At 71.2% G+C, this 56,470-nt stretch carries 55 protein-coding genes, 1 tRNA gene and 1 pseudogene (2 of these 57 only partly in view); 21 read left to right on the plus strand and 36 right to left on the minus strand.

Annotated features, from left to right (window positions below; genetic code table 11):
• The 6 genes in view from C9992_RS04705 to C9992_RS04730 are tightly spaced (at most 48 nt apart) and all read left to right on the plus strand, a layout consistent with a single transcriptional unit that may run on beyond the window.
• Positions 1 to 13, plus strand: partial view of an exodeoxyribonuclease VII small subunit gene (locus C9992_RS04705; protein ID WP_106814365.1) — the 3' end only. The gene continues 242 nt to the left of window position 1, outside the view; 13 of the gene's 255 nt are visible here — the last part of the coding sequence; its start codon lies beyond the left edge, outside the window; the stop codon is at positions 11 to 13.
• Positions 13 to 660 (plus strand): DUF4245 family protein, encoded by a 648-nt coding sequence (locus C9992_RS04710; RefSeq protein ID WP_106814366.1) that lies wholly within the window; start codon positions 13 to 15, stop codon positions 658 to 660. The genes C9992_RS04705 and C9992_RS04710 overlap by 1 nt, the downstream gene beginning before the upstream one ends.
• 35 nt (positions 661 to 695) lie before the next feature.
• A complete protein-coding gene (locus tag C9992_RS04715; RefSeq protein WP_106814647.1) occupies positions 696 to 1,307 on the plus strand; it encodes a carbonic anhydrase in 612 nt (203 codons plus the stop codon).
• A gap of 43 nt (positions 1,308 to 1,350) precedes the next feature.
• Complete coding sequence (locus tag C9992_RS04720) at positions 1,351 to 2,745, plus strand: class II fumarate hydratase (protein ID WP_106814367.1); 1,395 nt, start codon at positions 1,351 to 1,353, stop codon at positions 2,743 to 2,745.
• Between the two features lie 48 nt (positions 2,746 to 2,793).
• Positions 2,794 to 4,311 carry a sensor histidine kinase gene (locus C9992_RS04725; RefSeq protein WP_106814368.1) on the plus strand — a complete coding sequence of 506 codons (1,518 nt, stop codon included), beginning with the start codon at positions 2,794 to 2,796 and terminating at the stop codon, positions 4,309 to 4,311.
• Positions 4,308 to 4,964 carry a response regulator transcription factor gene (locus tag C9992_RS04730; RefSeq protein ID WP_106814369.1) on the plus strand — a complete coding sequence of 219 codons (657 nt, stop codon included), beginning with the start codon at positions 4,308 to 4,310 and terminating at the stop codon, positions 4,962 to 4,964. The genes C9992_RS04725 and C9992_RS04730 overlap by 4 nt, the downstream gene beginning before the upstream one ends.
• Before the next feature lie 115 nt (positions 4,965 to 5,079).
• Here the strand turns inward: C9992_RS04730 and C9992_RS04735 are convergent, their stop codons facing one another.
• From C9992_RS04735 to C9992_RS04750, 4 genes are all read right to left on the minus strand, one after another.
• Entirely contained in the window at positions 5,080 to 5,760 is a 681-nt protein-coding gene (locus C9992_RS04735) for a hypothetical protein (protein ID WP_106814370.1), read from the minus strand.
• Between the two features lie 263 nt (positions 5,761 to 6,023).
• Positions 6,024 to 7,394, minus strand: coding sequence for a PhoH family protein (locus tag C9992_RS04740; protein ID WP_106814371.1), 1,371 nt, complete (start codon positions 7,392 to 7,394; stop codon positions 6,024 to 6,026).
• 209 nt (positions 7,395 to 7,603) lie between these two features.
• Positions 7,604 to 8,725 (minus strand): aminotransferase class V-fold PLP-dependent enzyme, encoded by a 1,122-nt coding sequence (locus C9992_RS04745; protein ID WP_407662209.1) that lies wholly within the window; start codon positions 8,723 to 8,725, stop codon positions 7,604 to 7,606.
• Between the two features lie 45 nt (positions 8,726 to 8,770).
• On the minus strand, positions 8,771 to 9,556 hold the full coding sequence (locus C9992_RS04750) for an isoprenyl transferase (RefSeq protein ID WP_106814373.1): 786 nt from the start codon (positions 9,554 to 9,556) through the stop codon (positions 8,771 to 8,773).
• 112 nt (positions 9,557 to 9,668) lie between these two features.
• Here C9992_RS04750 and trhA point away from each other — a divergent pair, with 112 nt between their 5' ends.
• A complete protein-coding gene (gene trhA / locus C9992_RS04755; RefSeq protein ID WP_235007985.1) occupies positions 9,669 to 10,412 on the plus strand; it encodes a PAQR family membrane homeostasis protein TrhA in 744 nt (247 codons plus the stop codon).
• A gap of 9 nt (positions 10,413 to 10,421) precedes the next feature.
• Here the strand turns inward: trhA and C9992_RS04760 are convergent, their stop codons facing one another.
• Positions 10,422 to 10,751, minus strand: coding sequence for a hypothetical protein (locus C9992_RS04760; protein WP_106814374.1), 330 nt, complete (start codon positions 10,749 to 10,751; stop codon positions 10,422 to 10,424).
• A gap of 111 nt (positions 10,752 to 10,862) precedes the next feature.
• On the opposite strand from C9992_RS04760, the gene C9992_RS04765 reads away from it, so the two are divergent.
• On the plus strand, positions 10,863 to 11,270 hold the full coding sequence (locus C9992_RS04765; RefSeq protein WP_106814375.1) for a DUF4307 domain-containing protein: 408 nt from the start codon (positions 10,863 to 10,865) through the stop codon (positions 11,268 to 11,270).
• 105 nt (positions 11,271 to 11,375) lie between these two features.
• A complete protein-coding gene (greA, locus tag C9992_RS04770) occupies positions 11,376 to 11,864 on the plus strand; it encodes a transcription elongation factor GreA (RefSeq protein WP_106814376.1) in 489 nt (162 codons plus the stop codon).
• Positions 11,865 to 11,882: 18 nt separating this feature from the next.
• Here the strand turns inward: greA and ilvA are convergent, their stop codons facing one another.
• Together ilvA and C9992_RS04780 are read right to left on the minus strand one after the other, a co-directional pair.
• Complete coding sequence (gene ilvA, locus C9992_RS04775) at positions 11,883 to 13,148, minus strand: threonine ammonia-lyase (protein ID WP_106814649.1); 1,266 nt, start codon at positions 13,146 to 13,148, stop codon at positions 11,883 to 11,885.
• 8 nt (positions 13,149 to 13,156) lie between these two features.
• Positions 13,157 to 14,362 carry an AI-2E family transporter gene (locus tag C9992_RS04780; protein ID WP_106814377.1) on the minus strand — a complete coding sequence of 402 codons (1,206 nt, stop codon included), beginning with the start codon at positions 14,360 to 14,362 and terminating at the stop codon, positions 13,157 to 13,159.
• Positions 14,363 to 14,448: 86 nt separating this feature from the next.
• Here C9992_RS04780 and C9992_RS04785 point away from each other — a divergent pair, with 86 nt between their 5' ends.
• Entirely contained in the window at positions 14,449 to 15,756 is a 1,308-nt protein-coding gene (locus tag C9992_RS04785; RefSeq protein ID WP_106814378.1) for a winged helix-turn-helix domain-containing protein, read from the plus strand.
• Positions 15,757 to 15,790: 34 nt separating this feature from the next.
• Here the strand turns inward: C9992_RS04785 and C9992_RS04790 are convergent, their stop codons facing one another.
• The 15 genes from C9992_RS04790 to C9992_RS04855 all read right to left on the minus strand — a co-directional run bounded on the left by C9992_RS04790 (position 15,791) and on the right by C9992_RS04855 (position 29,445).
• Positions 15,791 to 16,888 carry a DNA glycosylase AlkZ-like family protein gene (locus C9992_RS04790; protein WP_106814379.1) on the minus strand — a complete coding sequence of 366 codons (1,098 nt, stop codon included), beginning with the start codon at positions 16,886 to 16,888 and terminating at the stop codon, positions 15,791 to 15,793.
• Between the two features lie 119 nt (positions 16,889 to 17,007).
• Complete coding sequence (locus C9992_RS04795; RefSeq protein ID WP_106814380.1) at positions 17,008 to 17,574, minus strand: LemA family protein; 567 nt, start codon at positions 17,572 to 17,574, stop codon at positions 17,008 to 17,010.
• A gap of 83 nt (positions 17,575 to 17,657) precedes the next feature.
• Positions 17,658 to 18,971, minus strand: coding sequence for a D-arabinono-1,4-lactone oxidase (locus tag C9992_RS04800; RefSeq protein ID WP_106814381.1), 1,314 nt, complete (start codon positions 18,969 to 18,971; stop codon positions 17,658 to 17,660).
• A complete protein-coding gene (locus C9992_RS04805) occupies positions 18,968 to 20,197 on the minus strand; it encodes an alanine racemase (RefSeq protein ID WP_106814382.1) in 1,230 nt (409 codons plus the stop codon). Before C9992_RS04805 ends, C9992_RS04800 begins: the two co-directional genes overlap by 4 nt.
• Positions 20,198 to 20,309: 112 nt before the next feature.
• On the minus strand, positions 20,310 to 20,465 hold the full coding sequence (locus C9992_RS18000; protein ID WP_160150824.1) for a hypothetical protein: 156 nt from the start codon (positions 20,463 to 20,465) through the stop codon (positions 20,310 to 20,312).
• 384 nt (positions 20,466 to 20,849) lie between these two features.
• Positions 20,850 to 20,922: transfer RNA gene (locus C9992_RS04810), tRNA-Leu, on the minus strand.
• Positions 20,923 to 20,993: 71 nt separating this feature from the next.
• Positions 20,994 to 22,424, minus strand: coding sequence for an NAD(P)/FAD-dependent oxidoreductase (locus tag C9992_RS04815; protein ID WP_106814650.1), 1,431 nt, complete (start codon positions 22,422 to 22,424; stop codon positions 20,994 to 20,996).
• Between the two features lie 34 nt (positions 22,425 to 22,458).
• A complete protein-coding gene (locus C9992_RS04820; protein ID WP_106814651.1) occupies positions 22,459 to 23,736 on the minus strand; it encodes a S8 family serine peptidase in 1,278 nt (425 codons plus the stop codon).
• Positions 23,733 to 24,251 (minus strand): DUF501 domain-containing protein, encoded by a 519-nt coding sequence (locus tag C9992_RS04825; RefSeq protein ID WP_106814383.1) that lies wholly within the window; start codon positions 24,249 to 24,251, stop codon positions 23,733 to 23,735. Before C9992_RS04825 ends, C9992_RS04820 begins: the two co-directional genes overlap by 4 nt.
• A gap of 75 nt (positions 24,252 to 24,326) precedes the next feature.
• Positions 24,327 to 24,875 (minus strand): FtsB family cell division protein, encoded by a 549-nt coding sequence (locus C9992_RS04830; protein ID WP_235007987.1) that lies wholly within the window; start codon positions 24,873 to 24,875, stop codon positions 24,327 to 24,329.
• A gap of 55 nt (positions 24,876 to 24,930) precedes the next feature.
• Positions 24,931 to 26,211, minus strand: a complete 1,281-nt coding sequence (gene eno, locus C9992_RS04835) for a phosphopyruvate hydratase (protein ID WP_106814384.1) — start codon at positions 26,209 to 26,211, stop codon at positions 24,931 to 24,933.
• A 126-nt stretch (positions 26,212 to 26,337) separates the two neighbouring features.
• Positions 26,338 to 27,006 carry an O-methyltransferase gene (locus C9992_RS04840; RefSeq protein WP_106814385.1) on the minus strand — a complete coding sequence of 223 codons (669 nt, stop codon included), beginning with the start codon at positions 27,004 to 27,006 and terminating at the stop codon, positions 26,338 to 26,340.
• A 42-nt stretch (positions 27,007 to 27,048) separates the two neighbouring features.
• The gene (locus C9992_RS04845; RefSeq protein WP_106814386.1) at positions 27,049 to 28,050 is read right to left on the minus strand and encodes a DUF1648 domain-containing protein; all 1,002 of its coding nucleotides are present in this window, start codon (positions 28,048 to 28,050) and stop codon (positions 27,049 to 27,051) included.
• Positions 28,047 to 29,096 carry a CPBP family intramembrane glutamic endopeptidase gene (locus C9992_RS04850; RefSeq protein ID WP_106814387.1) on the minus strand — a complete coding sequence of 350 codons (1,050 nt, stop codon included), beginning with the start codon at positions 29,094 to 29,096 and terminating at the stop codon, positions 28,047 to 28,049. Before C9992_RS04850 ends, C9992_RS04845 begins: the two co-directional genes overlap by 4 nt.
• Complete coding sequence (locus tag C9992_RS04855) at positions 29,074 to 29,445, minus strand: GntR family transcriptional regulator (protein ID WP_106814388.1); 372 nt, start codon at positions 29,443 to 29,445, stop codon at positions 29,074 to 29,076. Before C9992_RS04855 ends, C9992_RS04850 begins: the two co-directional genes overlap by 23 nt.
• Before the next feature lie 84 nt (positions 29,446 to 29,529).
• Between C9992_RS04855 and C9992_RS04860 the strand changes: the two genes are divergently transcribed.
• Complete coding sequence (locus C9992_RS04860) at positions 29,530 to 30,042, plus strand: PaaI family thioesterase (protein ID WP_106814389.1); 513 nt, start codon at positions 29,530 to 29,532, stop codon at positions 30,040 to 30,042.
• On the opposite strand, the gene C9992_RS04865 is transcribed toward C9992_RS04860, so the two are convergent.
• Entirely contained in the window at positions 30,011 to 30,772 is a 762-nt protein-coding gene (locus C9992_RS04865) for a helix-turn-helix domain-containing protein (protein ID WP_235007989.1), read from the minus strand. The genes C9992_RS04860 and C9992_RS04865 overlap by 32 nt on opposite strands.
• Positions 30,773 to 30,866: 94 nt before the next feature.
• Here C9992_RS04865 and C9992_RS04870 point away from each other — a divergent pair, with 94 nt between their 5' ends.
• Positions 30,867 to 31,373, plus strand: coding sequence for a VOC family protein (locus tag C9992_RS04870; protein ID WP_106814390.1), 507 nt, complete (start codon positions 30,867 to 30,869; stop codon positions 31,371 to 31,373).
• Between the two features lie 95 nt (positions 31,374 to 31,468).
• On the opposite strand, the gene C9992_RS04875 is transcribed toward C9992_RS04870, so the two are convergent.
• A complete protein-coding gene (locus tag C9992_RS04875; RefSeq protein ID WP_106814391.1) occupies positions 31,469 to 32,284 on the minus strand; it encodes an SGNH/GDSL hydrolase family protein in 816 nt (271 codons plus the stop codon).
• Positions 32,285 to 32,408: 124 nt separating this feature from the next.
• Positions 32,409 to 32,852 (minus strand): YdeI/OmpD-associated family protein, encoded by a 444-nt coding sequence (locus tag C9992_RS04880; protein WP_106814654.1) that lies wholly within the window; start codon positions 32,850 to 32,852, stop codon positions 32,409 to 32,411.
• 81 nt (positions 32,853 to 32,933) lie between these two features.
• Here C9992_RS04880 and C9992_RS04885 point away from each other — a divergent pair, with 81 nt between their 5' ends.
• Entirely contained in the window at positions 32,934 to 34,184 is a 1,251-nt protein-coding gene (locus C9992_RS04885) for an APC family permease (protein ID WP_106814392.1), read from the plus strand.
• A 169-nt stretch (positions 34,185 to 34,353) separates the two neighbouring features.
• Here the strand turns inward: C9992_RS04885 and hisS are convergent, their stop codons facing one another.
• The 3 genes and pseudogenes from hisS to nhaA form a co-directional block, all read right to left on the minus strand.
• Positions 34,354 to 35,622, minus strand: coding sequence for a histidine--tRNA ligase (hisS, locus tag C9992_RS04890; protein ID WP_235008034.1), 1,269 nt, complete (start codon positions 35,620 to 35,622; stop codon positions 34,354 to 34,356).
• A 411-nt stretch (positions 35,623 to 36,033) separates the two neighbouring features.
• Positions 36,034 to 36,582 (minus strand): annotated as a pseudogene (locus tag C9992_RS04900) (MazG nucleotide pyrophosphohydrolase domain-containing protein); the annotation flags it as partial.
• Positions 36,537 to 37,697, minus strand: coding sequence for a Na+/H+ antiporter NhaA (gene nhaA / locus C9992_RS04905; protein WP_106814393.1), 1,161 nt, complete (start codon positions 37,695 to 37,697; stop codon positions 36,537 to 36,539). The gene nhaA and the pseudogene C9992_RS04900, both read right to left, overlap by 46 nt.
• 211 nt (positions 37,698 to 37,908) lie before the next feature.
• Between nhaA and C9992_RS04910 the strand changes: the two genes are divergently transcribed.
• Together C9992_RS04910 and C9992_RS18005 are read left to right on the plus strand one after the other, a co-directional pair.
• Positions 37,909 to 40,581, plus strand: a complete 2,673-nt coding sequence (locus C9992_RS04910) for a phosphoenolpyruvate carboxylase (protein WP_106814394.1) — start codon at positions 37,909 to 37,911, stop codon at positions 40,579 to 40,581.
• Positions 40,582 to 40,649: 68 nt separating this feature from the next.
• Positions 40,650 to 40,820, plus strand: a complete 171-nt coding sequence (locus C9992_RS18005; protein WP_160150825.1) for a hypothetical protein — start codon at positions 40,650 to 40,652, stop codon at positions 40,818 to 40,820.
• Positions 40,821 to 40,830: 10 nt separating this feature from the next.
• Here C9992_RS18005 and C9992_RS04920 read toward each other — a convergent pair whose 3' ends face one another.
• The gene (locus tag C9992_RS04920; RefSeq protein WP_106814656.1) at positions 40,831 to 41,430 is read right to left on the minus strand and encodes a gamma carbonic anhydrase family protein; all 600 of its coding nucleotides are present in this window, start codon (positions 41,428 to 41,430) and stop codon (positions 40,831 to 40,833) included.
• A gap of 213 nt (positions 41,431 to 41,643) precedes the next feature.
• On the opposite strand from C9992_RS04920, the gene gdhA reads away from it, so the two are divergent.
• On the plus strand, positions 41,644 to 43,002 hold the full coding sequence (gdhA, locus tag C9992_RS04925; RefSeq protein WP_106814396.1) for an NADP-specific glutamate dehydrogenase: 1,359 nt from the start codon (positions 41,644 to 41,646) through the stop codon (positions 43,000 to 43,002).
• A 32-nt stretch (positions 43,003 to 43,034) separates the two neighbouring features.
• Here the strand turns inward: gdhA and mfd are convergent, their stop codons facing one another.
• On the minus strand, positions 43,035 to 46,658 hold the full coding sequence (mfd, locus tag C9992_RS04930) for a transcription-repair coupling factor (protein ID WP_200826215.1): 3,624 nt from the start codon (positions 46,656 to 46,658) through the stop codon (positions 43,035 to 43,037).
• 79 nt (positions 46,659 to 46,737) lie between these two features.
• On the opposite strand from mfd, the gene C9992_RS04935 reads away from it, so the two are divergent.
• Positions 46,738 to 47,307 (plus strand): hypothetical protein, encoded by a 570-nt coding sequence (locus C9992_RS04935; protein WP_235007991.1) that lies wholly within the window; start codon positions 46,738 to 46,740, stop codon positions 47,305 to 47,307.
• Positions 47,308 to 47,339: 32 nt separating this feature from the next.
• Here the strand turns inward: C9992_RS04935 and pth are convergent, their stop codons facing one another.
• Positions 47,340 to 47,924: an aminoacyl-tRNA hydrolase gene (pth, locus tag C9992_RS04940; RefSeq protein WP_106814398.1), complete on the minus strand. Its 585-nt coding sequence runs from the start codon at positions 47,922 to 47,924 to the stop codon at positions 47,340 to 47,342.
• A 113-nt stretch (positions 47,925 to 48,037) separates the two neighbouring features.
• Positions 48,038 to 48,673 carry a 50S ribosomal protein L25/general stress protein Ctc gene (locus C9992_RS04945; protein ID WP_106814399.1) on the minus strand — a complete coding sequence of 212 codons (636 nt, stop codon included), beginning with the start codon at positions 48,671 to 48,673 and terminating at the stop codon, positions 48,038 to 48,040.
• A 223-nt stretch (positions 48,674 to 48,896) separates the two neighbouring features.
• Here C9992_RS04945 and C9992_RS18010 point away from each other — a divergent pair, with 223 nt between their 5' ends.
• Complete coding sequence (locus C9992_RS18010; protein ID WP_160150826.1) at positions 48,897 to 49,058, plus strand: hypothetical protein; 162 nt, start codon at positions 48,897 to 48,899, stop codon at positions 49,056 to 49,058.
• Here the strand turns inward: C9992_RS18010 and C9992_RS04955 are convergent.
• A complete protein-coding gene (locus C9992_RS04955) occupies positions 49,043 to 49,615 on the minus strand; it encodes a gluconokinase (protein ID WP_407662210.1) in 573 nt (190 codons plus the stop codon). The genes C9992_RS18010 and C9992_RS04955 overlap by 16 nt on opposite strands.
• A gap of 315 nt (positions 49,616 to 49,930) precedes the next feature.
• On the opposite strand from C9992_RS04955, the gene gndA reads away from it, so the two are divergent.
• A complete protein-coding gene (gene gndA / locus C9992_RS04960; RefSeq protein WP_268807165.1) occupies positions 49,931 to 51,358 on the plus strand; it encodes an NADP-dependent phosphogluconate dehydrogenase in 1,428 nt (475 codons plus the stop codon).
• Between the two features lie 59 nt (positions 51,359 to 51,417).
• Here the strand turns inward: gndA and C9992_RS04965 are convergent, their stop codons facing one another.
• Complete coding sequence (locus C9992_RS04965; protein ID WP_106814401.1) at positions 51,418 to 52,755, minus strand: FAD-binding oxidoreductase; 1,338 nt, start codon at positions 52,753 to 52,755, stop codon at positions 51,418 to 51,420.
• Positions 52,756 to 52,851: 96 nt separating this feature from the next.
• Here C9992_RS04965 and C9992_RS04970 point away from each other — a divergent pair, with 96 nt between their 5' ends.
• Positions 52,852 to 53,850: an SDR family oxidoreductase gene (locus C9992_RS04970; protein ID WP_106814402.1), complete on the plus strand. Its 999-nt coding sequence runs from the start codon at positions 52,852 to 52,854 to the stop codon at positions 53,848 to 53,850.
• 5 nt (positions 53,851 to 53,855) lie between these two features.
• On the opposite strand, the gene C9992_RS04975 is transcribed toward C9992_RS04970, so the two are convergent.
• Entirely contained in the window at positions 53,856 to 54,581 is a 726-nt protein-coding gene (locus C9992_RS04975) for an ABC transporter ATP-binding protein (protein WP_106814660.1), read from the minus strand.
• Positions 54,582 to 54,652: 71 nt separating this feature from the next.
• On the minus strand, positions 54,653 to 56,116 hold the full coding sequence (locus C9992_RS04980; protein WP_106814403.1) for an ABC transporter permease: 1,464 nt from the start codon (positions 56,114 to 56,116) through the stop codon (positions 54,653 to 54,655).
• Positions 56,117 to 56,308: 192 nt separating this feature from the next.
• On the opposite strand from C9992_RS04980, the gene C9992_RS04985 reads away from it, so the two are divergent.
• Positions 56,309 to 56,470 carry the 5' end (the start) of a response regulator transcription factor gene (locus tag C9992_RS04985; protein ID WP_106814404.1) on the plus strand. It continues 567 nt past the right edge of the window, so the window shows 162 of its 729 coding nt (coding positions 1-162); it begins with the start codon at positions 56,309 to 56,311; its stop codon lies off the right edge, out of view.

Genomic DNA, 56,470 nt, shown 5'->3' on the forward strand with positions numbered 1-56,470 from the left:
CGGGGTGGAGTGATGGCTCGCGGACCCCGCGTCGTCGCCGAGCTCGGACGCCCGGAGACACCCGAAGAGACGGCGACGCGCAAGGCGGAATCGTCGCGGGTCTACCGCTCGAGCCAGAACGTCCGCAACCTCATCGCCGCTCTGCTGGCCACGCTCGCGGTCGTCGTCGTCATCGTGTTCGCCGTGCCGCGCGGATCGGTCCCCGACCGGGAACCGGTCGACGTCGCGTCGGTCGCCGCGGGCATCGCCGACTCCGAAGGACGCACGGTGATCGCCCCCCGCATGTCCGACGGGTGGGTCGTCAACAGCGCCGGCGTCGATGGTGTCGGGTCGGTGCGGGCGTTCGCCGTCGTGTTCGCGCCCGCCGCCGAGGACGAGCGCGGCTTCCTGCGGGTCGCCCAGGGCTTCGACGCCGACCCGTCCTGGCCGGCGCGCGTCCTCTCCGGGGCGGCCCCGCAGGACACCCTGAACATCGACGGCATCGAGTGGGATCACTACGTGCTCGACCCCGACCGCACCGGCAACATCTCGGTCGCGATCGCCACCGATGCCGGCCCCGACACCGTGCTGATCTACGGCGCCGCCGATCAGGCCGCGCTGGAAGAGACGGCACGCTCCCTCACCGAACAGATCAGCGCGCTGCGCGAGGAGGCCGAGTGACCGACCAGCCCACACCCGCGAAGGCCTGGCAGGAGATGCAGCGCGGGAATGCCCGCTTCGTCGCGGGCGAGCCGCGCCACCCCCGCCAGGATGTCGAGACCCGCCACGATCTGGCCGAGGGGCAGCGTCCCCGCGCGGCGCTGTTCGGGTGCGCCGACTCGCGACTGGCCGCCGAGATCATCTTCGACAAGGGCCTGGGCGATCTGTTCGTGGTGCGCAACGCGGGTCAGGTGATCTCCGACTCCGTCGTGGGCAGCCTCGAATATGCGGTCGCCGTGCTCGAGGTGCCGCTCATCGTCGTCCTCGGCCACGATGCGTGCGGCGCGGTGCGCGCAGCCATCGACAGCACCGACCCGGATGCCGACCCGCTGCCGCCGCACATCTGGCGGCTCATCTCCCCGATCGTCCCCGCGGTCCGTCGCGTGCAGCGAGCCTCCACCGTGGACGGCGTCCTGCCCGAGACCATCGACGCCGAAGAGGTCGGCCGGGAGCACCTGCGCGACACCGTGGCCGAGCTGCTGCACTCGTCCGAGCTCATCAGCGCCGCCGTCGCGGAAGGGCGTCTGGCGATCGTCGGCGCCAACTACCGGCTGGCCGAGGGCACGGCGGTGCCCGATGTGATGATCGGCCTCTCCGAGCACGCCTGACCGGATTCAGACCCACCCGTATCCACACGTGAGGAACAACGACGTGACCGACACCGAGTACCGCATCGAGCACGACACGATGGGCGAGGTGCGCGTTCCCAAGAACGCGCTGTACGCCGCGCAGACCCAGCGCGCGGTGGAGAACTTCCCGATCTCCGGCGACCGGCTCGAGCCCGCGCAGATCGTCGCCCTCGCGCGCATCCAGAAGGCCGCGGCTCTCGCCAACAAGGAGCTCGGAACGCTCGACGGGGCGATCGCCGACGCGATCGCCGCCGCCGCCGACCGCATCATCGGGGGCGAGTTCGCCGACCAGTTCCCCATCGACGTGTACCAGACCGGCAGCGGAACCTCGTCCAACATGAACATGAACGAGGTGCTGGCGACGCTGGCCACCCAGTCCCTCGGGCAGCCGGTCCACCCCAACGACCACGTCAACGCGTCGCAGTCGTCCAATGACGTCTTCCCGACCTCGGTGCACATCGCCGTGACGCAGGAGATCATCGACGACCTCATCCCCGCCCTCGATCACCTCGCGGTCGCTTTCGAGGAGAAGGCCGAGCTGTGGAAGACCGTGGTGAAGTCCGGCCGCACCCACCTCATGGACGCCACCCCGGTGACCCTCGGCCAGGAGTTCGGCGGCTACGCGCGGCAGATCCGCCTCGGGATCGAGCGGGTGCAGTCGGTGCTCCCGCGTGTGGCCGAGGTGCCCCTCGGCGGCACCGCCGTGGGCACCGGCATCAACACTCCCGTGGGCTTCCCGCAGCGCGTCATCGAGCTCATCGTGGCCGACACGGAGCTGCCGATCACCGAGGCCAAGGACCACTTCGAGGCCCAGGCCAACCGCGACGGCCTCGTCGAGGCATCGGGCGCGCTGCGCACGATCGCGGTCTCGCTCACGAAGATCAACAACGACCTGCGGTGGATGGGCTCGGGCCCCAACACGGGTCTGGGCGAGCTGCACATCCCCGACCTGCAGCCGGGATCCTCGATCATGCCCGGCAAGGTCAATCCCGTCATCCCCGAGGCGACGCTCATGGTGTGCGCCCGCGTCATCGGCAACGATGCGACGGTCGCCTGGGCCGGGGCATCCGGCGCCTTCGAGCTCAACGTGGCGATCCCCATCATGGGCAGCGCGGTGCTCGAGTCGATCGAGCTCATCGCCAACACGTCGCGTGTGCTCGCCGACAAAACGATCGCCGGCCTGGAGGCGAACGTCGAGCGCGCCGCCGCTTACGCGGGCATGTCGCCGTCGATCGTGACGCCGCTGAACAAGCTCATCGGCTACGAGGCCGCCGCCAAGATCGCCAAGCACTCCGTCGCGAAGGGGATCACGGTGCGCGAGGCCGTCATCGACCTGGGTTACGTGGAGCGCGGAGAGCTCACGCTCGAGCAGCTCGACGAGAAGCTCGACCTGCTCTCGATGACGCACCCGGGCTGATCCCGGCACGCCATGCCGCAACCGCTGCGTCGGCGGGATAATCGGGAGATGGCCCGCACGCCCCGGCCGATACCCGCCCGCGTCAGGATCCTCGCGGCGATCCTGGCGGTGGCGTGCGTCGGTCTGGCGACGGTGGGGAGCGTCACGTTCCTCGTGCAGCGCCAGCAGGTGCTGAACAGCGTCAACGACCGGCTCTCGAACCAGGTCGCGTCGCTGCGGGCGGTGGCCGATGATGACGGCGGGGCCTCCGGCGTGCGCGACGGCGCCGCCGCGGCGACCGAAGAGCTGGACGTCAACGACTACGAGACGATCGACGACTACCTGTACGCGGTCGTCGCCCGCCTGGTTCCCGCGCGCAACGAGGCGTCGCTGGCACTGGTCGACGGCACGCCGCGGTGGGTGCCGTCCACGCTGTCGGGATTCGACGTCTCCGACAACCAGGACCTGATCGACCGCGCCGTCGCCGACACCCGCGACGGCGAGACGAAGACGGGCACGGTGGCGACCGACCAGGGGTCACTGCGGTACATCGCCATTCCGGTCTCGATGCCGGGCGACACCCGGCAGGGCCTCTACATCCGCGCGGTCGATCTCGGCGCCGAGCTGCAGCCGGTCACGTTCGCGATGACGACGTACATCATCGCCGCGCTGGCGGTGCTGGTCGCCATCGGCGTCGTGGGCTGGTTCGTGACGGGTCGGCTGCTCTCGCCGATCCGCCGCCTGCGCGAGACCGCGGACGCCATCTCGATCACCGACCTCTCGCTGCGCATCGAGCCGCACGGCAACGACGACATCTCGGACCTGTCACGCACCGTGAACTCGATGCTCGATCGGCTCGAGGACTCCGTGGACGGCCAGCGCCAGCTGCTGGACGATGTGCGCCACGAGCTGAAGACCCCCATCACGATCGTGCGCGGCCACCTGGAGCTGATGGATCCGCGCGATGCCGTCGATGTGGCCTCGGCGCGCGACATCGGCATCGCGGAGCTCGACCGGCTCGCCCGGCTCGTCGAGGACATCGACCTGCTGGCCACGGCGGAGGCGGACGCCTACACGTTGACCGACGTCGACCTGACCGCGCTCACCGCCCGCGTGGGCGAGCTGGTGGGTGTCATCCCGGGCCACACCTGGACGGTCCAGGCCCGCGCCGAGGGCCTCGTCTCGGGCGACCCCGACCGGCTCCTGCAGGCGTGGCTGCAGTTGGCAGACAACGCCGCGAAGTACACCCCCGCCGGCAGCCCCATCGAGATCGGCAGTGCGCTGGACGAGCAGGGAGTGCGCCTGTGGGTGCGCGACCACGGCCCCGGCATTCCGCCGGCCGCCCGCACCAGGATCTTCCGTCGTTTCGACCGGGCGCACGTCAAGCGCACCGTGGGCGGATCCGGCCTGGGCCTGGCGATCGTCGACGCGATCGCGAAGGGCCACGGCGGGCACTGCGCCGTCACCGACACACCGGGCGGCGGCGCCACCTTCACGATTCACCTGCCTCCCCACCGCACGGAGGCCGAGTTGCCGGCGCCGGTGCGTGCGGGAGACGTCGTGCTGCAACGGGAGGCATCGGGATGACCACAATCCTCATCGTCGAGGACGAGCCGCGGATCGCCGCGTTCGTGAGTCGAGGGCTGGAGGCGGCCGGTTACGAGACCGTCGTCGTCGATGACGGTCCCGAGGGCCTGGAGGCAGCCCTCCGGGGCGACGGCGATCTGGTTCTGCTGGATGTGGGTCTTCCCACGATGGACGGATTCGAGGTGCTGCGCGAACTACGGGCCCGCGGCTCCGCGATCCCGGTCATCATGCTCACCGCACGCTCGAGCACCCGCGACACCGTGACGGGGCTGGATGCCGGAGCCAACGACTACGTGCCCAAGCCGTTCACGTTCGAGGAGCTTCTTGCGCGCGTGCGCTCCCGCCTGCGCGAGACGGTGCCCCAGCCGGGCGTCTCCATCTCGCACGGAGATGTCGCCCTCGACATCCTGGCGCGGCGGGCGACCGTGGACGGTCGTGAGATCGACCTCTCCGCCCGGGAGTTCGCGCTCGCCGAGCAGTTCCTGCGCAACCCCGGGCGTGTCCTCAGCCGGGAGCAGCTGCTCAGCAGCGTCTGGGGACTCGACTTCGACCCCGGCTCGAACGTCGTGGACGTGTACGTGCGGTACCTGCGCGGCAAACTCGGGTCGAACCACATCGTCACCGTCCGCGGCGCCGGCTACCGCTGGGAGTGACCGGGACCCGCTCCGGCCGGCGCGGCGCTCCTCTCCGATTCAGGCGCACAGAGAAGCCCCCGGTGCTGGGGGACACCGGGGGCTGGAAAGGCCGGACTGGGGGATCCGGCCATCTTCAGTCGCGCCTGTCTGGGGAATCGCGCGACTGGTCTCTCTTCGAACCCGGACCGGCGCCCTCGCCATGTCCGGCGTCCGAACCCGCGTGAGCGGGACGATCGATGTTCTGCTTGTGACCGTTGGGTTTCTGGCCGCTGTGACGCTGCTCAGTCGGCTTGGACCGGTTCGGGTCCGAAGGAACGGTGCCGACGAAGCCCTCGCCGCCGTCGGATCCACTCGGGCCCTGCTGGCCGCCGCGCGAGGTCCACTCGTCCCGCAGCCGGGATACCAGCGCATCGATGCGGTCACCGGACCAGCCGTGCTCGGCGGCCCACTGACGCAGGGCGTCCCAGCTTCCGCCGGCCTTGGCGGCGGCGATGGCGGATTCCAGGTCGGCAGGGGTATCGCTGCCCGTGCCATCCGATGCGGCCCCTGTGGCGGTCTGGCTCGCGCCGCCGGAGCCGGAGTTTCCGACGATGGTGGGGGCGGGCGCCTCGACGACCTCCGGCTGGGCAGCCGGCGCGACGACCTGCGACGGGGCGGCCGGCGACTCGGGGGCTTGCGGCGCCGCTGTCGGAGACGCAGCAGGCACCACGACACGTCCCGACGCGACGACCGTGCCGGGTGCGTCCGCGAGCGCGGCGCTGCCGGCCAGCGCAACCGCGGTCACCACGGCGATGCTGGCGGCGACGGCGGACATGCCACCGACGACCAATCTGGTCCGTGCCTCCACGTCTCGCCTCCCTTCGCGCGCAGCGTCGTATGACCGTTGTTCAACGATGTGCTCTATCAATGGTGACAGACCTCGAGCGTTGCGCGCACCGCAGGCCATGAGACTCTTCTCATCGTGCTTCAGCGTCGCGGCACCAGCGCGGCGCGCGGTGGCGGGCGGAGCGCGGCCACACGAAGAGGCCCGGGGAACGCATTCCCCGGGCCTGGCCCGTCAGTCCCGACGGGCGCGCCTCACGCCAGCTCGCCGGCCTCCAGCAGGTCGGTCACGAGTGCGGCGATCGCGGATCGTTCGGAGCGCACCAGTGTGACGTGGCCGAACAGCCCGTGGCCCTTGAGGGTCTCGATCACCGAGGCGACTCCGTCGTGTCGGCCCACGCGCAGGTTGTCGCGCTGCCCCACGTCGTGGGTCAGCACGACCCGCGAGTTCTGGCCGATGCGGCTGAGCACCGTCAGCAGCACGTTGCGCTCCAGCGACTGGGCCTCGTCGACGATCACGAACGCGTCATGCAGCGACCGTCCGCGGATGTGCGTGAGAGGCAGCACCTCGAGGAGGCCGCGCTCGACGACCTCGTCCAGGACATTCGTCGACACCACCGAGCCGAGCGTGTCGAAGACCGCCTGCCCCCACGGGTTCATCTTCTCCTGCTGGTCGCCCGGCAGGTAGCCCAGCTCCTGACCGCCGACCGCGAAGAGCGGCCGGAACACGATGATCTTCCGCTGCTGTTGGCGCTCCAGGACCGCTTCCAGCGCCGCGCACAGCGCCAGCGCCGACTTGCCCGTGCCGGCGCGGCCGCCCAGCGAGACGATGCCCACGTCGGGGTCCAGCAGAAGATCGATGGCGATGCGCTGCTCGGCCGAACGACCGTGCAGGCCGAACACCTCTCGATCGCCGCGGACGAGGCGATACTCCCCGTCCCCGACCACGCGGCCCAGCGCCGATCCGCGCTCGGAGTGGATGATGAGGCCGGTGTTCACCGGCAGACCACGCACCTCGTCACTGGACGCGACCTCGCTCTCGTACAGGTCGCTGATGTCATCGCCCGAGACATCGAGTTCGGCGATGCCGGTCCAGCCGGAGTCGACCGCCTGCTCGGCGAGATACTCCTCCGCGGTGATGCCCAGGGATGCCGCCTTGACGCGCATCGGCAGATCCTTCGAGACGACCGTCACCTCCTGTCCGTCCTGGGCGAGGTGCATGGCGACGGCCAGGATGCGGCTGTCGTTGTCGCCGAGCCGCATGCCCGAGGGCAGTACGGTCGCGTCGGTGTTGTTGAGCTCCACGCGCAGCGTGCCGCCGCGGCCGACGGGAACGGGGAAGTCCAGGCGCCCGTGTTCGACCCGCAGTTCGTCCAGGTGCCGCAGCGCCTGACGGGCGAAGTAGCCGATCTCGGGGTCGTGTCGCTTGCCTTCGAGCTCGGTGACCACCACCACGGGGATCACGACGTTGTGCTCGGCGAAGCGGAAGAACGCCCGCGGATCGCTCAGCAGCACGGAGGTGTCGAGGACATAGGTCCGCAGATCCTGGTCGGGCAGATCCCGATCGGACAGGGCGACCTGCTCGCTGTCCTGACTGCGCTGCTCGTGTGGTGCTCGTGTGGTCACAACCCACTCCCGCCCCGGGTGTTTCACCCGGCAGTCACGAGTCGACCAGGGGACCGAGTCGAGATCGTGAAACGCGATCCATGAGGCCGACTCGACCGGGCTCCTTGCCCGATGCGATCACGCTACGACGGCACGCCGACATCGCTCGCACTCGACACGCCCGAAGTGCATGACGTCTTGGTGAACGGATGCCGCGGCATCCGTTCGGCTCACCAGACCCGGGCAGAGGCGAACGCGGCCAGCGCGTCGCCGAAGAGACGCAGCGTGTCGGCGCCCGTGCCGACGTGGGGTGAGACGCGGATGCGGCCGCCGCGGGTCGTGACGGTCAGCCCGTGGTTGACCAGCGACGCGCTGAGCGGGGCCGCGTCCTGCGGCGCAGGCTCCAGCGTGACGATCCCCGCGCGGCGTTCGGGGTCTCGGGGGGTGATCACCGGCACGTCGTACCGATCGGCGAAGAACATGACGTCCGCCGCACGCTCGGACAGCACGGACTCGATGTTCGCGACGCCGACGTCGACGATCTCCCGCAGTGCCGTGGCGAGCCTGCCGGCGGCCAGCGTGTCGACCCGGGAGACGGCGAAGGCCCGCGCCGACGGCGCGGGAGCCGGCACCGTGTCGACCGGCAGCCCGCCGTCCACACCGCCGAATCCCGACAGCACCGGGGCGATGCGCTCCAGCGCCCGCTCGCCGAACCAGGCGAACCCCGTGCCCCGCCCGGCCCGCAGCCACTTGTAGCCGTGGCCGCATACGACATCCGCGGCCAGGTAGTCGGCCTGCACCATGCCGAAGCCCTGGATCGCGTCCACGATGAGAAGCCGGTCCCCGATCACCTCGCGCAGCGCGGCGAGATCGGCGCGGTACCCGGTGCGGAAGTCGACGAGACTGACCGCGACCGCCCGGGTGTCCTCGGTCAGTGCGGAGCGCACCACGTCGGGTGTCATGAAGCCGTCGACGGGGTCCACCCACTGCGGATGGAGCGATCCGAACGACTCCGATGCCCGTGTGGCGGCCACGGTCAGACTCGGGAACTCCGCCCGGCTCAGCATGAGACCGCCCGCGATGCCGTAGAGCGCGTGCATGAGGCCGTAGGTGGTGGACGGCTGCAGGACGACCTGCGCGGCATCCGTCCCGATCAGCCGGGCGACCAGCTCCCGCGCCTGTCGCTCATGGTCGTCGACGAGCTGGATGCTGGTGCGCCGGCCCGAACCGAGCAGTTCGGTGTCGGCCTGCACTTCGGTGCGGACGGCGGGTGCCAACGGGCCGAACGCCGCCCAGTCGAGGTACCCGGGTTCCCCGTCGAACGACGCCATGTAGGAGTCCAGATCCGTCACGCGGATCATTCTGGCAGAGGGGTGCGCGGCGGTGTGACCGGGTGCTCAGCCGCCGAAACGACGGTCACGCGAGGCGAAGTCACGGATCGCGCGGAGGAAGTCGACCTCGCGCAGGTCGGGGCCGAGGGCTTCGACGAAGTAGAACTCGCTGTGCGCCGACTGCCACAGCAGGAAGTCGCTGAGCCGCTGCTCCCCCGAGGTGCGGATGACCAGGTCGGGATCGGGCTGGCCACCGGTGTAGAGATGCTCGCCGATCTGCTCGGGCGTGAGGCTGGCCGCCAGCTCTTCGAGCGAACCGCCGCGCTCGTCGTGCTGAGCGATGATGCTGCGCACAGCGTCCACGATCTCGCCGCGGCCGCCGTAGCCGACCGCCAGGTTGACGTGCATCCCGGTGTTGTCCTTGGTGCGCACCTCGACCTCCGCGAGCACCCGCGCGAGGTCCGCCGGCAGCGTGTCTGCCCGCCCCACGTGCTTGACCCGCCAGTCCCGCTCGTGGGAGACCTCGTCGGCGAGCTCGGCGATGATCTCGATGAGGTCGGCCAGCTCGCGCGAGTCGCGCTTGCGGAGGTTGTCGTTGGACAGCAGATACAGCGACACGACGCGGATGCCGACGTCGTCGCACCAGCGCAGGAACTCCTTCATCTTCGCGGCGCCGGCCCGATGGCCGTGCGCCGCGGAGTCGTAGCCGAGCTGCTTCGCCCAACGGCGGTTGCCGTCGATCATCATCGCCAGGTGCCGTGGCACCGTGGCCGGATCCAGCCTGCGCCGCAGGCGGTTGATGTAGAGGCGGTAGAGCGGACCCCTGCCCTCGTTCGTCGTCCCACGCGCCACACGCCTACGCTACCCCGCACCCGGCGCCCGCCCTAGCGTGGAACCGGGTTCCCGCCGCAGCGGGACGCGGTATGTTCCGTTGCCGGCATGTGCGTCCGTCTACGCTGGGGGCATGAGCCGCGCCCGCCGCCTTCCCCGCGCGCCCGAAGTGCCCGTGCTTCCGCTCATGGACGCCGCCGCCGTCGACGCGGCGACTCCGGAACTCAAGCCGTCGTGGCGAGGATGGATCCACGCCGCCACCTTCCCGGTGGCCATCGCGGCCGGCGTCGTGCTCATCGTCTTCGCGCAGGGCGCGCCGGCCAAATGGGCCTCCGCCGTGTTCATGGCCACCTCGCTGCTGCTGTTCGGCAACTCGGCGCTGTACCACCGGTTCAACTGGAAGCCGCGGACCAAGTCGATCCTCAAGCGCATCGACCACGCGAACATCCTGCTGCTCATCGCCGGCACCTACACCCCCATCGCCACGCTGGCCCTCCCGCCGCAGAAGGGGATGCTGCTGCTCATCCTCGTCTGGACCGGTGCGCTGCTGGGCATCCTGTTCCGGGTCTTCTGGATCAACGCGCCGCGCTGGCTCTACGTCGCTCTCTACCTCGTGCTGGGGTGGGCGGCCGTCATGTACATCGTCGACCTGTTCGAGGCGAACGCCCTCATGATGATCCTGGTCGTGGTGGGAGGCGTGCTGTACACCCTGGGCGCTGTCGTCTACGCGCTCAAGCGCCCCAATCCGTGGCCCGGCCATTTCGGCTTCCACGAGATCTTCCACGTGTGCACGGTGCTGGCATTCCTCTGCCACTGGACCGCGTGCCTGCTGATCGCGCTGCACCCGCTCGCGCCATCGCTCGGCGTGCCCGCCTGACGGCGCACCTCAGCGCTGCGGGCCCGGCTTCTCGTCGTCACCCGATTCCGGGGTCCCGTCTCCCGCCGCGTCGATGCTCTGGTCGTCGACCTCCGTCGCCTCGACGGCTCGCGCGGCCTGCTCCTGCGCGTCCAGCTCCTCCTGGATGTCGGCGCGCACCCGGCCGCGCCGGATCCGGCGCATCATGTCCCACACCAGGAAGATCACGGCGATCGCGATGAGCGCCGTGAAGAGGAAGCCCACCACTCCGGGCGTGACGAGGTCGGGATCGACGGCCGGCGTCGGAGTCGGTGTCGGCGTGGCCGCAGCGCGGGCGAAGGCGGCGAGCGCGTGATGCATGGGGTCCTCGCTCTGCCCGCGGAGCGGGCGGTGTCATCGGGTGTGCGCACGAGCGCATAGCCTGGAGTCCAGCCTAATCTCCCCTCACGACCGACCAGACCGAGGAGCGGCATGACCACCCAGGACATGCTCGACGAGCGTTACGGGCGTCGCCGCTCCCCCGCTCGGCGCTGGCTGATCGCGGCGGGGGCGCTGATCGCCGTCGGCGTCGTCGCGTTGTTCGGCTGGTTCACCGTCCAGGGAGCGCTGGACGACGTCGATTCGGACACGACGTCGTTCGAGGTCTCGGACGAGCATTCCGTGACGCTGGGCTTCCAGATCACCTCGCCTCCCGGCTCGGCGGTGGCGTGCGCCATCGAGGCCCAGGATGAGGATCATGGTGTCGTCGGCTTCCGCGTGGTCGAGATCCCGGCATCCGAGCTCCATGCCCGCGCGTTCCGCGAGGTGATCCCCACCACGGCCCTGGCAACCACCGGCTTCGTGAACTCGTGCTGGGTTTTGCCTGCACCGGCGGGGTGACGTAGTCTGACGTGACTGCAGTCGATCGCGCCCTGGCCGTGAGCCGGGGCGTTCGGTTTATGCCGTCCCGTCCCACAGCGGCGGGGCCGAAAGAAGGAGTCAGTCGTGTCCGACGCCCCCGTGACCTTCCTCACCCAGGACGCCTACGACCGCCTGGCCGCCGAGCTGGAGCACCTCTCGACGACCGGCCGCGAGGAGATCGCCAAGCGCATCGAGGCCGCCCGTGAAGAGGGCGACCTCAAGGAGAACGGCGGCTATCACGCTGCCAAGGACGAGCAGGGCAAGCAGGAGGCGCGCATCCGCACGCTCCAGGAGCTGCTGAAGAACGCCAAGGTCGGCGAGGCTCCGGAGAGCACCGGCGTGGTCGAGCCCGGCACCGTCGTGACGGCGGTGATCGCCGGCGGCGAGGAGGTCTTCCTCCTGGGCAACCGTGAGATCGCCGCCGGGTCGGAGCTGGACGTCTACAGCGAGGCTTCGCCGCTGGGGACCGCCATCCTCGGCCGCAAGGAGGGCGAGAAGACCTCGTACACCGCTCCCAACGGCCGCGAGATCACCGTCGAGATCCTCAAGGTCGAGACCTACAACGGCCGGTAGCCGCCGTCTCGCGCCCGCTCAATCGAGGACGACGGTCGGCGCGTAGCCGGCCTCTTCCAGCACCGCGATCACGTGCGCGCGGTGCTCCTCGCCGCGCGTCTCGACGCTCAGCTGCAGGATCACCTCGCTGATCTGCAGCCCCTGCCCGTGCCGGGTGTGGAGCACCTCGATCACGTTGGCGCCGGCGATCGCCAGCAGCTCCGACACGCGCGCCAGCTGACCGGGGCGGTCGGGAAGAGGGATGCGCAACGTCATGTACCGACCGGATGCCGCCAGTCCGTGCGCGACGACACGCTGCAGCAGCAGCGGGTCGATGTTGCCGCCCGACAGCACCGTCACCGTCGGACCGTGCGCGACGATCTTGCCGGCGAGGATCGCCGCGACGCCGACCGCGCCGGCCGGCTCGACGACCTGCTTGGCCCGCTCGAGCAGGACCAGCAGGGCACGGGCGATGTCGTCCTCCGACACTGTCACGACATCGTCCACGAGATCGCGGATGATCTCGAAAGGAAGGTCGCCGGGACGTGCGACCGCGATGCCGTCGGCGATCGTCGGCGTCGTGGCGACCTCGATCGGGTGCCCGGCTTCCAGCGACGGCGGGTATGCGGCCGAGTTCGCCGCCTGCACGCCGATGACACGGATGGTGCGCCCCTCCGCGGCTGCGCGCGCCTTCACGGCGGCCGCGACGCCGGCGATGAGCCCTCCCCCGCCGATGCCGACCACGACGGTGTCGAGGTCGGGCACCTCGTCCATCAGCTCGAGGCCGAGCGTGCCCTGGCCGGCGATGACGTCGGGGTGGTCGAACGGGTGGATGAAGACCGCCCCGGTGCGCTCGGCGAACTCCGCCGCCATCCGCAGCGGTGTCTCGACCGTGGCCCCCTCCAGCACCACGTCGGCGCCGTACCCGCGGGTGGCCAGGAGCTTCGGGACGGGGACGCCCAGCGGCATGAAGATCGTGGCCGGGATGCCGAGGGCCTTCGCGGCCATCGCGACTCCCTGGGCGTGATTGCCCGCCGAAGCGGCGACGACGCCGCGGGCCCGCTCCTCCGGTGTGAGGCGCGAGAGCCGGTAGGTGGCACCGCGGATCTTGAACGAGCCGGTGCGCTGCAGGTTCTCGAGCTTCAGGTGCACGGGCACGCCCAGGAGGTCCGACAGGTGCTGGGACTCCTCGAGCGGAGTGTGCGAGATGACGCCCTCGAGGGTGGCCGCGGCATCCGAGAAATCGGCGAGCGTCGGAACGGCGGCGCCGGGGGCCGCCCCGGCCGCGCGGTCGGCGGAAGGCATGGCGGTGGTCACGAGCGGACTCTCCTCTGCCGGGGGACGGTGCTCCAGATGAGGTCGCCGGTGGGTTTGGCCCCTGTCTGCCAGGCACGCTCCGCCAGATACACGGCGACGACGTTGACGAAGGCTGCCAGCGGCACGGCGAACAGCGCTCCGGGGATGCCGGCGATCATCGCGCCACCGGCGACGACGAGGACCACCGCCAGCGGATGGACCTTCACCGCCGAGCCCATCAGCAGCGGCTGCAGCACGTGGCCCTCCAGCTGCTGCACGCCCAGCACGACGACGAGCATCCACAGCGCGATCCACGGGCCGTTGTAGACGAGCGCGAGGAAGACGGCGACGGCGCCGGTGACCACCGCACCGACGATCGGGACGAACGATCCGAGGAAGACCAGCACCGCGACCGGGATGGGCAGCGGAACGCCCAGCAGCGCGGCTCCGAGGCCGATGCCGATGGCGTCGATGGTGGCCACCAGCAGCTGGGTGCGGGCGTAGTTGACGACGGTGACCCAGCCGGCGCGGCCGGCGCCGTCGGCGGCCGGACGGGCCTTCTTCGGGAACAGGCGAAGCGTCCACCGCCAGATGCCGGCGCCGTCTGCGAGGAGGCAGAGCAGGATGAAGAGGGCCAGCAGCGCGCCGGTGGCGACGTGACCGATGGTGCTGCCGATCGCGAGGGCGCCCGACCACAGCAGCTCGGCCTGCTCCTGCAGGAAGGCGAAGCCCTGGTCCAGCATCCCGTCGATCTGATCGGCTGTCAGGTGCAGGGGGCCGTCGATGAGGTACTGGCGGAACTGGGCGACGGCGGCGACGGTGCGCTCCTGCACCGAATCCCATTGCTGCATGATCTGCCAGACCACCAGCCACAGCAGGCCCGTCACGATCGCCAGCGTTCCGACGACGGAGATGACGATCGCGAGCCAACGCGGCACCCGGTGGCGCAGCATCCAGGCGAACGCGGGCCACAGCAGTGCGGTGATGAGGATCGCGATCAGCAGCGGGATGACGAGCAGCTTCAGCTGCATCACGAGCCAGATCGCGATGCCGATCGCGACGGCCACGACGATCAGCCGCCAGGAGTACGCCGTGACGATGCGCAGTCCGCGCGGCACGGACGCGGACGTCTCGGTCGAGACGATCCTGCTGCGATCCCGCACGGCGTCGAACAGCGAGCCGCGGGGCTTGTCGTCGGAGCCGCTCGTTCGCCCAGTGCTCATTGGCCCAGTCTAGGCGCGTCGCATTCCGCACCGGTCATGGATCGGGCCGCCGCACCGATGTCCGAACCGCTCGTTACGCTGACCCCGTGAGATCGTCACTGAGTGCCGCCGAGGCGCGGCGGGTCGCCCTGGCCGCGCAGGGATTCGCGCGGCCTCGGCCCGCGGCCGCCGGCACGCGTCAGCTCAACGCTGCACTCGCCCGCATGGCGACCCTGCAGATCGACTCGGTGAACGTCTTCGCCCGCTCCCACTACATGCCCCTGTTCTCCCGCGTGGGCGCCTATGACCAGGCGGCCCTGGACCGGCTGCTTTTCGCGCGCAGGCCGGCGTATGTGGAGTACTGGGCGCACGTCGCGGCCTTCATCCCCGCCGCCGACTGGGGCCTGTTCGACTTCCGCATGGCGGCGATGCGGGCGAAGTACCAGGCTCCCGGCGGATGGTTCGACACCCACCGCGACATCGTGGAGTGGGTGCGGGCCGAGTTGGCGGACCGCGGCCCGCTGCGGCCGGCCCAGATCGAACACGACGCCAAGCAGGGGGCCCGTGGACCGTGGTGGGACTGGGACGTCGTCAAGCACGCGCTGGAGCACCTGTGGCTGTTCGGCGAGGTCGCGATCGCCGGCCGCCGGGGTTTCGAGCGACGCTATGCGCTGGCCGAGCAGGTGATCCCCGCTCACGTCCTGGCCGCACCGGTCCCGAAAGACGACGCTATCCGGGAGCTCGTGCGCCGGGCCGCCAGGGCGTACGGCATCGCGACGGCGGCCGACATCGCGGATTACTGGCGCATCGCCGACCGCAAAGCCGTCATCGCTACCCTGGGCGATCTCGTCGATGCCGGTGAGCTGCGCCCCGTGACGGTCGACGGGTGGAAGAGCGCGGGGCGCCCCGCGAAGGCCTGGCTGCACGACGAGGCCGTCATCCCCCGGCGGATCGACGCGGCAGCGATCCTCACGCCGTTCGATCCCGTGGTCTGGTTCCGCGACCGCGCGCAGCGACTGTTCGACTTCGAGTATCGGATCGAGATCTACACGCCGGCGCCCCGTCGGCGGTACGGCTACTACTCGCTGCCCGTTCTCCTCGGTGACGACATCGTGGGGCGCGTCGACCTCAAGGCGGATCGCGCCCGGTCGACCTTGCTCGTCCAGTCGGCATGGTGGGAGCACGGACGCCCGGCGGATGCCGCGGCGCGCCTGGCGGACGAGCTGCGGCTGGCCGCCGCCTGGCAGGGACTGGAGGAGATCTCGGTGTCGCGCTGGGGCGATGCCGCCGACGACCTGGCGGGCGCCCTGCCTGAGGCGGGCCGCCACGACGCCGGCCCGGCCGCACCGGTCGCCCTCGGCGCAGACGAGCCCGATGACGACATCGGTCTCGAGCTCGAGGGGCTCGCCAGCTGAGCGCGGCGGGCGTGCAGCGAGTCTGCCGCCGCGGTCAGGCGTCGGGGAGACCGACGGGCTCCACGCCCAGCCAGCGCGCCAGCTCGCGGATCTCCGCGTGCACGGATGCACGGACGGCGTCGGTGAACGGCGCATCCTCATGGATCGCGTGCACGCGCAGCACGCCGGCCTTGCGATCCGCCTTCGCATCCAGTTTTCCGACGAACCGATCGCCGTGCAGGATCGGCAGCGCGAAGTAGCCCCACCGGCGCTTGGCGGCGGGCTTGTACATCTCGAGGAGGTACTCGTACCCGAAGATCTCCTCGAGACGGCGGCGGTCGAACACGAGCCGGTCGAACGGCGACAGCAGCGCCGTCCGCGGCGGGAGAGCGTCGAGCGCGGCGAGCCCGTCGGGATCCACGCGCCAGACGCCGTCGACGCCGTCGACAGTGGCCTCCTCGCCGATCTCGCCGACGTCGATCGGTTCGATCGGCTGGGATACGCCCTTGGCGCGGACGATCCCGAAGGACACGAGACGACGCTCGGCGCGCTCCCGGGCGGCCTCCTCGTCGGTCAGCTGCGGGACGTCGGCGGGATACACGCGCTCCGCGACGTCGAACAGCCGGCCGCCGGCATCCCTCGACGAGACGGCGACCTCGCCGCACAGCACCAGCATCTCCAGCAGCTGCAGCGAATTGCGATTGTTCGTCCACCCCGAGGAGCGCCACGATACCTGCGCGGTGTCGGGGATGTCGGCGGCATGCAGCGGGCCTTCTGCACGGAGCCTCCCCACGACCTCACGCCGGAACGCGTCGTTGGCCGCGAGCCATTCGCGCGCCTGAGCCGACTGCGGCCGTCGCCGCATCTCGGGAAGGATGAGCGCGAGGTCGGTCATGGCGCGGTAGAAGCCGCCCCATTCGAAGACGGCGCGGTCCTCCTCGACCAGGCGCACGAGATCGGCGGGCTGGTACGGCCAGCCGAGCCTGCTCCACAGGATCAGGTCGGCACTGGGGGCGATCGCCGCCGTGGGTTCGATGTTGACGACAGTCAGGCCGTCGATGGTCTCCACGATGCCCGCCGGCCGTTCCGCCGTGAGCAGCTGCGCGCGGACGGCAAGACGGCGAGCATCGTGGAGACTGAGCCGGAGAGGCATCCCCCGACGTTACCCCCGCGTTCCGACATCCGGCGGAACCGCGGAAAGGTGAGGTCTCGCTACGCTCGCTGGCGCTCGCTACTGGCTCGCTGGCGACGCTCGCATTGACCCGCGTCGCGTCAGAACTGCACGCGGGGTGGCTCGGAGATCGCGGCGCCGTCGATCACCTCGAAGAACTCGCGTTCGTGGAACCCGAGGTTGCGGGCGAAGAGGTTGTTGGGGAAGACCTTGATCTTCGTGTTCAGCTCCCGCACGCCGCCGTTGTAGAACCGGCGCGATGCCTGGATCTTGTCTTCGGTGTCGACGACGGACTGCTGCAGCTGCAGGAAGTTCTGGCTCGCCTGCAGCTGCGGGTAGGCCTCGGCGACGGCGAACAGCGACTTCAGCGCCTGCTGCATGCGGCCTTCGGCCGCCCCCGCCTCGGCGGGGCCCGTGGCCGACAGCGTGTCGGCGCGCGCCTGGGTCACGCGTTCGAAGACGGCTTTCTCGTGGGTCGCGTAGCCCTTCACGGCCTCGATCAGGTTCGGCAGCAGATCCGCCCGTCGCTTGAGCTGCACCGTGATGTCGCTCCACGCCTCGTCGACACGCACGTTCAGCTGGACGAGTGAGTTGTACGTCGCCCAGAGGTAGATGCCGACGATGACGACGAGCGCCACCACGATAAGGACTGGGATCAGCCATTCCATTGCCGATGCTCCCTTTCGGTCGTGCCCTCATCCTACCGACGGCGTTCGACCTGGCCGTCGTCGTCGGGCGCGACTCTCAGCCGTTACCCACCGAGCACGCGCTCCAGGTAGGCGTTGCGGAAGAGGCGCTCGGGATCGAGGCGCTCCCGCAGCGCGACGAAATCGTCGAACCGGGGGTACCTGGCGCGGAGGATGTCGGCGCCGATTGTGTGCATCTTGCCCCAGTGCGGGCGCCCATCGAAGCGGAGCATGATCTCCTCCACCGCCTCGAAGTACTCGGTCGGATCCTCCCGCCAGTACCGGTGGACCGCGATGTAGCCGGACGCCCGGTCGTGCGCGGTCGAGAGCCAGCGGTCGTCGGCCGCCGCGAAGCGCACCTCGACGGGGAAGCCGATCCGCCAGCCCCGCTCGTCCACCAGTGCGCGCAGGGCCTGGAAGGCGGGCCGCACGTTCCCGGCGGGCAGCGCGTACTCCATCTCCCGGAACCGGACCGACCGGCTGGTCGCGAACACGCGGGCCGAGGCGTCCGTGAACTCGCGATCGCCCCAGACCTTCGCCGAGAGCCGGTTGATCGCGGGCACGAGGGCCGGCACCGCTCTGCCGGTGGTGCACGCCACCTGATGCAGGCCGCTGCCCACGAGCGTGTCGTCGATCCACCTCCCCACCGGCGGAAGCGGGTGCCGCGGTGCGCTTTCGGGCAGCCGGGTGTTGGTCTTGGTCATCGCGCGGTCGGTGTGCGGGAACCAGTAGAACTCGAAGTGATCCTCGGCTGCGACGCGGTCCTCCAGCGTCCGGAGGACGTCATCGAGCGACTCCGGGCGCTCGACCGCGTGCAGGACGAACGCGGGCACGCACTGCAGCGTCACCTCGACGAGGATGCCGAGGGCGCCGAGCCCCAGAGCGACGGCGGGAAGCATCTCGGGGTTCTCGTCCTCGCCCACCCGCAGCAGGTCGCCGGATGCCGTGACGAGTGTCGCACCGACCACCTGGGCGGCGATGCCCCCGAATCGTGCGCCGGTGCCATGGGTGCCGGTCGAGATCGCTCCCGCGATGGACTGCCGGTCGATGTCGCCGAGATTCTCCATGGCCAGGCCGTACGGCGCCAGCAGCCGCGGGATCTGGTGCAGCCGGGTGCCTGCCAGCAGGGTGACACGTCCGCGCTCCACATCGACCGAGACGAGTCCGGTGAGATCGTCCAGCTCGAGAAGCACTCCCGGTGCGACCGCGATCCCCGTGAAGCTGTGCCCCGCCCCGACCGCCTTCACCGGCAGCCGCTGCGCTGCCGCGGCGACCACCGCCCGCTGCACCGCCGCGACGGTGCGGGGGAACTCCACCCGTTGCGGTCGGACCGACTCCGAACGCCCCCAGTTGCGCCAGACTCCGCCCGGACGTGTCACAGGAACGCCTTCCCTTCGCCTCGGTAGGTGGCAAGCTCTCCCACGAGGCGCTCCCCCTCGACGAGGTGGTAGCGCTCGACCCTTTCGGCGAGCTCTCCGCTCTTGGCGTGGCGGAACCACACACGGTCCCCGACGCGGAGTCTGCGCGCCGCCGCACCGCGCAGCGGCGTCTGCACTTCGCCCGAGCCCTCGCGCGGCGCCGTGCGCAGGTCGGGCGGCCACACCGCGCGGGGTTGGCGGGACTCCACGGCGGGACCGGAGGCGATCCACCCGCCGCCCAGCACGGTGGCGACATCGGCGGCCGGCTTTCGCACCACCTCCAGGGCGAAGGCTGCGGCAGGGGCCGGGTCGAAAGCGCGGTAGCCGTCGAACAGGTGGCCCGCGAGCAGGCCGCTGCCGGCGGTGAGCTCGGTGACCGCCTGATCGGATGCTGTCAGCTCGAGCGAGCCCGTCCCTCCCCCGTTCACGAAGTCCAGGGCGGCGATGTCACGCAGGGCGGCGACGATGGCACCCCGTCTGTCGAGGAGCTCGGCGCCAGAGCGGCGCTGCATCCACCGGATGACCGCATCACCGGATCCGGTGGCATCACCCTGTCCGGCGATCTGCGCTTCGTACATCATGAGACCGACCAGCCGGAACCCGGGACGCCTTGCGATCGCGCGTGCGAGTGAGGCGACCTCGGCGGCCTCGTGGAGCGGAGAGCGCAGGACGCCGATGTGGCCGAGGCCCGGCGCCCGCCACGACGCGTCGGCGTCGATCGCGACGCGGATCTCGGGCCGCGAACCCGGTGCGGCGATCGCGTCGACGAGGTCGAGCTGTGCGAGATCGTCGACCATCAGCGTGATCCGCGACGCCGCAGCCTCGTCGGTCGTCAGCGCGGCCAACGCCCCGCGATCGGCGGTCGGATAGCCCAGGACGATGTCGTCGTGGGTCGCGGCCAGCCAGAGGGCTTCGGGGAGCGTGAAGGCGAGGATGCCGCGATAGCCCGGCAGCGCCAGCACGGCGTCGAGCACCTCACGAACGCGCACCGACTTGCTCGCGACACGGATGGGCACCCCGCCCGCGCGCACGACGAGGTCCAGCGCGTTGTAGCGGAGGGCGTCGGCGTTGATCGCGGCCACCGGGCCGCTCACGTCCGCCAGGGCGTGGGTCATGGCGCCCCAGTAGGACGCGGGATCGTCCCACGGCTTCGTCGCCGCGGGTGAGGACAGGAGATCGAGACTCATACGGCTCGCTTCGGGTGCGCGCGCATCGCCCCAGCCTACGGCCCCGCCCGCGTCGCTGACGAGCGCCCGACAGGGTGTCGCGCGCACACAGGAGGCGACGAGATGCGAAGGATCAGTCCTTGCGCGAGGCGCGCTCCTGCTCCACCTCGTCCTCAGCCGCGTACACGGTGATCGGCGGCACCGCCAGGAAGAGGGCGACGAGCTTCCACCACCATCCGCTGCGGGGCGGGCGCTGCTTGTCGGTCCGGCCCTTGCTGTCCTCGATCATCGCTCACGCCCCCTTCGCCGATGCCGTCAGGCTAACGCGGCGCGCGCGAGACCACCAGCATCTCCGCGCCGCCGGACGGACGGGGCGACCACGGCGGGGTCGTTGCTGAGAGTTTCCCGAGCGACCGGCTCGCGGGTTTGTCCCCCATATGGGGGACACGCTAGCTTCGTCATGCGGGATCCGAGGTCGTCTGGGGAGACGCTCGGGCTGGGGCCCGCGACGGAGGCGACGCGGACTGGGGACGCAAGCCTCCGCCACCCCCTGATCGACGACGCCCCCTCGGGCAGCATGCAGGCGCCCGAGGGGGGGCGACGGCCGATGCGCCGCGCCGCATTCTCGGCGCACGCTGCGCATGTGCCGGAAGATCCGGGGCCTGACGACGGGTACCCCCGGTGGGACTCGAACCCACACTGAAGCGATTTTAAGTCGCCTGCCTCTGCCATTGGGCTACGGGGGCCCACGCATGCCGCGCACACGCGAATGCCGCAGGCTCATCCTCTCAGACGAGCCTGCGGCATGCGTTCGATGTCAGCGCGCGGCGACCTTCTCGCCGTCGGCCGGGGCCTTCTTCGCCGGAGCCTTCTTCGCCGGGGCGCTGGCCGCCGGGGCGGCGTCGGCCGGCGCCTCGACGGGCTGCGGCGGGCGCGGGCGAGCGGCGAACTCCTCGAAGACGTAGCGGGGGTTCTGCACCGTCGACAGGTTCACCATGTCGCGGCCGAGCCAGAAGTTGTTCCACCAGCCCCAGAGCACGCGCCACTTGCGCTCCCACGACGGCATCGCCAGACCGTGGTAGCCGCGGTGCGCGAGCCAGGCGATCCAGCCCTTGAGCGCGATGTTGCCGGACTGGAAGACGCCGACCCACAGTCCCAGGCCCGCGACGGCGCCGAGGTTCTTGTGGTAGTAGTCCCGCGGAAGCTCGCCCCGGAGCACCGCGACGAGGTTCTTCGCCAGGAGCTTGGCCTGCCGCACGGCGTGCTGCGCGTTGGGCACGCAGTAGCCGCCCACACCGCCACCGGTCAGGTCCGGGACGGCTGCGACGTCGCCGGCGGTCCAGGCGCCCTCGACGATCTCGTCGGCGGTGCCGACCCGGAGATCCGCGCGGGCGCGGATGCGACCGCGCTCCTCGACGGGCAGATCGCCGCCGCGCACCACCGTCGGGTTGGCCATGACGCCGGCGGTCCAGATGATGAGGTCGGTGGGGATGACCTCGCCGGTGGACAGCTCGACGTTGCCGCCGATCGCGCCGGTGACCTGGGTGTCGAGGTGCACGTATGCACCGCGCTTGGCGAGGTTCTTCAGCACCCATTCGCTCGTCTTGAGCGAGACCTCGGGCATGATGCGGCTCATCGCCTCGATGAGGTGGAAGTGCGTGTCGTCGAACGTGATCTGCGGGTAGCTCTTCACCAGCGAGGATGCCAGCGAGCGCAGCTCGGCGAAGACCTCGATGCCCGCGAATCCGCCGCCGACGACGACGACGGTCAGCAGCCGGTCGCGCTCCGGGCCGGGAGGCAGCGTCGAGGCTTTGTCGAAGTTCGACATCAGCCGGTCGCGAATGGCGACCGCCTCTTCGATGGTCTTCAGGCCGATCGCGTTGTCGGCGATGCCGGGGATCGGGAACGTGCGCGAGACGGCGCCCGCGGTCACCACGATCTGGTCGTACTCGAACTCGTAGGGCTCACCCGCGATCGGCGTGATCGTGGCGACCTTGTGCGCGTGGTCGATGCCGGTGACCTTCGCGGCGACGACGTGGGTGCGCTTGAGGTGGCGACGCAGCGCCACGACCGAGTGACGCGCCTCGATCGAGCCGGCCGCGACCTCGGGGAGGAACGGCTGGTAGGTCATGTAGGGCAGCGGATCGACGATGGTCACGTCCGCCTCGCCCTTGCGCAGATGCTTCTCGAGCTTCCAGGCCGTGTAGAAGCCTGCGTATCCGCCACCGACGATGAGGATCTTGGGCACGGTGTTGGTCACGGTTTGGAGTACTCCTCCTGTGTCAGCGGCTCGGCGCGCGGGACGCCAATCGGATGCGTCGGACAGCAGCGGTGACGCCGAGCGCCACCAGTATAGCCGCCGTGGTGGCCAAGGTGAGCGGCAGCGTCCCATACAGGAGGGTGTTCCGGTCGGGCAGGAGCGGCGACGCCGCGCGTGTGGCCGTCTCGGCGTCCGGCAGCGGGGGCACCTCGACGGGAGCGGCGGGCTCCTGCGGCAGCGGCGCCGCCGGCGCACGCCGGTACAGCCGTACCCAGTCCTGCAGACTGCCCATCGGGTTCGCGCTGACGGTCGGGACGCTCGCCGAGACGGCGGCGGCGGCATCCACCAGGCCATAGCCGTACAGCAGGTCCGGCACGTCGGTCGCACCGGCAGCCGGCCGCGCCGTCTTCACGATCCGGTTGATCACGTTGTTCGCGTCCAGCTCGGGGTGCGCCGAGCGCACGAGCGCCGCGATCCCCGCCACGATGGGCGCGGCGCCGCTCGTGCCGTCCCACGAGACGAGCGTGGAATCGGCCGAGACGCCGATCAGCTCTTCGCTGGGCGCCGACACGCCGATCGTGATGCCCTGGGTCGACGCGTCGATGCTGGCCTTGCCCGATCGGTCGACACCTCCCACGGTCAGCACGCCGGGGATGGTGGCGGGAGCGCCCACGCGCGTGGTGCCGCTGCCCCGGTTGCCCGCCGCCACCACCACGACCACGTCGTGGTCGAAGGCATACAGGAAGGCGTCGTCCCAGCTCTCGGGCCAGTCCGGGACGTTCGTCGTCAGCGACATGTTGATCACGTCGGCCCCGTTGTCGACGGACCACCGGATGGCGTCGGCGATCTGCTCGGAGAACGATCGCGGAGCCGACGAGCCGAAGGCGACCGACACCGAGAGCAGCTGCGCCTCCGGTGCCACGCCGATCATGCCTGTGCCGGGCCCGGTGCCCCGACCTGCCGCGAGCGAGGCGACCCAGCTGCCGTGATCGGCATCCACGGCGCCGACGGGGGTTCGCCCGTCGGGTGACCCGGCGCCCGAGACGTCCGTCCCGCCGGCGACCGCTCCGTCGAACTCCACGGGGCCACGGCCGATGCCGGTGTCGATGATCGCGATCTTGGTGCCTGCGCCGCGGGTGGTCTCCCAGGCCCTCTCGATGCCGTAGTCGGCGAGCCAGTACTCCGCCGCCCGCACGGGATCGGTCCCGGGCGTGGTCGCGGCCTGTGCCGCGGAGGGGGCGACGACCAGACCCGTCGCGACGATGGCCGATGCCACCGCCGAGAGCACGCGGCCGCTCATCCGTCCGAGCCCGGCCGCGCGCACACGCACCGTGCGGGAGACCAGCTCGACATCGCGAGCGCCCGATCGCCGATCGGGTTGACCCCTGGCCCGGCCGCCAGCGCATGACCGGCCAGCGCGTGCAGGCATTTCACGCGCGTCGGCATGCCGCCCGCGGAGATGCCGTCGATCTCCTCGACGTGGCCGTACGCCGCGCGATCTTCGAGGTACGCCTCGTGGGCGCGCCGGTACGCCTGGGCCACCTCGTCGTCGGCCGCGAGCTCGTCGGACAGCTCCCGCATCACGTGGTCCGCCTCGAGCATCGACATCGCGGCCGTGGCCGCCGGATGCGTCAGGTAGTAGAACGTGGGGAACGGCGTGCCGTCCGGCAGCCGGGGCGACGTCGCGACCACCGTCGGATTGCCGCACACGCAGCGGGCGGCGATGCCGACGACCCCTCGGGCGGGCCGGCCGAGCTGCTCGCGGAGCACCTCGAGATCGGCGTCGCTGACAGGGGGGAACGGCGGGGTCGTCACTCTTCCAGGCTAGCGGCGACGCCTGGGACGGCGCTGGACCGCCGGGGCGAGACGGATGCCCCGTTCCGCCGCCGACTACGGAGTCGGTGTGGGCGAGGGCGCCGGGTCGGGTACGCCGACGGTCAGCGGCGCGACGGTTTGAGCCAGGCCCGCCTCGGTGACGGAGCGCACCAGCTGCGCCATCCAGTCGGTGTGGGCTGCTTCCAGCTCGTCGCTGACCGGTTCCTGCTCCTGGGGCGCCAGCTCGGGCGGGAGGTCGTCGTCCACGAGGTAGACCACCTCGCCGGGCTTGACGTAGTAGAGGCGCTCACGCGCCTGCGTGGTGATGTACGCCGGGTCCTGCCAGCGCTCCCGCTGGGATTCCAGGTCGGCCACCTGGTCCCGGCTCAGCTGCACGGCGGCTCGGAGTGCGGCGATCTGCTGCCGCTGATCCACGTACATGCCGATCGTGGGCACCAGGACGAAGGCCGCCAGCACCACGAGGCCCATCATGATGACCATGAACCCCGAGAGACGGATGCCGCCCAGCCAACCGCGCACGTCGACGGCGCGTTGTGCTGCGGCGGGCCGGCGCCCGGCACCCCGTCTCCGGGTACGAGAAGGGGGAGCCGTCGTCTTGGCCACGGCTCCCCCTCCCTCGATCCCGCCGCGGCGGGATCTTCACGACGCTCTCAGCGCATCAGCCCTTGTAGCGCGGGAACGCGCCGCGGCCCGCGAAGACCGCCGCGTCGCCGAGCTCCTCCTCGATGCGCAGAAGCTGATTGTATTTCGCGACGCGCTCGCTGCGAGCGGGCGCGCCGGTCTTGATCTGACCGCAGTTCACCGCGACCGCGAGGTCGGCGATCGTGGTGTCCTCCGTCTCGCCGGAACGGTGCGACAGCATCGACCGGTACCCGTTCTGGGTCGCCAGCGAGATCGCATCCAGGGTCTCCGACAGCGTGCCGATCTGGTTCACCTTGACCAGCAGGGCGTTGCCGACGCCGAGGTCGATGCCCTTCTGCAGGCGCGTCGGGTTCGTGACGAACAGGTCGTCCCCGACGAGCTGGACCTTGGAGCCGATCGCATCGGTCAGCGCCTTCCAGGCATCCCAGTCGTCTTCGGCGAGCGCGTCCTCGATCGTCACGATCGGGTAGTTCGCGACGAGGTCGGCGAAGTACTCGGTGAGCTGGTCGGCCGACCACGCCTTCCCCTCGACGGTGTACACGCCGTTGTCGAAGAACTCGGTCGCCGCCACGTCCAAGCCGACGGCGATGTCGCGGCCGGGGGTGAAGCCGGCCTTCTCGATCGCGCGGATGAGGAAGTCCAGGCCCTCGCGGTTGCTGGGCAGGTCGGGGGCGAAGCCGCCCTCGTCGCCGAGCCCCGTGGCGAAGCCTGCCGCCTTCAGCTCACCCTTGAGGACGTGGTAGACCTCGGTGCCCCAGCGGAGCGAGTCGGCGTACGTCTCGGCGCCGATGGGGGCGAGGAAGTACTCCTGGAAGTCGATGCCGTTGTCGGCGTGCTCGCCGCCGTTGATGACGTTGAACAGCGGCACCGGCAGGACGTGCGCGTTGGGGCCGCCGAGGTAGCGGAACAGCGGCAGGTCGGCTGCGTCCGCTGCCGCCTTCGCAACGGCCAGCGACACACCGAGGATGGCGTTCGCACCGGTGCGGGACTTGTTCTCGGTGCCGTCGGTCGCGATGAGGATCTCGTCGACGAGCCGCTGTTCGCTCGCCTCGACGCCCTCGATCGCCGGGCCGAGCTCGTCGATCACGGCGGCAACGGCCTTCAGCACGCCCTTGCCGCCGTACCGGCTCTTGTCGCCGTCGCGCAGCTCGTACGCCTCGAAGGCGCCGGTCGACGCGCCCGAGGGGACGGCGGCGCGCTGGACGGTGCCGTCTTCGAGCAGCACCTCCACCTCGACGGTCGGGTTTCCGCGCGAGTCGAGGATCTCGCGCGCGCCTACAGCCTCGATCTGTGCCACAGGGGTTTCTCCTTGCTTGTGGAGCGTGATTCGTCGGAGCGTCGTCGGTCCGTCCCCGAGTCTAGTGAGGGCGGTGGCCGCCGCCAGATGCCGCCGGTCACATCGGGCGCGCCGGCAGCAGCACGCCTAGCTCACGAGCGCGATCGCGATGCCGTCGTAGCCTTTGGCATCCAGCGTCTGGATCGCGGTCGCATCGAAGCGTGAGTCGCGCGCGAGCATCTCGAGGCCGCGCTGCACGCCGATGATCTGCGGATTCTCCGTCGCTGGATTGGCGACCTCGCCGGCGCGCACCGTGTTGTCCACGATGACGACGGTCCCGGTTCTGCCCAGCCGCGCGGCCCAGTCCAGGTAGATCGTGTTCGATTCCTTGTCGGCATCGATGAACACGAGGTCGAACGGCTCGCCTCCCTCCAATGTGGGCAGCACGTCGGCGGCGCGACCGAGCCGGATGTCCACCTTGTCGCTCACGCCGGCGCGCTCCAGGTTCGCCCGCGCGATCTCGGCGTTGCGCCGTTCGGCCTCGATCGTCACGATGTGACCATCGGCCGGGATGCCGCGGGCCAGCCAGATCGTCGAGTAGGCGCCGAGCGTGCCGATCTCCAGCACCCGGCGCGCTCCTGACATGCGGGCGATCAGGTGGAGGAGCTTGCCGTTGACGGGAGCGACCTCGATGGCCGGCAGCCCGGCGTCGTTCTGATCGGCCACCGCCTGCTCCAGCCCCGGGTCGTGGCCCACGAGCAGCTCGGTCAGGTAGGTGTCGACACGTCGCCAGGTCTCGGGGGTGGGGTCCGCCATCCCCCCAGCAAATCCGGCCGCTGCGCGCAGGTCAAGAGCCGGTCACACGGTCGCTCGCCGCGCGACGAGGGCCTGCAGCAGCGCGGCTGCGGTCTGGGCATCCGAAACCGTGACGACGAATCGCCGGCCGGAGCGCCGAGTGACCTCGAGGGCCTCTCCGGCGCGCAGCACGATCCCGAACCTGCGCCCGGTGCCGAGGCGGACGCCCCAGCCACCGAACTCCCCCATCGGATCGACGTGCACCCGTGCGGCGGATTCCACGTCGTCCAGCGGCACGTGAAAGCGCGGGATGCCGAGCACCGAGTCAACGTGGAGTCCGGTCTCGTCGACGCGGACGTGGAACGCGACCGTCGTGCCGGCCGACACGAGCAGCACCAGCGCCACCCCGGTCAGCAGCCAGGTGACGCCCGCGGCGACGCCGGTGACCCACGCCACGACGGCCGCCAGAGTGACCAGCACGACGGCGACCGTGATCGCCACGGCAGCACCGGGCACCATCGCCGTCGACCGCAGCCACAGCGCTCTCTCGGTGGGACCGAGTGCGAGCGGGGCCGCCGCGGGGGCTGCGGCATCCGCCGTCCGCTGGGAGGGCTGGATGAACCAGGCAGCGACGCCCGCGGCGAGCCCGGCGACGAGCGAGACCCCCAGCGGCACCCAGACCGGCGGAGTCGCCGCGGCACTGTCCAGGCCCGCCTGCATGGCGAGCGTCCACGTGAGGGCGACCGTGACCAGCACCGATGTGCCGGCGGCGATGGCGCCCATCAGCCGGTACGTCGCCCCGGCGTCTCCGCCACGAAGCCCCGGCAGCGATGGCAGCGCCATCAGCAGCGGCAGCCCGAGGCCGAGCAGAGCCGTCGACAGCGGCTGCGTCCAGGCGGGAGCGAACCCGTCCGGCTCGCCGTCAGGGCCCCAGTGCACCGCGATGGTCGCAGGCAGCCCGGGCAAGAGCACGAGCTGCACGACGACGCCGATGGCGACGACCGCCACAGGCAGCCACACGGCGACCAGGACGAAGCGGCGCAGGGGCAGATCGGGACGGTTCATCGGTCCTCACCTCGGGAAGCCTGATCGGCGGCGGGAGCGCTGTCGCCGGCCGCGGCGGTGGCGGTGGCGGTCGCGCGATTGTGTCGGACATGTGAGGACGGCTCCGGCGGGCTTCCGACCCGGAACTGGCGGAGCAGGGCGATGACCGCCACGCAGGCGGCCACGACCAGCCAGGCCACGACGCCCAACGCACCGACGAGCGCGAGGTCAGGCGTCTGGCCGGCCGCCGCGAGGATGAGCACGAGCCCACCGGCGGCGTTGAGCGAGCCATGGGCGATCACAGCCGGCCACAGTGACGTGCTGCGAATCCGCAGCCAGCCGAGCAGCACGCCCCAGGCGAGGCATCCCCCCACCATGAACAGCACGCCCGTGACGTCGGCACGCCCGAAGTTGTAGCCGAGCAGGATGATCGGCGCGTGCCACACCCCCCAGATCGCGCCGGTGAGGAGCACAGCCGGCCAGGGTCCCAGCGGCAGCAGCGCGGTCTGGAGCCAGCCCCGCCAACCGAGCTCCTCACCGAAGGCGAGGACGCTGTTGACGACTGCGCCGACCGGGAGCGCCAGCAGCTGGATCGCGGCGAGCACCCCGATGGGCGGCAGCGGGACGCCGGACGGCGTCGCCGCCGCGACCTGCTCGGCGAAGCCCGAGAACCCGATGAGGTCCAGTCGCACCAGGCCGAGGGCACCTGCGACGAGCGCCGTGAGGACGATGACGACGATGGGCAGCACGAGACCGAGCACGAGGAAGAGAACGAAGCGCCCCGCGGGCCGCAGCGGCCAGATGCCCAGGAACCGCAGACGCCCCGTCGCCGGCATGCGGAACGCGAAGCCGACGATCACCGCAGCCAGCGCGGGGGTGAACATCATGAGCGGCAGCAGCAGTCCGCTCAGCGGTGACGCCAGCCCCTCCCCCAGCCACAGGGGCAGCGTCACGAGCCAGGCCGAGCCGCACGCGAGAAGGACGAACGCGGTCACCGCCGGCCACGGAACGCGGCCGACCGCGGGCGCGGCACCGGCGGCAGGGTCAGCGGGGTGAGCGGTCGTCATGGCTGGCGATCTCCTTCACGAGTGCGGCGAGCGCGTCGGGGGGCAGACCCGCGGCGCGAGCACGCGCGACGAGTCCCTGGATGTCGTGGTGAAGACCCGCGAGCGCGTCGGCCTGCGCGGTCACGACCGCACCGCGTCCGCGGCGCAGCTCGACGAGTCCCTCATCGCGCAGGTCTTGATAGGCGTGCAGCACGGTGTGGACGTTCACCCCGAGTGCGGCGGCGATCTCGCGGGCCGCCGGCAGCCGGTCGCCGGCGCGCACCCGCCCGGAGGCGGCATCCGCTCGCACCGAGGCGGCGATCTGCGCGAACAGCGCCATCTCGCTCTCGGGGTCTATCCGCACCAACACGTGCTAATTCTATATCAACTAGAACAATTGTCGCCAGTCGCCAATGGGATCGCCGTGCGTGTCGATCCCGGTCATGCTGGACGCATGCGCGTGACCCCTCGCCGCCTCGCCGTCGGCATGAGCCTGTGGATCCCGAACCTGTTCAGCGGCATCCGCGTCCGCCGGTTCGCGGACGACTGGACCAGTGCGACCGTCGAACTGCACGTCAACGTGTTCACGCGCAACTACGTCAAGACGGCCTTCGGCGGATCCATGTCGGCGATGACCGACCCGTACTACTTCATGCTGGTCATGCATCAGCTCGGACGCGACTACGTGGTGTGGGACACCCGAGGCGAGATCGAGTTCCTCAAGCCGGGGCGCGGCGTGCTGACCGCGCAGTTCACCGTGCCGCGGGAGAAGGCCGCAGAATTGCGCGAGCGCGCCCGCGGCGGCGCGAAGGTGCTCGAGTGGTTCGAGACGGAGATCACCGATCGCTCTGGCGACGTGGTGGCACGCGTGCGGCGGGAGGTCTACGTCCGCGAGAAGAGGCGGGTCACACGGGCCGCGGCCGGCGACGGCATGCTCAGCGAGCGCCGCGATAGCGCGACGGAGTGAACCCCAGCACGGCGCGGAAGTCGTTCGTCAGGTGCGCCTGATCGGCATAGCCGAGCTCGGCGGCGATCTCGGCCAGCGGTGCGTCAGGATCCTCGCGCACGCGTTGGGCCGCCTCCTGGAGGCGGCGGCGCCGGATCATCGCCGCCGGTGAAAGCCCCACAGTGCGATGCGCCAGCCGTTGCAGCGTCCTCGCCGAGACGCGCAGCCGCTCTGCGGCGTCGTCCAAGCGGAGGACCGCGGCATCCGTCATGAGCAGGTCCGCCATCGCGTTCGCCAGGCGCCCGTCCGCGGTCGCCGGCGACGCCCGCCGGCTGAGCCATCGGGACACGGCACCCACCGCATCGCCGAGATCCGGCAAGGCGGCGGTGACGGTCTGCACCAGCTCCGGCGCGTGCAGCTCCACGTGCGTGTCCACCAGGGTGGCCGGCGCGTCGTGAAGCCGCACGAGCGCTGCGGGCCTGAGCACCGCCCCGACGGCCCACCCGCTCCCCCGCAGCTCCTTCTCGAAGGCCCGGGTGGTCGCCCCCCACAGGCCGACACCTTGCGGCTCGACGACGAGGTTGGCCGCCGGATATCCCAGGATCTGCTGACGCGAGGTCTCTCCGGCCGGCAGGTCCCATTGCGGAATCCAGAACCAGGCGACGAGCTCGGATGCCTCGGCGGGCGGCGGCAGCCGCGTCATGCGCGGCAGGTGCTCGGGGTAGAGCACGCCTCTCGTCGGGTCGGTCACAGCGCCACGGTAGCGGCGGCGCCGACATTCGTCGGGGCGAGGATGGCGCGAATCTTCAAGCGCCCGGCACCGGCTGCGCCGGAACATCGATGTCATGACCACGCAGAACACCGCCGGCGTGACCGGTTCCCACACGACCGACGGTCGCCCGAACACGGCGACCACCCTCACCCCGTTCCTCGCGATCCGCGGCGCGAAACAGGCGCTCGAGTTCTACAGGGACGTCTTCGGCGCCCGTGTCACCGACGTCACCGAGTTCGACGGCATGGTGGTGCATGCCGGGCTGGACTTCGGGCTCGGACTCCTCCAGATCGGCGAGCCGACGCCCGCGTACGGCCTGGTGCCGGCGCCGGAGGGGGATGAGGACTGCTACTCGATCGGGATCTATGTGCCCGACGTCGACGCGGTCACCGCCCGCGCGGTGGCGGCCGGCGCGACCGTGCGCGAGGAGCCCTCGACGTTCGTCTCTGGCGATCGGTTCGCGAGCATCCGCGATCCCTTCGGAGTGCGCTGGTCGGTCATGACGCGCGTGGAGGACCTCTCCGAGGAGGAGAGCGCTGCCCGCGTGGCCGAATGGGCGGCATCCGTCAGCGCCGGCTGACCCCGCACCTGGAGTCTTCAACAGGTCAACCGCGCTTCAACAGGAGATTCTGCGCGAAATCGTCCTGTGGAGCGTCGGTTCGCCTGTTGAGCACCTCAGGCCCCGGCGGCGGAGTCCGCCAGCGCACCCACGACCTCGGGCACGAGCGCCTCCGCCGTCCGCCGATACCCGAGCGCACTGGGGTGGAAGCGGTCCAGGCTGAACATCTCGTCGGGCTGGGTCACGAAGAACGGCCCGACGGCCCGGCGCAGCGAGACGGCCCGCGCGCCGCAGCGCGCGGCGGTCTCCGCCTGGGCGTCGGCGAGTTGGCGGGACAGCCGTGAGCCCAGCGCGCGCAGCGGCTGCGGCACGGGCCGCAGCGCGCCCAGGTCCGGGCAGGTGCCGACGACCACGACGGCGCCCCGCGCGCGCAGCCGCAGGATGGCCCGCTCCAGGTGCGCGACCGAGGCCGCGGCGGGCACGCGGTGGGTGATGTCGTTCCCACCGACGACGATGACCGCGGCATCCGGTCGGTAGTCAGGGGGCAGGCCGTCCACCTGTGCAGCCAGCGCCGACGACTCCGCTCCGACGACGGCGGCGGTGCGCAATCGCACGGGGCGCTGCGTCCGCCGCGCCAGGCCCTTCGACACCCGCGCACCGAGGGTGTCCTTGCGGCGCTCGGCGCCGAGCCCCGCCGCGATGGAGTCCCCCAGCACGACGAACTCGAGCGGCTCACCGTCGAAGCGGCGGCCCCAGACGCGGTCGGCGTCCAGGGCGTCCTCGCCGAGCGGCTTGCCGATGCGGCGCCGGGCGATCGCCGCCTGCCGCGCCAGCACCGCGCGGCCGCCCAGGAGCACGAGTCCAGCCCCGGCGGTCAGTCCGAGAACGAGCCCGACCAGGGCGCTCGGCGGCACATCGCGGGAGCGGCGCATGGGACGATGCCACCGCAGGAGGATGAACGGATGCGGTCGGGCGGGTGACCACGGCGTGCAGTGGCCCGGCCGCGCCTATGCCCGGTGAGGATGCGAGTCCGGGTGCCGATGGAGCGACGCGCGCCTACGCCCCGGTGAGCTCCGCGATGGCGGACGCGATCCGCCGGTCCCGCGTCTCGGGGCGCTTGGCTTCGGCCACGCCGCGCGCCAGCTCCTTGCGGCGGCTGTACGAAAGCGCCTCGAACGCCGCTCGTGCCTGGGGCGCGGCATCCAGAGCCGCCGCCAGGTCGGCGGGCACATCCACGGTCCGCTCAGCGGTATCGAGCTCGATCGTGACGTCGACCTCGTCTCCGATCTCGACGCCCAGCTCGGCGCGCACGGCCTTGGACAGGCCGATGACGTTGCGCCCGTCCATCACGGCCAGGCGTCCGCGGGCGGTGCGCCCGCCGATGTCGATGACCACGGCGGCGCGCTTTCCGCCGCCGAGCTCGGCGACCTGCGCGTCGGTGAGCTCGACGGCGGTCGCGGGTCCGAACGGGGCGAGCACGGTGTGCAGCTGCAACGTCATGACGACATCCTTGCGGACCGCAGCGGCGCGGGTGAAGTCCTGCCGCACCCGCTGTTCTCCGGCGCGCGCTAGGGTTCGCCCGTGGCCTCCCCCTCTCTGCAGCGCCGGCTGGGCCTCGGCGACGCCGTCTTCATCGGGTTGGGATCGATGATCGGCGCCGGCGTGTTCGCGGTCTGGGCGCCCGCCGCGGATGCCGCGGGCACCGGCCTGCTCCTGGGTCTGGGCATCGCGGCGGTGGTGGCGTTCGGCAACGCGACCTCCTCGGCCCAGCTCGCGGCGGCACACCCGACGTCGGGCGGCACGTACGCGTATGGGCGCGCGGAACTGGGCCCCTGGTGGGGGTTCGTGGCCGGGTGGGGCTTCGTCGTCGGCAAGACCGCCAGTTGCGCGGCCATGGCGCTCACCTTCGCGGCCTACGCCGCGCCGCCCGGGTGGGAGCGTCCCGTCGGCATCGCCGCGGTCGTCGCGCTCACGGCGGTGAACTGGTTCGGCGTGACGCGCACCGCCGGGGCCGCACGGGTCATCGTCGTCGTGACCCTGGGGGCCCTCGCGGCCGCGGTGTGCGCCGCCTTCTCCGCCGGAACGGCACCGGACTGGATCTCACCGGCGGCGGTTTGGCAGGGCGGCGGCTACGGCATCCTGCAGTCCGCGGGGCTGCTGTTCTTCGCGTTCGCCGGGTACGCGCGCATCGCCACCATGGGCGAGGAGGTGCGCGACCCGCGTCGGGTCATCCCGCGCGCGATCGTGCTCGCATTCGCGATCGCGCTCGCGGTGTACGCGGCGGTCGCCGTCGCTGTGCTCGCCGCTCTCGGTCCTTCCGCCGTCGCCGCGTCCACCGAGCCCGTCGCGGAGGCTGCCGCCGCGTCGGGGTGGGCGTGGGTCGGGGTGGTCGTGCGCGTGGGCGCGGCGGCGGCCTCGCTCGGTGCGCTGCTGGCCCTCATCGCCGGTGTCAGCCGCACGGCGTTCGCGATGGCCCGGGAGAGCGACCTGCCCCCTGCGCTGAGCGCGGTGCACCCGCGGTGGCACGTGCCCCACCGGGCCGAGGCCGCCGCGGCCGCCGTCGTGGTCGTGCTGGTCGCGCTCGTCGATCTCCGAGGAGCGATCGGATTCTCGTCCTTCGGCGTGCTCTTGTACTACCTCGTCGCCAACGTCGCCGCGTTCCGGCAGCGCGGGTCCGCCCGGCGCTACCCCGCAGCGCTGCAGGTCGTCGGCGGCGCGGGATGCCTCGTGCTCGCCGTCACGCTGCCCTGGCAGTCGGTCGTCGCCGGCGTCGCGGTGGTAGGCCTGGGTGTCGCGTATCGGGCGATCCGCCTGCGCCGCGCCGCCCGCTGACCCGCTCGCCCCGGCGCCGGCGCTCCGTCGCGTCCCGCTCCCCGTCGTCGCTGCCCGCCCGGTCCGCGAGACTTCACCCGAGCGCCGAGACTGCGGCGCACGACCGAAGTCTCGGCGCCCCGTTGAAGTCTCGCGGAATGCGGGTCGCGAGGGGGCAGACGGGGCCGGGTCAGGCGAGCGGTTTGACCTCGAGCGCGTCCGCGGTCGCCCCGGCGGCGACGGCCGCGAACGCCGTGTAGCCGTCGGCGGCGGCGCGTTCCAGCAGGGCCTTGAGGTTCTTGGTGCGGTGCTCCAGCCGCACCCTCGAGCCCTGCCGGATCAGCGCCGACTTGAGCGCCAGCAGCTCGCCCTCGGGCACATCGCGGTCGTGGACGAGGACGATCGCCGCGGCCGCGGCATCCTCTCCCTCCGCGACCAGATCGACGATGCGCTCGAAACCGATCGAGAAGCCCACCGCGGGGACGTCCTGCCCGAGGAACCGGCCGATCATGCCGTCGTAGCGGCCGCCCCCGCCCAGCGAGTAGTCCACCGACGGGTGCGCGAGCTCGAAGATGGTGCCCGTGTAATAGCCCATGCCGCGCACGAGGAAGGGGTCGAAGACCAGCGGGATGTCGTCCACCGAGGCCGATCCGGCGCGTGCGGCCGCGACCGCCGCACCGATCCCGACGAGGTGCGCGATGATCTCGTCCGGCGCGCCGTCCGGCAGCGCCTTGCGCACCTGCCGTTCGCCGTACGGGTTGTACTCCATGGTCATCGGCCGACGGAGGAACGCCTCGAGCGCATCCACGGCTCCGGTGGTGGCGCCGCGCTCGCGCAGCTCGGACACGATGCCCTCGGGACCGATCTTGTCGAGCTTGTCGATCGTGATGAGCACGCCGGGGCGCTCGTGCGCGGCGAATCCGAAGGTGTCGAGCATCCAGTCCAGCACGCGACGGTCGTTGATGCGGATGCTGCCGCCCTCCAGCCCGAGCGCGTCGAGGGTGTCGAGCGTGGCCACGGCGAGCTCTGCCTCGGCGCGCGCCGACGCGTCGCCGATGATGTCGATGTCGCACTGGACGAACTGGCGGTAACGCCCCTTCTGCGGACGCTCCGCGCGCCACACCGGAGCGATCTGGATCGACCGGAACACCGTCGGCAGCTGTCCACGGTTGCTGGCGTAGAACCGGGCCAGGGGCACGGTGAGGTCGTACCGAAGCCCGAGGTCGGTCAGGGTCGACGGATCCTCGGCGGCCGCCCGGATGGCGTCGGCGTCGAGACCGCGCTTGAGGACGTTGTACGCGAGCTTCTCGTTGTCGCCGCCGATGCCGGCGTGCAGGCGCGAGTACTCCTCCATCACCGGCGTCTCGATCTCATCGAACCCGTGCGCGCGGTAGCGGTCGCGGATCACGGCGAGCACGCGCTCACGGCGGGCCTTTTCGGCGGGGAGGAAGTCGCGCATTCCACGCGGCGGATTGACGGATGCCACGCCCCTATCCTTCCAGAGGCTCCGCCGTCCCTTCGGCGGCCCGGATGTCGCGCTCCAGCCCGCGCAGGCGCTCCCGCAGCGCGCGCTCTGCGTCCCAGCCGTGCGCGCGTGCGGCCGCCACCAGGCGCAGTAGCTCGTCGCCGAGCTCGGACTCGGACCGGACCACCCCCGGACCGCCGGACTCCCCCAAACCGCGGGACCCGACTTGACCGCGAGACTCCACTGGAGCGCCGAGACTGCGGGGAACGGCCGCAGTCTCGGCGCTCCGATGAAGTCCGCGGAACCGGGGCCTGCGATCGGGGCCGGGCCCGCGAAACCGGGGCCAGCCGCGGAACCGGGGTCGGGCCTGCGGAACCGGGGGCCAGCCCCGCGGATCGGGGCGGCGGCGCTCGGAGCCGCAGCGCGGGCGGGGGCGGATGCCTCGACGCCGACCTGGGCCGCCTTGCCGAGGAGCTTCTGGGCCAGGGCGAGGCTCGGCATCCGCTCGCTCACGCCGTCCAGCACGCTGGTGCGCGCGCTCTTCTCCGCGGCCTTGGCGGCGTTCCAGTGGACCAGCACCTCCTCGGGTGTGGTCGCGACCGCGTCGCCGAACACATGAGGATGCCGCCGCACCATCTTGTCGGTGAGCCCGCGCGCGACGTCGTCGATGTCGAACGGGTCGTCGGGGTCGCGCGAGGCGATCTCGGCGTGGAACAGCACCTGCCACAGCAGGTCGCCCAGCTCCTCGCGCAGCTCGTCCCGCGTGCCGGCCTCGACCGCGTCGATGAGCTCCGCGCTCTCCTCCACGAGGTACGAGACCAGAGCGCGGTGGTCGATCTGCTGCGTCCAGACGCACCGATCGCGCACGGCTCGCATTACGTCGGCCGCCGCCCGGAGGGGGTCGGCGGTCAGCTCGTCACGGGTGCAGTCGTCGTCCGCCGTCGGTGATGCCATGCCCGCCACGATACGAGCCCTGCGGCCAGCAGGAGCGAAATCACCGAACCGGCCAGCACGCCGAGGGTGGCCTGGTCGCGCAGCGGCGCGTCGTCGGCGAAGGCGAGCTCCGACAGGAGCAGCGAGACGGTGAACCCGATGCCCCCGAGTGCTCCGGCCGCCAGGAGGTCCGCGAAGGCCAGTGGCGGCGTGCCCTCCCGTCGCCCCATGCGCAGCGCGATCCACCCGAGCACCGAGATACCGGCGATCTTGCCGAGAGGCAGCGCGACGACCACGCCCCAGAAGGCGGGCGACAGCTGCGAGAGCGGCACCGCGGGGATCGGCACGAGCGCGGCCGAGAAGGCGAACACGGGCAGCACGATGCCGTTCACCCACGGTTCCAGCTCGTGGCGCACCCGCAGCGCGGGCCGCTGCGCCATCGCCAGTCCCAGCACCACACCCGCGATCGTGGCGTGGACCCCCGAGCGGTAGACGAGCACCCAGGTCGTGAGGGCCAGCAGCACGAGGACGACGGCGACCGGCACGCGCGCCCTCGTGTCGAGCTGACGGCTGAGCAGGCCGAACGCGATCACGGCGACGGCGGCTCCTGCCAGCGCCGCGACGTCCACACCGCTGGTGAAGAGCACCGCGATGAAGACGATCCCCACGATGTCGTCGAGGATCGCCAGGGCGAGGAGGAAGACGCGCAGGGCGGCGGGGAGCCCCTTGCCGAACACCGCCAGGACTCCCAGCGCGAAGGCGATGTCGGTCGCAGTCGGGATGGGCCAACCCGAGGCGGCATCGGAGCCGGCGGCCATCACGAGGTAGATCACGATCGGGACGAGCACACCTCCGGCGGCGGCGATCGCCGGCTGCAGGGCCTTGCGCGCCGAGTTCAGCTGCCCGCTGGTCAGCTCGTACTGCAGCTCCACCGCGACGACGAAGAAGAAGACGGCGAGCAGGCCGTCCTTGATCCAGTGCGACAGGCTGAGTTCGAAGACACCCGGGATGCCGAGGTACGAGTGCATCGCGTGGTCGACCGCTGGACCCCAGGCCGAGTTCGCGACGATCAGCCCCAGCGCGGCGGCGATCAGCAGCACGACGGCGGGGAAGCGGGCGGAGCGAAGAAGGGTCATCGGGCCTCCGTGAGGGCGTTTCGCGGGTCGACATGAACGCGCCGACCAGACTTCCCGGCTCTCCCGCCCACAGTCTACTGAGCAGGCCCGACCGGCCGAGCCGGCGACCCGCCCGACCCGGCCGAGCCGGCGACCCGCCCGGCCCGGCGCCCGGTCGTCATACAGCGTCGGTCGTGACGTCGGGGAAACACCGCGCCGTTAGCCTGGACAGATGCGCGAACTCACCCATACCGAAGCGATCGACCTCGTCGGGAGATTCGAGGCGGAGCAGGCGATCCCCGAGAAGATGCGCGCCGACGTGCGGATGCTGGGGACGCTGCTGGGTCAGGTGCTGCGCGAGAGCGGGTCGCCCGGACTCTACGAGGACGTCGAGCGCCTGCGCACCGCGACGATCCAGGCGTACACCGACGAGACGCCGGAGGCGTTCGCCCGGGCGGCGGCCATCGCCGAGTCCTTCACGATCGCACGGGCCGACGAGGTCGCACGCGCGTTCACCGCGTACTTCCACCTCGTCAACCTCGCCGAGGAGCACCAGCGCGTCCGCGTGCTGCGGGAGCGCGACGGACGCCCCGACCGTGAGCAGGCGACGGACTCGGTGGCCGCGGCCTTCGTGCGCCTGGCCGCCGAGGTGGGCGATGAGACGGCGCGGCAGCGGCTGCAGGCCATGCGCTTCCACCCCGTCTTCACCGCCCATCCCACCGAGGCGCGCCGGCGGGCCGTATCCACGAGCATCCGTCGGCTGGCGACGCTGCTGGAGGAGCACGACGCGTCTCTTCGTAACGGGGCGGACCAGCGCCGCGCCGAACGACGCATGCTCGAAGAGATCGACACGCTGTGGCGCACCGCGCCGCTGCGTCCCGAGAAGCCGTCGCCGACCGACGAGGTGCGGGCCGTCATGGCGGTGTTCGACGACACGCTCTACACCGCCGTGCCGCACGTGTACCGCCGTGTCGACGATGCGCTGCAGGGACCGGCCGCCGGCAGCCGTGCGCCGATCGTCCGCCCGTTCGTGCGGGTCGGCTCGTGGGTGGGCGGCGATCGGGACGGGAACCCGTTCGTGACGGCATCCGTCACCCGCAAGGCCTCAGCGATCGCCAGCGAGCACGTGCTCCTGGGACTGGAGCGGACCACCAGCCGCATCGGCCGCACCCTGACACTGGATGCCGCCACCACGCCGCCCAGCGACGCGCTGATCGCGCTGTGGCAGCGCCTGCGGGCGGCCGACGAGGACGCCGCCAAGGACATCGCCAAGCGCTCCCCCGACGAGCCGCACCGGCGCATCATGCTGCTGATCGCCCGCAAGATCGACGCCACGCGCCGTCGCGACGCCGACCTGGCCTACCGCGACCCGGAGCACCTTCTCGCGGACCTGCGGATCGTCCAGGAATCCCTCGTGCAGGCCGGCGCGCCCCGCCAGGCCTACGGCCACCTGCAGCAGCTGCTGTGGCAGGTCGAGACGTACGGCTTCCACCTCACCGAGCTCGAGGTGCGCCAGCACTCCGCCGTGCACGCCAAGGTGCTCGCCGAACTGGAATCCGGCGGGCCGCGCAGCGAGCTGGCCGAAGAGGTGCTCGACGTCATCCGCACCATCGGGTTCCTGCAGGAGCGCTACGGGCCGAGGGCCGCCGGCCGGTACATCGTCTCGTTCACGCAGTCCGCCGACGACCTGGCGAACGTGCACAAGCTCGCCCGTTTCGCGGTCGGCCCGGACGGGACTCTCCCCGTGCTGGATGTCATCCCGCTGTTCGAGACGTTCGCCGACCTGCAGGCCGCACCGCGCATCCTCGCGGAGATCGTGGAGCACCCGGAATTCGCCGCGCGCCTGGCCGCGACGGGGCGACGGCTGGAGGTCATGCTCGGCTACTCCGACTCGTCCAAGGACGTCGGCCCCGTCGCCGCGAACCTCGCGCTGTACGAGGCGCAGGCGAAGATCGCCGCGTGGGCGGACGAGAACGGCATCGAGCTGACCCTCTTCCACGGCCGGGGCGGTGCCCTCGGCCGCGGCGGCGGTCCCGCCAACTCCGCGATCCTCGCGCAGCCGCCGCATTCGGTGGACGGTCGCTTCAAGCTCACCGAGCAGGGAGAGGTCATCTTCGCCCGGTACGGTGATCCCGCGATCGCGATGCGTCACATCGATCAGGTGGCCGCCGCGATCCTCCTCGCGTCGTCGCCGTCGAACGAGGAACGCAATCGCGCCGCTGCCGAGAAGTACGCGGACGTGGCCGCGACGATGGATGCGGCATCCCGCGAGCGCTTCTTCTCACTGGTGAAGGCACCCGGCTTCGCCCCCTGGTTCGCCCGGGTGACCCCCATGGAGGAGATCGGGCTGCTCGCACTGGGCTCGCGCCCCGCGCGCCGCGGGCTGTCGGTGGAGTCCCTCGAGGACCTGCGCGCGATCCCCTGGGTGTTCGCGTGGACGCAGGCCCGCATCAACCTGGCGGGCTGGTTCGGCCTCGGCACCGCGATGGAAGCGGTGGGCGACGAGGCCCTGCTGCGGGGCGCGTATGAGGAGTGGCCGCTGCTGCGCACGCTCGTCGACAACGTCGCCATGAGCCTCGCCAAGACGGATGACCGCATCGCCCGCCACTACCTGGAGCTCGGTGACCGGGACGACCTCGCCGAGCTCGTCCGCGGCGAGATGAAGCTCACGCGGGACTGGGTGGTCCGCGTCACCGGTGGCACGGAGCTGCTCGGCAACAAGCCGGTGCTGCAGCGGGCCGTGAAGATGCGCAGCCCATACGTCGACGCGCTGTCGCTGCTGCAGCTGCGCGCGCTGCGCGCACTGCGCGACGCTCCCGAGGGCGCGCCGGTCGACCCCGAGCTGCAGCGCCTGCTCCTGCTGTCGGTGTCGGGGGTGGCGGCGGGACTGCAGAACACGGGCTGATCCACCGGGACGCTGCCCTGCGCGCGTCGCTGCCGGCATCCGCGATGCTCGGGCGTACCGTGGCGGCCATGGCACGGATCATCGTGACCGAGGTATGTCCGCAGTGCGGGTCGTTCGACGTTCGCGCGAGCGAGCCCGCGTGGTTCCGCGTCGAATGGGAGCGCCGCGCGGAGCTGGACCCTCCGTGGGTGGACGGCCTGGAGTTCGCGTGCCGCGAGTGCGGTCTGGTGTGGGAGTGAGCCGGCGGGATCAGTCCAGCCGCCGGTCGCCCGCGTGGCGGGCGAGGCCGCGCCCGTAGCGCTCCGTGAGCTGCACCATGAGATCAGGGGTGTCCCGGTCCAGCCCGAACACGTAACCGGGGAAGTCCAGCTCCCGTTGGGCTTTCCAGATCTCCTCGTGACGGTCCGGCGGCAGGATCTGGACGGGGTCGCCGACGGCCACCCACCCGATCGGCACGGTGGATTCGGCCGGGAGCGTCGTGCGCAGGTGGACCACGGCGTTGATGCGGACCTCGCTGCGCGTGCCGATGCGTGCTCCGTTGAACACGCGCGTGCCCGTGGCCAGGAACACCTCGTCCTCGACCACCGCCCCCGAGATGCTCGCCATCGGCCCGACGAGCACGTGGTCCCCGATGTGCACGGGGTTCGTCGCCGTCGCCCGGACGAGCGCGTTCTCCATCACGATGACGTTCTGGCCGAGCGTGATCGGGCCCCCTTCGGCGGTGATCACGGCACCGTGGAGGATCTGGCAATCCGCGCCGATCCGCACGTCGCCGCTGATGACCGCGGTCGCGGCCACGACCGCCTCGGGGTGGATGCGGGGCTCGGCCCCGAGGTGCTCGAATCGCATCATTCCTCCTCGATCGGCGCCCAGCGTAGCGCGGTTGCCGCGCCGCGTCCTCCTGATCGGGTTAGGCTCGGATGTCTCGTCCGTTCCGATGAGCGCTCCGCGCACCCGGCCGCGCGCACACACCGCTTCGTGGCCGGCACGCCCCGACATCCCGCGGGCACACCACCGGCTTCGGACCCTTCCCCTTCGCTTCGGCCAGAAAGCTCCACCTCCGTGACCGATACGCTCGTCGCCCTGCCCACGCCCGTCCGCGATGTCTTCGACACCGTCCAGTCCCGCAACCCGCACGAACCCGAGTTCCAGCAGGCCGTGCACGAAGTGCTCGAGTCCATCGCGCCCGTCCTCGAGGCCCACCCCGAGTTCGTCGACGGCGGGATCCTGGAGCGCATCGTCGAGCCCGAACGCCAGATTATGTTCCGCGTGCCGTGGGTGGACGACACGGGCCGCCTGCAGGTCAACCGCGGCTACCGGGTGCAGTTCTCCTCGGTGCTCGGACCCTACAAGGGCGGTCTCCGATTCCACCCGTCGGTGAACCTGTCGATCATCAAGTTCCTGGGTTTCGAGCAGATCTTCAAGAACGCGCTCACCGGCCAGGGCATCGGAGGCGCCAAGGGCGGCAGCGACTTCGACCCGCACGGGCGGTCGGACGCTGAGATCATGCGGTTCTGCCAGTCGTTCATGAGCGAGCTGTACCGGCACCTCGGCGAGCACACCGACGTGCCCGCGGGCGACATCGGTGTCGGCGCGCGTGAGATCGGCTACCTGTTCGGTCAGTACCGCAAGATCACCAACCGCCATGAGTCGGGCATGTTCACCGGCAAGGGCGTGCAGTGGGGCGGTGCGGAGGTCCGCACCGAGGCGACCGGCTACGGCGCGGTCTTCTTCGTGCAGGAAATGCTCGCGGTGCGGGGCTCATCGCTTGAAGGCTCGCGGGTGAGCGTGTCCGGGTCGGGGAACGTCGCCACCTATGCGATCAAGAAGGCGTGGCAGCTCGGCGCGACGCCGGTGACGGCATCCGATTCGTCCGGCTACGTCGTCGATGATGAAGGGATCGACGTGGACCTGCTGCGGCAGATCAAGGAGGTCGAGCGCGGTCGCATCTCCGAGTACGCCGCTCGCCGTCCGGGCGCCCGCTACATCGAGGGTGCCCGCCCCTGGCAGGTGCCGGTGGATGTCGCGATCCCGTCTGCGACCCAGAACGAGCTCGACGCCGACGACGCCCGCGCCCTGATCGCCGGCGGCGTGCGCGCCGTCGCCGAGGGCGCCAACATGCCGTGCACCCCCGCGGCGGTGGAGGCGTTCCAGGCCGCCGAGGTGCTCTTCGCGCCCGGCAAGGCCGCCAACGCCGGCGGCGTGGCGACCTCGGCCCTCGAGATGAGCCAGAACGCGTCGCGCCAGCGCTGGTCGTTCGATGACAGTGAGGCCCGGTTGCGCTCCATCATGAAGGACGTCCACGACGCCGCCTTCGACGCCGCTGCGCGCTACGGGCGTCCGGGCGACTATGTGGTCGGCGCGAATTCCGCCGGCTTCGAGCGCGTGGCTCACGCCATGCTGGCGCAGGGCGTCATCTGACGCATCGCCCCTCGACCGCCTCGACCGCACGGTCAGGCGGTGGCGGCCTCGGCTGAGGCGCCGGCCCGCTTCTGCGGCCACAGCTGGTCGATGAGCTGGGCGACCCAGGCGATGAGCTGGTCGTCGCCCAGCGGCTCGCCGCCGGCGGTGGGAAGCGGCACCACCATCGCCTCTCCCCCGGCCACGAGCTTGGCCTTGGGGTGCAGCCGTTGCAGCCGCACACGCATCGAGTCGGGCAGGTCGGCGGGGGCGATGCGCAGGTTCGGGCCCATGGCCACCACATCGGCCAGCCCCGCCTGACCGGCGCGCCGGCGCAGGCGCGCGACCGCCACGAGGCCCTCGACCTCGGCCGGGGGTTCGCCGTACCGGTCGGTCAGCTCCTCGACGACGAGGTCGATCGCGTCCGCAGCGGCGGTGACGGATGCCGCTGCCGAGAGCTTCTGATACGCCTCCAGTCGCAGCCGCTCGCTGTCGATGTACGACTCGGGGATGCGGGCCTGCACCGGCAGCTCGAGCCGCAGCTCGGTCGGCCCCTCGGTCTCCTCGCCGCGGAAGGTCGCGACGGCCTCGCCGATCATCCGCAGGTACAGATCGAACCCGACGCCGGCAATATGACCGGCCTGCTCGGCGCCCAGCAGGTTGCCGGCGCCGCGGATCTCGAGGTCTTTCAAGGCCACCTGCATGCCCGAGCCGAGGTCGTTGTTCACGGCGATCGTCTCGAGACGGTCAGCGGCGGTCTCGCTGAGCGGCTTCTGGTCGTCGTAGAGGAAGTAGGCGTAGGCACGTTCCCTCGCGCGCCCGACCCGTCCGCGCAGCTGGTGCAGCTGGCTCAGTCCGTACTTGTCGGCGCGGTCGATGATGATCGTGTTCGCGTTGGAGATGTCCAGGCCGGTCTCGACGATGGTGGTGCACACCAGCACGTCGAAGCGGCGTTCCCAGAAGGCATCCACGACCTCCTCCAGTGCGTGCTCCCCCATCTGCCCGTGCGCGACGGCGATGCGCGCCTCGGGCACGAGCTCCGCCAGCTGCGCGGCCACCCGCTGGATGGACGAGACGCGGTTGTGGACGAAGAAGACCTGGCCCTCACGGAGCAGCTCGCGCCGGATCGCCGCGGCGATCTGCTTGTCGTTGCGTGCCCCGACGTACGACAGGATCGGATGGCGGTCCTCCGGCGGCGTCTGCAGCGTCGACATCTCGCGGATGCCGGTGACCGCCATCTCGAGCGTGCGCGGGATCGGAGTCGCGCTCATGGCCAGGATGTCGACGTTCGTCTTGAGCTTCTTGAGGGCGTCTTTGTGCTCGACGCCGAACCGCTGCTCCTCGTCGATGATGAGGAGCCCCAGATCCTTGAAGATCACCTTCTCGGTGAGGATGCGGTGCGTGCCGATCACCATGTCGATCGTGCCGTCGGTGAGGCCGGCGAGCACTTCTCGTGCCTGCTTGTCGGTCTGGAACCGGGAGAGGGCCCGCACCTTGACCGGGAAGCCGGCGAACCGTTCGGTGAACGTCTCGAGGTGCTGCTTGACCAGCAGGGTCGTCGGCACGAGCATCGCCACCTGCTTGCCGTCCTGGATGGCCTTGAACGCCGCGCGCACGGCGACTTCCGTCTTGCCGAAGCCCACGTCACCGGACAGCAGCCGGTCCATGGGGATCGGCTTCTCCATGTCGGCCTTGATCTCGTCGATGGTCTGCAGCTGATCGGGCGTCTCGGCGAACGGGAACGCCTCCTCGAGCTCGCGCTGCCACGGGGTGTCGGGCCCGAAGGCGTGTCCTTTGGCGGCCATGCGCGCCGAGTACAGCTTGACCAGCTCGACCGCGATGTCGCGCACGGCCTTGCGGGCCCTGCTCTTGGCCTGCGCCCAGTCGCTGCCGCCCATCTTCGACAGCGTCGGCGCCTCGCCGCCGACGTAGCGCGACAGCAGGTCGAGCTGATCGGTCGGCACGTACAGCTTGTCGCCCGGGTAGCCGCGCTTGGAAGGCGCGTACTCCAGCACGAGATACTCCCGCACGCTCTTGACGGCATTGCGACCGCCGCTGGAGACCTCGCGCTGCGTCAGCTCGACGAACTTGCCGATGCCGTGGGTCGCGTGCACGACGTAATCGCCGGCCTTCAGCTGAAGCGGGTCCACGACGGCCTTACGCCGCGACGCGAGCTTCTTCACCACCCGGTTGTCCCCGCCGATGGTCCGGCCGTAGAACTCCGACTCCGTGAGCACCGCCAGCTTCGCCTCGGCGGACTCGAACCCTCTCTCCAGCACGCACGTGACGACGTGCGCGACCCCGGGCTCCGGCGCGTGCAGCACCTCGTCGACACGCCGGGCGGCGATGCCGCGCTCGCCGAGGACGTCGCGCGCCCGCTCGACGAGACCGGCGCCGGATGCCGCGACGACGACACGCCAGCCCTCGGCGAGCAGCGTCGCCACATGCTCGGTCGCGCCCTCGACATTGCCCTGGAACGACGGCACGGCGGTGCCGGGGACGCGGATGGTGGCCGCGGCTTCGAGGGCGACGTCGATGTCGTCGTCGATGAGGCCTTCGGCGGCGGCATCGGCCTGGCCGGAGTCGAACGCGCTCAGGGTCCACCACACCCCGTTCCGCGCCTTCGTCGCCTCACGCAGCTCGGGGAGGGTCAGGAAGTCGCCGGCGCCCAGGTCGACCGGGGTGCTGGCCCCGGCGGTGGCGGCGCTCCACGCCGCCTCGAGGAACTCGCGGTTGGTCTCGCCGAGCGTGATCGCCCGCGTCACGGCGCGTTCGGGGTCGACCAGAGCGACCGCCGCCTGCTCGGGCAGGTAGTCCACGAGGGTGACGAGGCGATCGACGACGGCGGGCAGGAGCGACTCCATGCCTTCGACGGGGATGCCCTCCGACATCTTCTCGAGCATTCCGGACAGACCGGGGAACTCGTCCTTCAGCTGGCGTGCGCGCCCCCGCACGGCATCCGTGAGAAGCAGCTCGCGGCTGGGCACGAGTTGCACTCGGTCCACCTCGCCGGGCAACGACCGCTGGTCGGCGACCGAGAAGGCGCGGATCTGGTCGACCTCGTCGCCGAAGAACTCGACCCGGTACGGGTGCGGCGCGGTCGGCGGGAACACGTCGAGGATGCCGCCGCGGAGGGCGAACTCGCCGCGACGAGAGACCATGTCGACGCGGTGGTACGCCAGCTCGACGAGGCGCGACGACACATCGCCGAGCTCATGACCGCGGCCGCCGATGACGAGCTCGATCGGCTGCACCCGGTCGAGCCCCGCGGCCAGCGGCTGGATCGCACCGCGCACCGAGGCCGTGATGACCAGCGGCGTGGCCGCATCCCAACGGGCGATGTGCCCGAGCACCTCGAGCCGGGCGCCGACCGTCTCGGCGCTCGGGCTGAGGCGCTCGTGCGGAAGCGTCTCCCACGCCGGGAAGTGCAGCACCTCGGCGCCGGGCAGGAGTGCCGCCAGCGCCGGCCCCACCGATTCCGCGCGCCGGCCGGTGGGTGCCACGAGCAGCACCACGGGCGGCTTTCCCGAGGCCCGGCGCCGCTCCAGCAGCCCCGCCAGCAGCGGTGCGTCCAGGCCTTCCACGAGCGAGAAGTCCGCATCGACGGATGCCGCGGCCACAGCGTCCCGGAACGGTTCAGCCTGCTCGAGGGCGCGCACGATCCCGGGAACTGTCACCGCACGAGTCTACGCGCCACCTCCGACACGCAGGCGGCACCTCGACGGCGCCCCGCGTCGATCCCTGCCTCCTTCTAGGATGAGTCGCGTGAGCGACCCCGCGCAGCCCTCCACGCCACCGCCACCGGAGTGGGCGGCACCGGGCGCCCCGCCGTTCGGTGCACCGCAGGCCGCCACGGGACGCCTCCCGGGGTACGCGCCGCCCGTCGGCTACGCGCTCCAGCCGGCACCCGGCCCGGCCGCTGCGCCCGCGTCTGTTCGCCGAGGCAAGGCGCTCGGTGTGACCGCCCTCGTCGCGTCGCTCGTGGCGGTGGCGGGTGCGAGCCTCGTCGGCGCCGTCGCAGCGTGGCGCGTCGGTCTGGGAGCGGGGCGGGCGCTTGCCAGCCGGCCGATCGACGCCGACTTCGACTGGTCGGTCCTCACGCCCGTGAGGGAATGGGTGCTGGCCGGCGAGATCGCGTTCTGGTTCGGCACCGTCGTGGGTCTGTGGGCGCTCGTGCAGGGGGTCGTCGCGATCGCGACCGCGCGGGGGCGCGGCGCCGGCATCCCGGCCGTGGTCATCGCGGCGCTGGGACCGGTCGCGTTCGCACTCGTCGTGCAGGCACTCCTGACGGCGGGGCTCACCTCCGGCAGCGGCATCGGCGGCTGACGCCGCGCGTCCCTGCCGCGGCCGGCGCGCCATCAGACGCGCGGCGCGTGATGCTTCTGCTGAGCCGCGAGCAGCCCTTCGGAGACGAGCTGCTCGACGGCGTCGGCGGCGTCGCCGACGAGGATCGGCAGGTTCTTGCGCTCGGCAGCGCCGAAAGGGTCGAGGACCCAGTCCGCCGGGTCCTGCCGTCCGTTCGGACGGCCGATGCCCACACGCACGCGCGCGAAGTCCGGCGTGCCGAGGGCTTTCGCGACGTCGCGCACACCGTTGTGGCCGCCGTGCCCGCCACCGGACTTCAGCTTGATGGAGTCGAAGGGGATGTCGAGCTCATCGTGGACCACCACGATGCGCCCCGGCTCGATGCCGTAGAACTTCGCCAGGCCCGCCACCGGCCCGCCGGAGACGTTCATGAAGCTGTTCGGCTTGGCCAGCACCAGCTTGGGGCCGCCGGGGCGCAGCCAGGTCTCGGCGACGCGAGCGCCCGCCTTGTGCGCCTTGAACGTCTCGCCGCGCCGGGCAGCGAGCTCGTCGACCACGAGCTGGCCCACATTGTGCCGGGTCAGCTCGTAGCGCGGCCCGGGGTTTCCGAGCCCCACGATCAGCCAGGACTCTGCCATGCGTTCCATCCTGCCCGAGCCGCGGGCGCGGCCCGGGCTCATCAGAGACAGGACGAGGGGGCGCGATCCGCACCCCCTCGTCCGATGTCAGCGATCGGTCGTGACCGTCGAGATCACTCGGCGGCCGACTCCTCCGAGGCCTCGGACTGCTCGGCAGCGGCCTCGGCGTCGGCCTCGGCGATCTCGTCCTCGGCCGCGATGGTGGCTGCGGGGACCGAGATCGCGACGACGAGCAGCTCCGGCTCGGCGATCAGCGACGCGCCGCGAGGAAGCTTCAGGTCGGCGGCGGTGATGTGCGTGCCGTCCTCCAGGCCCTCGACGTCGACCTCGATGTGCTCGGGGATGTGGGTGGCCTCGACCTCGAGCGCGACGGTCTGGGCGTCAAGGTTGGCGATCGTGCCGGCGAAGGGCTCGCCCACGACGACGACGGGGACCTCGACCTGGATCTTCTCGCCCTTCTTCACGACCAGCAGGTCGATGTGCTCGATGATCTGGTGCACCGGGTCCTTCTGGACGTCCTTGACGAGCGTCAGCTGCTCCTTGCCGTCGAGGTCGAGCTCGAGCACGGCGTTCGCCCGACGCACGAGCAGCGAGACCTGGTGGCCGGGCAGCGCGACGTGCACCGGGTCGGTGCCGTGCCCGTAGATGACGGCCGGGATCTTGCCGGCGGCGCGCAGGCGTCGGGCGAAACCCTTGCCGAAGCTCTCGCGGAACTCGGCGCGGACCTTGTTGTCAGGCTCGTTGGACATGTCTCTCCTTGCGGCGCGGGGCCGTTGTGATTCGGCCTGCGCGGCGGCGGGCCCGGTTTCGTGGGGTATCGGGGTGACTTCGACTCGAACGCGCACGCGTGAGGAAAGCCCACCGGGGCCGTCATCACCGCGTCGATCACGGATGCCGCAGCCCGCCGTGATCGGCAGGCGCGAGGCATCCCTCGCCGAAGTTCGACACGAGTCTACCAGCGGCCCGGCTACGATGAAGAACGCACCCGCTTTCCGCACCACGGAGGACACCATGGACTACGGCTTCTGGAGCCACGCGATTCTCTGGCTCATCGGTGCGATGGCCGCCGTCGGCGCTGTCGGCGTGGTGCTGGCGTTCTGGAGCCTGGGCCGGCAGGGCTACCGCAAGGACTGACCCGCGGCGCCGCGCGTCGCGGCGTACCGGCGCACCGCCGCCACCGCGGCCTCGACGACGTCCGCGAGCGGCGGGTCGCCCTCGACCACCACTCCCGGCTCGTCCGGCTCCAGGTGTTCCAGCGTCTGCAGCTGCGAGGTCAGCAGCGACGGGGGCATGAAGTGCGCGCGCGTGCGCATGCGCCGCATCAGCTCCGCCTCCGACACGCGCAGCTCGACGAAGACGCTATCGACGGCTCCGGAGAGGATGCGGTCCCGATAGCGCCGAGCAAGTGCCGAGCACGCGACCACCACTCCCCCGCCGGCACCGTGCAGGGTGGCGGCGACGACGTCGAGCCACGGCATTCGGTCGCTGTCGTCCAACGGGATGCCGGCGCTCATCTTGGCCACGTTCGCTGCGGGGTGCAGATCATCCGCGTCGATGAACGGCAGCGCCAGCCGCGCGGCGACGGCAGCGCCGACGGCGGACTTGCCCGAGCCGCTCGGACCCATCACCACGACGCGGGAGGCAGGGGCCGGCGGCGAGGCGGATGCCGCGGCCACGGGAGGCTCGTTCACCCCGCCACGGTATCCGAAACCCCGTGGCGGCGGTCACGGTCCGGACCCCGGGCACGTGAAGCTCCGGACGCCGGGGCGTAACACCGGTCCGCCAGACTCTAGGCTGAAAAGGACGATTCAACCTCAGGAGCGCGTGTGTCCTCGAACGACCCCACCCTCAGCGGCCACCAGGCCGAGACCCAGATCTCGACGGATCAGGACCAGGCGCCTGACGAAGCGACGACGGCGCACGAGGCGGCCCCGGCACCCGAGGACGTCGCCCGTCCGACCCCCGAGCCCGAGGGCCCGGCCACGGCGCGCAGCGCGACCGCGAACATCGGCGTCGTCGGTCTCGCGGTGATGGGGTCGAACCTGGCCCGCAACCTCGCCTCCCGCGAGGGCAACACGGTGGCCGTCTTCAATCGGAGCCGCTCCAAGACCGACGAGCTGACCGCCGAGCACCCGGAGGCGGGATTCGTGCCGGCGTTCTCGTACGAGGAGTTCGCGGCCTCCCTGAGCAAGCCGCGCACCGCCGTCATCATGGTCAAGGCGGGCCGCCCCACCGACGCCGTGATCGACTCCCTCATCGAGGTGTTCGAGCCCGGCGACATCATCGTCGATGGCGGCAACGCGCTGTTCACCGACACGATCCGCCGCGAGAAGGCCGTTCGCGAGACCGGCATCAACTTCGTCGGCATGGGCGTGTCCGGCGGCGAGGAGGGGGCCCTGCTGGGCCCGTCGCTGATGCCGGGCGGATCGGACGAGTCGTGGATCACTCTCGGCCCGATCCTGCGCTCGATCGCGGCGGTGGCCGAGGGCGAGCCGTGCGTCACCCACGTCGGGCACGACGGTGCGGGGCACTTCGTGAAGATGGTGCACAACGGCATCGAATACGCCGACATGCAGCTGATCGCCGAGGCGTACGACCTCATCCGCCGCGGAACGGGTAAGACGCCGGCCGAGATCGCCGACGTGTTCGCCGAATGGAATCGCGGCGAGCTGGAGTCGTACCTTATCGAGATCACCGCCGAGGTGCTGCGGCAGACCGACGCCGCGACCGGCAAACCACTGGTCGAAGTGATCGTCGACCAGGCCGGCGCAAAGGGCACCGGCGCGTGGACCGTGCAGACCGCGCTGTCGCTCGGCGTTCCCGTGTCGGGCATCGCGGAGGCCACCTTCGCGCGGTCCCTGTCGAGCCACCCCGAGCAGCGCGAGGTGTCCCGCGACCTTCCCGGACCCGCCGAGGGTTTGCACGTCGACGACGTCGACGGGTTCATCGAGGATGTGCGGCTGGCACTGTACGCGTCGAAGATCGTCGCCTACTCGCAGGGCTTCGACGAGATCCGCGCCGGCGCCGCCGAGTACGGGTGGAACATCGACCTCGGCGCCATCGCGAAGATCTGGCGCGGCGGCTGCATCATCCGCGCCCAGTTCCTCAACCGCATTACGGACGCCTACAACGCCCAGCCGGACCTGCCGGTGCTGCTGACCGCACCGTACTTCGTCGACGCGCTCGGCCGTGCGCAGTCCGCGTGGCGGCGCATCGTGTCGATCTCGGCGAACTCCGGCATCCCCGCGCCGGCGTTCTCATCGTCACTGGCGTACTACGACGGCCTGCGCGCCGAGCGCCTGCCCGCAGCCCTCATCCAGGGGCAGCGCGACTTCTTCGGCGCCCACACCTACAAGCGCATCGACAAGGAAGGCACCTTCCACACACTGTGGTCCGGCGACCGCACCGAGATCGAAGCCGAAGACACCCACTGACACGCGCCTCGCGCGCGGCGAGGGCGGATCCCCGGTTTCGGGGATCCGCCCTCGTCATCTCACGCGGCGTCGGCCTCGGGACGCACGTTGTGGTTGCGGCAGAAGATGTTGCCGGGATCCCACGCGCGCTTGACGGCGGCCAGGCGTGCCATCGTCGCCGGCGGATACATGCGACCGGCGACGGACGGGTCGGTCGAGACGGTGAAGTTGCCGTATACCCCCGCCCCCTGCGCCTCGATCGCGTCCCACGCTGCACCGATGCGCGTTCGCGCCTCATCATCGATCATGCCCGGGATGTCGAACGCCCCGGCCATCGCGAACCACGTCGCGTCGCGGGCGGGGAACGGGGTGGCATCCTGCGCGACGTCGCCGTACGCGCCGCCCAGGGAACGGAGGAACACGACCGACGCGGGGTTCTGCTCGTGGAAGGCGACCAGCTTGTCGATCACGTCGTCGTCGAGCTCGCGCAGCAGCGTGTTGCCGCCGAGGAACCCCGGCATGGGACGCTCGGGATCGAACTCCGGCGTCTCGAGGAGGACATCTGGGTAGTCCTGGACGCCGAACTCGCGTTCGGTGACACCCGGCGCCTTGGCCAGGGGCGCCAGCGCGCGGCGGGCGGCTTCTTCATCGGTGCCGATGAAGACGGCCGTCACGGTCGCTCCCGCGGGAGCGCTCGGGTCCATGGGTGGGACATCCATGTAGGTGACGGTGAGCTCGCGAGGCGCCCCCGCCATCACGTCACGCAGCACGCCGAGGATGTGCCGCGCCTCGCCTTCGAGTCCGTAGACGGCGTGAACCACGCCGTCGAGCCGGTGCGCCTCGAAGTCGAACCGCGTGACGACGCCGAAGTTGCCGCCACCGCCCCGCAGCGCCCACAGCAGGTCGGGGTGCGACGTCTCGGTCACCTCCACCACCTCTCCCCGTGCGGTGACCAGCTGTGCGCCGACCAACTGGTCCGCCGCCAGGCCCCAGGCACGCACCATCCAGCCGATGCCGCCGCCGAGGGTCAGCCCGCCCACGCCGACGGAGGCCGTGTCGCCGGAGCTGATCCCGAGGCCGTGTTCGGCGAGCGTGTGCGCGACCGCACCCCACAGCGCGCCGCCGCCGATGCGCACGCGCGTGCCCTCGACCGAGATGTCGTCGAGGGCGGAGATGTCGAGGGTGAGGCCGCCGGGCACCCCGCCCCAGGCGCTGTGACCGCCGCCGCGGATCATGACCTCGAGCCGTTCGGCCGAGGCGTAGCGAAGGGCGCCGCGCACGTCGTCCACGGTCGCGGCCCGGATGACGGCAGCGGGCTCGCCGATGCCGGAATGGAAGCGGCGGGCGGATTCCCACTCGGGGTCGCCCGGACGGATGACGGTGCCGACGGCACCGCCTGTCATGTCGTCATTGCTCATGCCCGTCACGTTAGAGGGCGGTGCCGACATCGATCCAGTGTGTTCGCCCAGCGCGTGCGCGGTCGGGGCCCCCGGCCGGGGCGTAGGCTCGGCGAGGTGACGAGCATCCTCTACATCGGCGGGACCGGAACCATCAGCGCGGCATGCGTCCGCCGCTCGATCGCCCTCGGGCACGACGTGACCGTGCTGAACCGCGGCGGTGCGCGGCGACCCATCCCTGCGGAGGTCGAGCTGGTCCAGGCCGACATCCGCGACGCAGACGGTGTCCGCGCTGCGCTGGGCGATCGCCGGTTCGATGTCGTGGCGCAGTTCCTGGCCTTCACCCCGGAGCACATCGCGACCGATCTGCGCCTGTTCGAGGGCCGCACGGGACAGTACATCTTCATCAGCTCGGCATCGGCCTACCAGAAGCCGCCGCGACGCGTGCCGGTGACCGAGTCGACACCGCTGCGCAATCCGTTCTGGCAGTACTCGCGCGACAAGATCGCCTGTGAGGACGTGCTGGTGGCCGCGTACCGCGAGCGCGGTCTGCCGGTGACCATCGTGCGGCCGTCGCACACCTACGACGAGCGACTGCTTCCCACTCTCGGCGGCTGGACCGACATCGCACGGATGCGGGCGGGCCGCCCCGTCGTCATCCACGGCGACGGCACGAGCCTGTGGACCATCACGCACAGCGACGACTTCGCCGTCGCGTTCACCGGGCTGCTCGGCAATCCCGCCGCCATCGGTGAGGCCTTCACGATCACCGGCACCCACGCCCCGACGTGGAACCAGATCTACGGCTGGCTGGCAGAGGCCGCCGGCGTGGCGGATCCCGACTTCGTGCACGTCGCGTCGGAGACCATCGCCGCGTTCGCCCCGGATCTCGGTCCCGGGCTCCTCGGCGACAAGGCGCACTCCATGGTGTTCGACTCGTCGAAGGTGACCGAGCTCGTGCCGGAGTTCCGCACGACCATCACGTTCGACGAGGGAGCCCGGCGCATCCTGGCGTACTACGACGCCCACCCGGAGGCCCAGAGCGACGACGAGGGCCGCGACGCGGTATTCGATCGCATCGCGGCCCATGCCCGTTCGGCGGCCGGCGCCGCCTGACGCCGTCAGCGCGTGATGTCGCGCCCCGTGCCCTTGTCGAGCCGGAGCCGGCGTCGAGCGCGCCGCGCGACCGCCGAGTCGTGCGTCACCACGATGAGCGTGAGCCCCTCCTCTCCCAGTGCCTGCAGCACGGCGAGGATCTCGTCGCGCATGCTCTCGTCGAGGTTCCCGGTCGGCTCGTCCGCCAGCAGGACGCGCGGGCGCTTCACGATCGCCCGCGCGATCGCGACGCGCTGCTGCTGACCGCCGGACAGCTCACCCGGCCGGTGGTCCGCCCTCTCGGCGAGCCCGACGCGCGCCAGCGCCTCCCCGACGCGCGCGCGGCGCTCCGCCGCACCGAGGCCGAGGGGCTCGAGGGCCATGTCGACGTTCTCGTGCGCGGTGAGCGTGGGGATGAGGTTGAACCCCTGGAAGACGAAGCCGATCTCGTGCGCACGGATCCGGCCGAGTTCGCGGTTGCCCGCGCGCGCAAGGTCGATGTCGCCGAGGTGCACGGCCCCGGTGCTCGGTCGGTCGAGGGCACCCAGGAGCTGCAGCAGCGTCGACTTCCCTCCTCCCGTCGGTCCCTGGATGGTGACGAACTCTCCGGCGTCGATGGTGAGGTCGACGCCGGCGAGCGCCTTCACGACGCGCCCCTTCTGCGTGTAGGTGCGTGTGACGCCCTGCAGCCGGTAGAGCGCGGCAGGTACGGCATCCCGATCCGGCAACGGTTCGGTGTCGATCATGGTCATGAGGTTCTCTCCCGTCGTGGCGGTGGATTGTTCGGTGGCGGTGGTGCGGGTCTGATCGGACATCGGATGCCTCACCCCACCGACCGCAGCGCCTCGGCCGGGCTCAGCCGCGCCGCGCGCCAGCCGCCGAACGCACCGGCGACGAGGCCGCCGAGCACCGCGATCGCGACGGCCGCGACCACCACCCACACGGTTACCGGCGCATGAAGCACGATGTCGCCGCCGGACTGCTGCATGACCGCGTCCCCCAGGGCGCCGCGCATCGGTCCGCCGACCGACGGACCGGCGTCGGGTCCGGACCCACCCGTCGTCGCGGTGGAGATCGTGGGCGCGAGGATGTCGATCGCGAGGATGCCGGCGAATCCGATCACCAGACCGGCGGCACCCCCGATGAGGCCTTGGACCAGGGACTCCCCCGCGACCTGCCCCACCACGCGGCCGTTGGACCATCCGATCGCCTTGAGCGTGCCGAACTCGCGCGTGCGTCGAGAGACGCCCGACGTGGTGAACAGCACCGCGAGCACCAGCGCCACCGCCAGCACGATCACCGACAGCCACGTGCCCAGGCCCGCGATGAGCGACGACGCCCCGGCGAGCGACCCGGACACGGTCGAGGCGAGGTCGGACTGCGAGCTGACGGCGGCGTCGGGCAGGGCCTCCTGCAGCGCCGCCTGCACCGCGGGGATGTCGTCGGAGGACTGCGCCTGCACGTATACCGTCGAGATCACCTCGCCCGCACCCGAGAGCTCCTGGGCGACGTCCAGCGGGATGTACGCATTCGACGCCGTGTCGATCTCGTCCGAGGTCGACGCCACGATGCCGACGACCTCGAAGTCCTGCCCGCCGATGTCCATGCTGTCGCCCACCTCGAGCTCTGCGGTCGATGCGTATGCGGCATCGAGCACCACGACGTCCTGCCCCGCGTCGTCCGCCTCCAGGCCCCGACCGTGGGTGATCTCGACGGCGGACAGCGGGCCGACGGCGTCGGCGGACGGATCGATGCCGAGCACGGTGAAGGAGTCCACGCCGAACGAACCGCCGGCGAATCCGGCGTCGCCGCTGCCCTCCTGCGGAGGGGCCATCGTGACGTCCCCGCCCGAGTCCTCCGGGCGCGCCGGCAGCTCGCCCGTGAACGTCATGTTCGTGAGGCTGAGCGCAGCCGAAGCCGCCTCCACGCCGTCGACGGCGGTCACCGTGTCCAGCACGCCGGCATCGAGCGTCGCGCGCAGGGGCTGTGTCACCAGACGCGATTGGCTGAGCTCCGTCGATCCGTCCTCAGACGTCTCGCCGCCGTCCTCGCCGAAGTCGAAGCGCTGCACGGGTCCCGCGCCCGGCTCCGCCGTCGCGCCGCTGACCGTGAGGTCGGTTCCGACGCCGTACACGGATTCCAGCGCCTCGGCCTGCGCATTGCGCACGCCCGCGGCCAGCGAGTTCACGATCATCACGAGCGCGATCGCGATCGCCAGGCCCGCCGCCACGATGATCGTCTGCTTCTTGCGGCCGGCCAACTCCCGCCGCAGGTAGGTCATGTACATCGGTCTCCTTCCGGGCGCCCGTCGCGCGCCACGGCAGCACGCTAGGGATCACGGCGATGCGCTTGGTCAGCGCCACCTATGAGGGCGTTATGAACCGGCCGCCTCGCGCGTCGGCGCCGGCGTGCCAGGTTTCACAGCCAGCGCATAGCCGGCTCCATAGGAACCACATAGACGCGCCCCCACAATGGAGTCATGAGCGCCCCCGCACCCACCCTCCTGCGTCCCGACGGCACGAATCTGCGCGTCCTCGTCGTCGACGACGAGCAGATGCTCACCGATCTGCTGTCGATGGCGCTGCGCATGGAGGGCTGGGAAGTCCGCACCGCGGGGTCGGGTTTCGAGGCGCTGCAGTCC

Origin of the sequence: Microbacterium timonense (genome assembly GCF_900292075.1) — a bacterium.
GTDB lineage: Bacteria > Actinomycetota > Actinomycetes > Actinomycetales > Microbacteriaceae > Microbacterium > Microbacterium timonense.

Coding starts and splice junctions, on each gene's coding strand:
- C9992_RS04710 (WP_106814366.1), top strand. CDS start 13: ATGGCTCGCGGACCCCGCGTCGTCGCCGAGCTCGGACGCCCGGAGACA.
- C9992_RS04715 (WP_106814647.1), top strand. CDS start 696: ATGCAGCGCGGGAATGCCCGCTTCGTCGCGGGCGAGCCGCGCCACCCC.
- C9992_RS04725 (WP_106814368.1), top strand. CDS start 2,794: ATGGCCCGCACGCCCCGGCCGATACCCGCCCGCGTCAGGATCCTCGCG.
- C9992_RS04730 (WP_106814369.1), top strand. CDS start 4,308: ATGACCACAATCCTCATCGTCGAGGACGAGCCGCGGATCGCCGCGTTC.
- C9992_RS04735 (WP_106814370.1), bottom strand. CDS start 5,760: ATGTCCGCCGTCGCCGCCAGCATCGCCGTGGTGACCGCGGTTGCGCTG.
- trhA (WP_235007985.1), top strand. CDS start 9,669: ATGAGCCGCGCCCGCCGCCTTCCCCGCGCGCCCGAAGTGCCCGTGCTT.
- C9992_RS04760 (WP_106814374.1), bottom strand. CDS start 10,751: ATGCATCACGCGCTCGCCGCCTTCGCCCGCGCTGCGGCCACGCCGACA.
- C9992_RS04765 (WP_106814375.1), top strand. CDS start 10,863: ATGACCACCCAGGACATGCTCGACGAGCGTTACGGGCGTCGCCGCTCC.
- ilvA (WP_106814649.1), bottom strand. CDS start 13,148: ATGCCTTCCGCCGACCGCGCGGCCGGGGCGGCCCCCGGCGCCGCCGTT.
- C9992_RS04780 (WP_106814377.1), bottom strand. CDS start 14,362: ATGAGCACTGGGCGAACGAGCGGCTCCGACGACAAGCCCCGCGGCTCG.
- C9992_RS04790 (WP_106814379.1), bottom strand. CDS start 16,888: ATGCCTCTCCGGCTCAGTCTCCACGATGCTCGCCGTCTTGCCGTCCGC.
- C9992_RS04795 (WP_106814380.1), bottom strand. CDS start 17,574: ATGGAATGGCTGATCCCAGTCCTTATCGTGGTGGCGCTCGTCGTCATC.
- C9992_RS04805 (WP_106814382.1), bottom strand. CDS start 20,197: ATGAGTCTCGATCTCCTGTCCTCACCCGCGGCGACGAAGCCGTGGGAC.
- C9992_RS18000 (WP_160150824.1), bottom strand. CDS start 20,465: ATGATCGAGGACAGCAAGGGCCGGACCGACAAGCAGCGCCCGCCCCGC.
- C9992_RS04820 (WP_106814651.1), bottom strand. CDS start 23,736: ATGAGCGGCCGCGTGCTCTCGGCGGTGGCATCGGCCATCGTCGCGACG.
- C9992_RS04840 (WP_106814385.1), bottom strand. CDS start 27,006: ATGGCGGACCCCACCCCCGAGACCTGGCGACGTGTCGACACCTACCTG.
- C9992_RS04845 (WP_106814386.1), bottom strand. CDS start 28,050: ATGAACCGTCCCGATCTGCCCCTGCGCCGCTTCGTCCTGGTCGCCGTG.
- C9992_RS04850 (WP_106814387.1), bottom strand. CDS start 29,096: ATGACGACCGCTCACCCCGCTGACCCTGCCGCCGGTGCCGCGCCCGCG.
- C9992_RS04860 (WP_106814389.1), top strand. CDS start 29,530: ATGCGCGTGACCCCTCGCCGCCTCGCCGTCGGCATGAGCCTGTGGATC.
- C9992_RS04870 (WP_106814390.1), top strand. CDS start 30,867: ATGACCACGCAGAACACCGCCGGCGTGACCGGTTCCCACACGACCGAC.
- C9992_RS04875 (WP_106814391.1), bottom strand. CDS start 32,284: ATGCGCCGCTCCCGCGATGTGCCGCCGAGCGCCCTGGTCGGGCTCGTT.
- C9992_RS04880 (WP_106814654.1), bottom strand. CDS start 32,852: ATGACGTTGCAGCTGCACACCGTGCTCGCCCCGTTCGGACCCGCGACC.
- hisS (WP_235008034.1), bottom strand. CDS start 35,622: ATGCGCGACTTCCTCCCCGCCGAAAAGGCCCGCCGTGAGCGCGTGCTC.
- nhaA (WP_106814393.1), bottom strand. CDS start 37,697: ATGACCCTTCTTCGCTCCGCCCGCTTCCCCGCCGTCGTGCTGCTGATC.
- C9992_RS04910 (WP_106814394.1), top strand. CDS start 37,909: ATGCGCGAACTCACCCATACCGAAGCGATCGACCTCGTCGGGAGATTC.
- C9992_RS18005 (WP_160150825.1), top strand. CDS start 40,650: ATGGCACGGATCATCGTGACCGAGGTATGTCCGCAGTGCGGGTCGTTC.
- C9992_RS04920 (WP_106814656.1), bottom strand. CDS start 41,430: ATGCGATTCGAGCACCTCGGGGCCGAGCCCCGCATCCACCCCGAGGCG.
- C9992_RS04935 (WP_235007991.1), top strand. CDS start 46,738: ATGAGTCGCGTGAGCGACCCCGCGCAGCCCTCCACGCCACCGCCACCG.
- pth (WP_106814398.1), bottom strand. CDS start 47,924: ATGGCAGAGTCCTGGCTGATCGTGGGGCTCGGAAACCCCGGGCCGCGC.
- C9992_RS04945 (WP_106814399.1), bottom strand. CDS start 48,673: ATGTCCAACGAGCCTGACAACAAGGTCCGCGCCGAGTTCCGCGAGAGC.
- C9992_RS18010 (WP_160150826.1), top strand. CDS start 48,897: ATGAAGAACGCACCCGCTTTCCGCACCACGGAGGACACCATGGACTAC.
- C9992_RS04965 (WP_106814401.1), bottom strand. CDS start 52,755: ATGAGCAATGACGACATGACAGGCGGTGCCGTCGGCACCGTCATCCGT.
- C9992_RS04975 (WP_106814660.1), bottom strand. CDS start 54,581: ATGACCATGATCGACACCGAACCGTTGCCGGATCGGGATGCCGTACCT.
- C9992_RS04980 (WP_106814403.1), bottom strand. CDS start 56,116: ATGTACATGACCTACCTGCGGCGGGAGTTGGCCGGCCGCAAGAAGCAG.